At 70.0% G+C, this 55,580-nt stretch carries 62 protein-coding genes; 14 read left to right on the forward strand and 48 right to left on the reverse strand.

Annotated features, from left to right (window positions below; translation table 11 throughout):
* Positions 1-625 precede the first annotated feature (625 nt).
* Genes E1288_RS33290 through E1288_RS33300 form a run of 3 tightly spaced genes read right to left on the reverse strand, consistent with a single transcriptional unit; the run spans position 626 to position 3,490 of the window.
* Positions 626-925 (reverse strand): AtuA-related protein, encoded by a 300-nt coding sequence (locus E1288_RS33290; RefSeq protein ID WP_132492348.1) that lies wholly within the window; start codon positions 923-925, stop codon positions 626-628.
* Positions 912-2,219: an acyclic terpene utilization AtuA family protein gene (locus tag E1288_RS33295; RefSeq protein WP_132492350.1), complete on the reverse strand. Its 1,308-nt coding sequence runs from the start codon at positions 2,217-2,219 to the stop codon at positions 912-914. The genes E1288_RS33290 and E1288_RS33295 overlap by 14 nt, the downstream gene beginning before the upstream one ends.
* Positions 2,219-3,490: a CitMHS family transporter gene (locus E1288_RS33300; RefSeq protein ID WP_132492352.1), complete on the reverse strand. Its 1,272-nt coding sequence runs from the start codon at positions 3,488-3,490 to the stop codon at positions 2,219-2,221. The genes E1288_RS33295 and E1288_RS33300 overlap by 1 nt, the downstream gene beginning before the upstream one ends.
* Before the next feature lie 91 nt (positions 3,491-3,581).
* On the opposite strand from E1288_RS33300, the gene E1288_RS33305 reads away from it, so the two are divergent.
* Positions 3,582-4,505: a LysR family transcriptional regulator gene (locus E1288_RS33305; protein ID WP_408014203.1), complete on the forward strand. Its 924-nt coding sequence runs from the start codon at positions 3,582-3,584 to the stop codon at positions 4,503-4,505.
* A gap of 12 nt (positions 4,506-4,517) precedes the next feature.
* Here E1288_RS33305 and E1288_RS33310 read toward each other — a convergent pair whose 3' ends face one another.
* The 3 genes from E1288_RS33310 to E1288_RS33320 form a co-directional block, all read right to left on the reverse strand.
* Positions 4,518-5,207, reverse strand: a complete 690-nt coding sequence (locus E1288_RS33310; protein ID WP_132492356.1) for a demethylmenaquinone methyltransferase — start codon at positions 5,205-5,207, stop codon at positions 4,518-4,520.
* A 104-nt stretch (positions 5,208-5,311) separates the two neighbouring features.
* Positions 5,312-5,554 (reverse strand): GNAT family N-acetyltransferase, encoded by a 243-nt coding sequence (locus E1288_RS33315; protein WP_132492358.1) that lies wholly within the window; start codon positions 5,552-5,554, stop codon positions 5,312-5,314.
* 303 nt (positions 5,555-5,857) lie between these two features.
* Positions 5,858-6,982: a glycosyltransferase family 4 protein gene (locus E1288_RS33320; protein WP_207954695.1), complete on the reverse strand. Its 1,125-nt coding sequence runs from the start codon at positions 6,980-6,982 to the stop codon at positions 5,858-5,860.
* A 198-nt stretch (positions 6,983-7,180) separates the two neighbouring features.
* Here E1288_RS33320 and E1288_RS33325 point away from each other — a divergent pair, with 198 nt between their 5' ends.
* The gene (locus E1288_RS33325; RefSeq protein ID WP_132492362.1) at positions 7,181-8,041 is read left to right on the forward strand and encodes an inositol monophosphatase family protein; all 861 of its coding nucleotides are present in this window, start codon (positions 7,181-7,183) and stop codon (positions 8,039-8,041) included.
* A gap of 3 nt (positions 8,042-8,044) precedes the next feature.
* Here the strand turns inward: E1288_RS33325 and E1288_RS33330 are convergent, their stop codons facing one another.
* The 3 genes from E1288_RS33330 to E1288_RS33340 form a co-directional block, all read right to left on the reverse strand.
* Positions 8,045-8,641, reverse strand: a complete 597-nt coding sequence (locus tag E1288_RS33330) for a hypothetical protein (protein WP_132492364.1) — start codon at positions 8,639-8,641, stop codon at positions 8,045-8,047.
* Positions 8,642-8,832: 191 nt separating this feature from the next.
* On the reverse strand, positions 8,833-9,708 hold the full coding sequence (paaC, locus tag E1288_RS33335; RefSeq protein ID WP_132492454.1) for a 1,2-phenylacetyl-CoA epoxidase subunit PaaC: 876 nt from the start codon (positions 9,706-9,708) through the stop codon (positions 8,833-8,835).
* Between the two features lie 174 nt (positions 9,709-9,882).
* A complete protein-coding gene (locus E1288_RS33340) occupies positions 9,883-10,380 on the reverse strand; it encodes a DUF3592 domain-containing protein (protein WP_235883976.1) in 498 nt (165 codons plus the stop codon).
* An 88-nt stretch (positions 10,381-10,468) separates the two neighbouring features.
* Between E1288_RS33340 and E1288_RS33345 the strand changes: the two genes are divergently transcribed.
* A complete protein-coding gene (locus tag E1288_RS33345) occupies positions 10,469-11,764 on the forward strand; it encodes an isochorismate synthase (protein WP_235883977.1) in 1,296 nt (431 codons plus the stop codon).
* Between the two features lie 4 nt (positions 11,765-11,768).
* On the opposite strand, the gene E1288_RS33350 is transcribed toward E1288_RS33345, so the two are convergent.
* From E1288_RS33350 to menD, 3 genes are all read right to left on the reverse strand, one after another.
* Positions 11,769-13,268, reverse strand: coding sequence for a M1 family metallopeptidase (locus E1288_RS33350; RefSeq protein ID WP_132492370.1), 1,500 nt, complete (start codon positions 13,266-13,268; stop codon positions 11,769-11,771).
* 335 nt (positions 13,269-13,603) lie between these two features.
* Positions 13,604-14,188, reverse strand: a complete 585-nt coding sequence (locus E1288_RS33355) for a DUF3885 domain-containing protein (protein ID WP_132492372.1) — start codon at positions 14,186-14,188, stop codon at positions 13,604-13,606.
* A gap of 41 nt (positions 14,189-14,229) precedes the next feature.
* Positions 14,230-15,900, reverse strand: a complete 1,671-nt coding sequence (gene menD / locus E1288_RS33360; protein WP_132492374.1) for a 2-succinyl-5-enolpyruvyl-6-hydroxy-3-cyclohexene-1-carboxylic-acid synthase — start codon at positions 15,898-15,900, stop codon at positions 14,230-14,232.
* Between the two features lie 134 nt (positions 15,901-16,034).
* Here menD and E1288_RS33365 point away from each other — a divergent pair, with 134 nt between their 5' ends.
* The 3 genes from E1288_RS33365 to E1288_RS33375 all read left to right on the forward strand — a co-directional run bounded on the left by E1288_RS33365 (position 16,035) and on the right by E1288_RS33375 (position 19,355).
* On the forward strand, positions 16,035-16,958 hold the full coding sequence (locus E1288_RS33365; protein WP_132492376.1) for a 1,4-dihydroxy-2-naphthoyl-CoA synthase: 924 nt from the start codon (positions 16,035-16,037) through the stop codon (positions 16,956-16,958).
* 281 nt (positions 16,959-17,239) lie between these two features.
* Complete coding sequence (gene menE, locus E1288_RS33370) at positions 17,240-18,430, forward strand: o-succinylbenzoate--CoA ligase (RefSeq protein WP_132492378.1); 1,191 nt, start codon at positions 17,240-17,242, stop codon at positions 18,428-18,430.
* A gap of 52 nt (positions 18,431-18,482) precedes the next feature.
* Complete coding sequence (locus E1288_RS33375) at positions 18,483-19,355, forward strand: 1,4-dihydroxy-2-naphthoate polyprenyltransferase (protein WP_132492380.1); 873 nt, start codon at positions 18,483-18,485, stop codon at positions 19,353-19,355.
* Between the two features lie 127 nt (positions 19,356-19,482).
* On the opposite strand, the gene E1288_RS33380 is transcribed toward E1288_RS33375, so the two are convergent.
* From E1288_RS33380 to E1288_RS33390, 3 genes are read right to left on the reverse strand one after another with little or no spacing between them, the layout of a single operon-like run.
* Positions 19,483-20,049: a DUF3558 family protein gene (locus E1288_RS33380; protein WP_235883978.1), complete on the reverse strand. Its 567-nt coding sequence runs from the start codon at positions 20,047-20,049 to the stop codon at positions 19,483-19,485.
* A 34-nt stretch (positions 20,050-20,083) separates the two neighbouring features.
* Positions 20,084-21,187, reverse strand: a complete 1,104-nt coding sequence (cds1, locus tag E1288_RS33385) for an L-cysteine desulfhydrase Cds1 (RefSeq protein ID WP_207954697.1) — start codon at positions 21,185-21,187, stop codon at positions 20,084-20,086.
* Complete coding sequence (locus tag E1288_RS33390) at positions 21,184-21,486, reverse strand: DUF4229 domain-containing protein (RefSeq protein ID WP_235883979.1); 303 nt, start codon at positions 21,484-21,486, stop codon at positions 21,184-21,186. Before E1288_RS33390 ends, cds1 begins: the two co-directional genes overlap by 4 nt.
* A gap of 196 nt (positions 21,487-21,682) precedes the next feature.
* Between E1288_RS33390 and E1288_RS33395 the strand changes: the two genes are divergently transcribed.
* Together E1288_RS33395 and E1288_RS33400 are read left to right on the forward strand one after the other, a co-directional pair.
* On the forward strand, positions 21,683-21,907 hold the full coding sequence (locus E1288_RS33395) for a BldC family transcriptional regulator (protein WP_132492384.1): 225 nt from the start codon (positions 21,683-21,685) through the stop codon (positions 21,905-21,907).
* Positions 21,908-22,127: 220 nt separating this feature from the next.
* Positions 22,128-22,319: a hypothetical protein gene (locus E1288_RS33400; protein ID WP_132492386.1), complete on the forward strand. Its 192-nt coding sequence runs from the start codon at positions 22,128-22,130 to the stop codon at positions 22,317-22,319.
* Between the two features lie 43 nt (positions 22,320-22,362).
* Here E1288_RS33400 and E1288_RS33405 read toward each other — a convergent pair whose 3' ends face one another.
* From E1288_RS33405 to E1288_RS33495, 19 genes are all read right to left on the reverse strand, one after another.
* Entirely contained in the window at positions 22,363-23,991 is a 1,629-nt protein-coding gene (locus E1288_RS33405) for a MinD/ParA family ATP-binding protein (protein ID WP_132492388.1), read from the reverse strand.
* 236 nt (positions 23,992-24,227) lie between these two features.
* Entirely contained in the window at positions 24,228-25,226 is a 999-nt protein-coding gene (ccsB, locus tag E1288_RS33410; RefSeq protein WP_132492390.1) for a c-type cytochrome biogenesis protein CcsB, read from the reverse strand.
* On the reverse strand, positions 25,226-26,848 hold the full coding sequence (gene resB / locus E1288_RS33415) for a cytochrome c biogenesis protein ResB (RefSeq protein WP_132492392.1): 1,623 nt from the start codon (positions 26,846-26,848) through the stop codon (positions 25,226-25,228). Before resB ends, ccsB begins: the two co-directional genes overlap by 1 nt.
* Complete coding sequence (locus tag E1288_RS33420; RefSeq protein WP_132492394.1) at positions 26,848-27,630, reverse strand: cytochrome c biogenesis CcdA family protein; 783 nt, start codon at positions 27,628-27,630, stop codon at positions 26,848-26,850. Before E1288_RS33420 ends, resB begins: the two co-directional genes overlap by 1 nt.
* Before the next feature lie 265 nt (positions 27,631-27,895).
* The gene (locus E1288_RS33425; protein ID WP_207954698.1) at positions 27,896-28,492 is read right to left on the reverse strand and encodes a TlpA family protein disulfide reductase; all 597 of its coding nucleotides are present in this window, start codon (positions 28,490-28,492) and stop codon (positions 27,896-27,898) included.
* Positions 28,489-29,124, reverse strand: a complete 636-nt coding sequence (locus E1288_RS33430; RefSeq protein ID WP_132492396.1) for a histidine phosphatase family protein — start codon at positions 29,122-29,124, stop codon at positions 28,489-28,491. Before E1288_RS33430 ends, E1288_RS33425 begins: the two co-directional genes overlap by 4 nt.
* Complete coding sequence (hemL, locus tag E1288_RS33435; protein WP_132492398.1) at positions 29,121-30,470, reverse strand: glutamate-1-semialdehyde 2,1-aminomutase; 1,350 nt, start codon at positions 30,468-30,470, stop codon at positions 29,121-29,123. The genes E1288_RS33430 and hemL overlap by 4 nt, the downstream gene beginning before the upstream one ends.
* 34 nt (positions 30,471-30,504) lie before the next feature.
* On the reverse strand, positions 30,505-30,867 hold the full coding sequence (locus E1288_RS33440; protein WP_132492400.1) for a hypothetical protein: 363 nt from the start codon (positions 30,865-30,867) through the stop codon (positions 30,505-30,507).
* Positions 30,868-30,942: 75 nt separating this feature from the next.
* On the reverse strand, positions 30,943-31,377 hold the full coding sequence (locus tag E1288_RS33445; protein WP_132492402.1) for a hypothetical protein: 435 nt from the start codon (positions 31,375-31,377) through the stop codon (positions 30,943-30,945).
* Positions 31,370-31,789 (reverse strand): hypothetical protein, encoded by a 420-nt coding sequence (locus E1288_RS33450; RefSeq protein WP_132492404.1) that lies wholly within the window; start codon positions 31,787-31,789, stop codon positions 31,370-31,372. The genes E1288_RS33445 and E1288_RS33450 overlap by 8 nt, the downstream gene beginning before the upstream one ends.
* Positions 31,789-32,460, reverse strand: coding sequence for a proline-rich domain-containing protein (locus E1288_RS33455; protein WP_235883980.1), 672 nt, complete (start codon positions 32,458-32,460; stop codon positions 31,789-31,791). The genes E1288_RS33450 and E1288_RS33455 overlap by 1 nt, the downstream gene beginning before the upstream one ends.
* A 52-nt stretch (positions 32,461-32,512) precedes the next feature.
* Complete coding sequence (locus E1288_RS33460) at positions 32,513-33,118, reverse strand: hypothetical protein (RefSeq protein ID WP_132492406.1); 606 nt, start codon at positions 33,116-33,118, stop codon at positions 32,513-32,515.
* A gap of 111 nt (positions 33,119-33,229) precedes the next feature.
* Positions 33,230-33,793, reverse strand: coding sequence for a hypothetical protein (locus E1288_RS33465; protein ID WP_132492408.1), 564 nt, complete (start codon positions 33,791-33,793; stop codon positions 33,230-33,232).
* Between the two features lie 47 nt (positions 33,794-33,840).
* Positions 33,841-34,356 carry a hypothetical protein gene (locus E1288_RS33470; RefSeq protein WP_235883981.1) on the reverse strand — a complete coding sequence of 172 codons (516 nt, stop codon included), beginning with the start codon at positions 34,354-34,356 and terminating at the stop codon, positions 33,841-33,843.
* Positions 34,357-34,396: 40 nt separating this feature from the next.
* A complete protein-coding gene (locus E1288_RS33475; RefSeq protein WP_132492412.1) occupies positions 34,397-34,987 on the reverse strand; it encodes a hypothetical protein in 591 nt (196 codons plus the stop codon).
* Positions 34,984-35,967 carry a porphobilinogen synthase gene (gene hemB / locus E1288_RS33480; protein WP_132492414.1) on the reverse strand — a complete coding sequence of 328 codons (984 nt, stop codon included), beginning with the start codon at positions 35,965-35,967 and terminating at the stop codon, positions 34,984-34,986. The genes E1288_RS33475 and hemB overlap by 4 nt, the downstream gene beginning before the upstream one ends.
* A 141-nt stretch (positions 35,968-36,108) precedes the next feature.
* Positions 36,109-36,384: a DUF397 domain-containing protein gene (locus E1288_RS33485; RefSeq protein ID WP_132492416.1), complete on the reverse strand. Its 276-nt coding sequence runs from the start codon at positions 36,382-36,384 to the stop codon at positions 36,109-36,111.
* Between the two features lie 19 nt (positions 36,385-36,403).
* Complete coding sequence (locus tag E1288_RS33490; protein ID WP_132492464.1) at positions 36,404-36,616, reverse strand: DUF397 domain-containing protein; 213 nt, start codon at positions 36,614-36,616, stop codon at positions 36,404-36,406.
* A 5-nt stretch (positions 36,617-36,621) separates the two neighbouring features.
* Positions 36,622-37,470 carry a helix-turn-helix domain-containing protein gene (locus E1288_RS33495; RefSeq protein WP_132492418.1) on the reverse strand — a complete coding sequence of 283 codons (849 nt, stop codon included), beginning with the start codon at positions 37,468-37,470 and terminating at the stop codon, positions 36,622-36,624.
* A gap of 221 nt (positions 37,471-37,691) precedes the next feature.
* Here E1288_RS33495 and E1288_RS33500 point away from each other — a divergent pair, with 221 nt between their 5' ends.
* From E1288_RS33500 to E1288_RS33510, 3 genes are all read left to right on the forward strand, one after another.
* Positions 37,692-38,066, forward strand: a complete 375-nt coding sequence (locus E1288_RS33500) for a hypothetical protein (protein WP_235883982.1) — start codon at positions 37,692-37,694, stop codon at positions 38,064-38,066.
* 24 nt (positions 38,067-38,090) lie between these two features.
* The gene (locus tag E1288_RS33505; RefSeq protein ID WP_132492420.1) at positions 38,091-38,378 is read left to right on the forward strand and encodes a hypothetical protein; all 288 of its coding nucleotides are present in this window, start codon (positions 38,091-38,093) and stop codon (positions 38,376-38,378) included.
* Positions 38,379-38,629: 251 nt separating this feature from the next.
* Positions 38,630-38,908, forward strand: a complete 279-nt coding sequence (locus tag E1288_RS33510; RefSeq protein WP_132492422.1) for a hypothetical protein — start codon at positions 38,630-38,632, stop codon at positions 38,906-38,908.
* Here E1288_RS33510 and E1288_RS33515 read toward each other — a convergent pair.
* The gene (locus tag E1288_RS33515; RefSeq protein ID WP_132492424.1) at positions 38,889-39,245 is read right to left on the reverse strand and encodes a hypothetical protein; all 357 of its coding nucleotides are present in this window, start codon (positions 39,243-39,245) and stop codon (positions 38,889-38,891) included. The genes E1288_RS33510 and E1288_RS33515 overlap by 20 nt on opposite strands.
* Positions 39,246-39,685: 440 nt before the next feature.
* Here E1288_RS33515 and E1288_RS33520 point away from each other — a divergent pair, with 440 nt between their 5' ends.
* The gene (locus E1288_RS33520; RefSeq protein WP_235883983.1) at positions 39,686-40,390 is read left to right on the forward strand and encodes a S1 family peptidase; all 705 of its coding nucleotides are present in this window, start codon (positions 39,686-39,688) and stop codon (positions 40,388-40,390) included.
* Positions 40,391-40,765: 375 nt separating this feature from the next.
* On the opposite strand, the gene E1288_RS47355 is transcribed toward E1288_RS33520, so the two are convergent.
* From E1288_RS47355 to E1288_RS33545, 6 genes are all read right to left on the reverse strand, one after another.
* Positions 40,766-40,939, reverse strand: a complete 174-nt coding sequence (locus E1288_RS47355; protein ID WP_165968395.1) for a hypothetical protein — start codon at positions 40,937-40,939, stop codon at positions 40,766-40,768.
* A 195-nt stretch (positions 40,940-41,134) separates the two neighbouring features.
* Positions 41,135-42,667 (reverse strand): bifunctional uroporphyrinogen-III C-methyltransferase/uroporphyrinogen-III synthase, encoded by a 1,533-nt coding sequence (locus E1288_RS33525; RefSeq protein ID WP_132492426.1) that lies wholly within the window; start codon positions 42,665-42,667, stop codon positions 41,135-41,137.
* A gap of 14 nt (positions 42,668-42,681) precedes the next feature.
* The gene (gene hemC, locus E1288_RS33530; protein WP_132492428.1) at positions 42,682-43,620 is read right to left on the reverse strand and encodes a hydroxymethylbilane synthase; all 939 of its coding nucleotides are present in this window, start codon (positions 43,618-43,620) and stop codon (positions 42,682-42,684) included.
* Positions 43,617-45,002, reverse strand: a complete 1,386-nt coding sequence (locus tag E1288_RS33535; protein ID WP_132492430.1) for a glutamyl-tRNA reductase — start codon at positions 45,000-45,002, stop codon at positions 43,617-43,619. Before E1288_RS33535 ends, hemC begins: the two co-directional genes overlap by 4 nt.
* Positions 44,999-45,853, reverse strand: a complete 855-nt coding sequence (locus tag E1288_RS33540; RefSeq protein ID WP_132492432.1) for a redox-sensing transcriptional repressor Rex — start codon at positions 45,851-45,853, stop codon at positions 44,999-45,001. The genes E1288_RS33535 and E1288_RS33540 overlap by 4 nt, the downstream gene beginning before the upstream one ends.
* Positions 45,854-46,246: 393 nt before the next feature.
* A complete protein-coding gene (locus E1288_RS33545; RefSeq protein ID WP_132492434.1) occupies positions 46,247-46,483 on the reverse strand; it encodes a glutaredoxin family protein in 237 nt (78 codons plus the stop codon).
* Between the two features lie 361 nt (positions 46,484-46,844).
* Between E1288_RS33545 and E1288_RS33550 the strand changes: the two genes are divergently transcribed.
* Both E1288_RS33550 and E1288_RS33555 read left to right on the forward strand, forming a co-directional pair.
* Entirely contained in the window at positions 46,845-47,489 is a 645-nt protein-coding gene (locus E1288_RS33550) for a sigma-70 family RNA polymerase sigma factor (RefSeq protein ID WP_132492436.1), read from the forward strand.
* A 261-nt stretch (positions 47,490-47,750) separates the two neighbouring features.
* Positions 47,751-48,614, forward strand: a complete 864-nt coding sequence (locus tag E1288_RS33555) for an HAD family hydrolase (protein WP_235883984.1) — start codon at positions 47,751-47,753, stop codon at positions 48,612-48,614.
* Between the two features lie 49 nt (positions 48,615-48,663).
* On the opposite strand, the gene E1288_RS33560 is transcribed toward E1288_RS33555, so the two are convergent.
* From E1288_RS33560 to E1288_RS33590, 7 genes are all read right to left on the reverse strand, one after another.
* Complete coding sequence (locus E1288_RS33560) at positions 48,664-49,071, reverse strand: VOC family protein (protein WP_132492440.1); 408 nt, start codon at positions 49,069-49,071, stop codon at positions 48,664-48,666.
* A 165-nt stretch (positions 49,072-49,236) separates the two neighbouring features.
* Entirely contained in the window at positions 49,237-49,824 is a 588-nt protein-coding gene (locus E1288_RS33565; RefSeq protein WP_132492442.1) for an HdeD family acid-resistance protein, read from the reverse strand.
* A gap of 217 nt (positions 49,825-50,041) precedes the next feature.
* On the reverse strand, positions 50,042-52,573 hold the full coding sequence (locus E1288_RS33570) for an ATP-dependent Clp protease ATP-binding subunit (RefSeq protein WP_132492444.1): 2,532 nt from the start codon (positions 52,571-52,573) through the stop codon (positions 50,042-50,044).
* A gap of 233 nt (positions 52,574-52,806) precedes the next feature.
* A complete protein-coding gene (locus tag E1288_RS33575; RefSeq protein ID WP_132492446.1) occupies positions 52,807-53,721 on the reverse strand; it encodes a lysophospholipid acyltransferase family protein in 915 nt (304 codons plus the stop codon).
* Positions 53,722-53,769: 48 nt separating this feature from the next.
* Complete coding sequence (locus E1288_RS33580; RefSeq protein WP_132492448.1) at positions 53,770-54,804, reverse strand: NAD-dependent epimerase/dehydratase family protein; 1,035 nt, start codon at positions 54,802-54,804, stop codon at positions 53,770-53,772.
* Positions 54,805-54,966: 162 nt separating this feature from the next.
* A complete protein-coding gene (locus E1288_RS33585) occupies positions 54,967-55,068 on the reverse strand; it encodes a 30S ribosomal protein bS22 (RefSeq protein ID WP_010241351.1) in 102 nt (33 codons plus the stop codon).
* Between the two features lie 237 nt (positions 55,069-55,305).
* Complete coding sequence (locus E1288_RS33590; RefSeq protein WP_029535864.1) at positions 55,306-55,530, reverse strand: helix-turn-helix domain-containing protein; 225 nt, start codon at positions 55,528-55,530, stop codon at positions 55,306-55,308.
* Between the last annotated feature and the right edge of the window lie 50 nt (positions 55,531-55,580).

Below are 55,580 nucleotides of genomic sequence, written 5' to 3' on the forward strand. Positions count from 1 at the left end.
TGTTAAGCACGCCGCCAGCGTTCGTCCTGAGCCAGGATCAAACTCTCCAACAATGCTGTTGAACAATCCCAGCAGACACTCAAACCCCACAGGGCGAGCGTCATACTCAAAGAAACCACCAACCACCGAAATGGTCGGGGGCATAAAAGAACACTAACCAAAACAGTCCGCTGTTGAGTTCTCAAAGAACACACCCACACCATCACCCAACCCCTAAACCAGGGATCGAAGCTCCGGGGAGCATTTCCTCGTTTTCGCTTTCGTGTTTACCACTGTAGAGCATCGTGTTTTCCCGTGTCAAACCGGGGGGTTCGCTTTCTCAACCGACCCAATTCGTTATCTTTCGGGACCACTTGGCTCTTCAGTTATCAACACGCGTAAGCGTTTCGCTTTATCAAGTCTTGCCTTTCGGGCTCGCCCACTCTACCACTCAGTCGTGGGAGCTTGGTTCGCGACCCCGCGTCAGGCTCGGCCCGGTTTTCCCGGCCCGTGTCGCGCTGACTTGGATAAATTTACACACCCCCGAAACACCCCTTGCAACCACCCCCCTTTAAACGCCTTGGAGGCTCATCGACAGGCCGTTCGTCTGCGAAAACAGGCTTGTCGCCACTCCCGATGTGCCTTCTCAGAGGACCAGCGACAGGAGACGGGAACTCAGGGACTTTCCGTGGGTGTCGAGGGCCAGCGATGTAGTCACCCCGCCGTCGAGCGCTTGGCGGCAGGTGAACTGCAGCCCGCACAGGTTCGGGAGTTCGTAGCGCAGCACCTCGCCCCGGATGTGACCGGCGAGGTGCTCTCGGACCCGTTCCGCCGTGACCTCCCGGGCCAAGAAGGGGAAGTCGTCGTCGCGATAGGGGAACAGCGACAGCGTCGAGGTGTCCCCCTTGTCGCCGGCCCGGCAATGGGCGATTTCATGCAGCAGCATCGTCGACCTCCAGCACCGTCACCCTCGTCTCGACGTCCGATCGGGGAATGAGCGCCGACACGATGCCGATCACCTCGCGGACATCGGCGCGAACACCGCCGCCGCCCGCCGGCCCGTTCGTGTAGAGCGCTTCGACCTCGTGGCACACGACGTCGGCCGCCGTCGGGTCTGGCGCCATCGCCGCCACCCGCAGGCGGCACTCATCCGTCGGCTCGCCCGAGTCCCTGACCGCGCCGAGAACTTCCGCTCTGATGCGCAGCCCGGTGCCGCGCAGCCTGGTCGTGACCACATCCGCTGCCAACCGCGCCCGGCCGGCGGCGTTCGGCCCGGCATAGCTGATGCCGCACTCCGCCCGGTACCCGGCGCGGTAGCCGACGCTCACCTTCAACTCAGCAGGGCGGGCCTGACCGGCGGCGCCGCTGATCCGGACCCGGTCGTCACCGGTCTGCTCCGCGCGCACCGGGCGGAAGTCCAGCACCACGTCGGGAGTGCGGTAGCCGGTCGGGTCGGTCACCTCGTAGAGCAGCTGCTCGCGCACCGTCGCCTTGGAGACGACGCCTCCGGTGCCCGCGAGCTTGCCGATGGTCGCAGTGCCGTCCGATGCCACTTCCGCGAACGGGAACCCCAGCTCCGCCAGGTCCGGCACGTCCTTCACCCCGGGGTCGGCGAAGTAACCGCCGGTCACCTGCCCCGCGCACTCCAGGACGTGCCCGACGAGCGTCCCGGCCGCGATCCGCGGCCAGTCGTCGAGCTCCCAGCCCAGCCGGTGCGCCAGCGGCGCGACGAACAGCGACGGATCCGCGACCCGACCGGTCAGCACGACGTTCGCCCCGGTGTCCAGTGCCGGAAGCAGCGCGTCCGCGCCCAGGTAGGCGTTCGCGGAGACGACCGCGCCGTGGTCGGCGAGCGGGACCCTGTCCTCCAGCGCCGGAAGCCTCAGGTCGAGCCGGTCCAGCACGTCGTCCCCGGTGACCACTGCGATCTTGCCGCGCACGCCCAGGTCCACCAACAGGTCACGGGTGACCTCACCTGCCACCAAGGGATTCGCCGCGCCCATGTTCGTCACCACCCGCACGCCGTGCGCTGCGGCGACCGGCAGCAGCCGCTCGAAGCGCGCACGCAACCGCGGGTCGTAGCCGACCGCCGGGTCGCGCAGCTTCCGCTGCTGGCCGAGCGCGATGGTGCGTTCTGCCAGGCATTCCAGGACCAAGTCGTCCAGGCCGGCCCGCGCCGCGAGGTCCACCGCCGGTCCGATCCGGTCGCCGGCGAACCCGGCTCCGCTGCCAATGCGCATCACAGCACCCCCGTGACCAGCGCGACTGCCGTCATCACCAGCGTCGTGCCGAACGCCCACTTGAAGATGAACCGCTGGTGGTCGCCGAGGTCGACCTTGCTCATCCCGAGCAGGATGAACGTCGAGGCGGTCAGCGGGCTGAGCGGGAAACCTGTGGTCATCTGGCCGAGGATCGCGGCCCGCCCGATGGCGGCCGGATCGCCGCCGAGCGCCGCGGTGGTCTCGGCGAGCACCGGGACCACGCCGTAGTAGTACGCGTCCGGGGTGAACACCAGGCTGAACGGCATGCTGGTGATCGCGGTCGCCACCGGCAGCAGCCCGGCGGCGGAGTCCGGGATGACCGACACCAGGCTCTCGGCCATCGCCTTGATCATCCCGGTGCCGGTCATGATCCCGGTGAACACTCCGGCCGCGAAGATCACCGCGACGACCAGCACCACGTTGTACGCGTGCTTGGTCAGCAGTTCTTGCTGGCCCTGCCAGGACGGCCGGTTGATCAGCAGCGCCGCCAGGAAGGCCAGCAGGAAGAGCACTTCCAGGTCCGCGAGCTGGGCGAGCAGGCATACGACGAGCACCAGCGTCAGGGCCGCGTTGGTCCAGTACCGCACCCGGTCGGCCCCGGTCGGACGGGCGCGGTCCGCGACCGCCACCTCGATGACGCCGAGCCGCTTCCGCTCTGCGCGGCCGATCAGGTAGGCCGCCAGCAGCACCCAGAGGACCCCGGCCAGCATCGCGGGGAGCACCGGGAGGAACAGCTGGCTGCTGTCCAGCTTCAGCGCGGCCATCGCCCGGGCCGTGGGACCGCCCCACGGCACCATGTTCATCACGCCCGCGGCCAGGCAGATCACGCCCGCCAGCACGATGCGCCGCATGCCCAACCGCTGGTAGATCGGCAGCAGCGCGGACACCGAGATGAGGAACGTCGACGCGCCGTCGCCGTCGAGCGCGACGAGCAGCGTGAGCAGTGCGGTGCCCAGCGTGATCTTCAGCGGATCGCCCTTGGCCCAGCGCAGGATGCGGGTCACCGCCGGGTCGAACAGCCCGGCGTCGACCATCAGGCTGAAGTAGAGCACCGCGAACGTGATCATGATGGCCACCGGCGCGACGGTGATCAGGCCGTCGGCGATCAGCGAGCCGAGCCGACCGCCGAAGCCGCTCGCCACCGCGGCGGCGATGGGCACCAGGGTCAGTGCGAAGAGCACCGAAACGCGTCGGGACAGCACCAGGGCCAGGAAGACCCCGATGGTCAGGAACCCACTCGCGGCGAGCATGCAGCACCTCCGTTGCCGGACGGACGTACTGTGATCCGCGTCGCTCATGCGCGTCAAGCAAAAGTTACTGATAGATTAATGCACTGTGGGCATGGATCTGACGCTTCAGCAGCTCCGACTGGTGCTCGCCGTGCACGACGCAGGCAGCTTCACGCTCGCCGGCGATCAGCTCCACCTGGCGCAGTCGTCGATGAGCCGCACCGTCCGCGAGGTGGAGCGCAAGCTCGGCATCACGCTGTTCGAGCGCACCACGCGGAACCTGGTCATCACGCCGGAGGGCAGCGAGTTCTGCCGGGTGGCGCGGCGCGTGGTCGATGCCTTCGACGCCGGGATCAACCACTTCGAGGGGTTCCTGGCCGGCAGTCGCGGCCGGGTGCGGATCGCGGCGCTGCCGTCGCTGGCGGCGATCCTGCTGCCGCCCGTGGCCTCCGCCTACCGGGCGGCGCACCCCGAGGTCGAACTGTCCATTGAGGACGGCATGTCGGACGAGGTGCTGCAGCGGGTCCGCAGCGGCGCGGTCGACCTGGCCGTCACGGTGGTGCCCGAACCGCTGCCGGACCTGCAGGTCCGGCCGATCGCGACCGACCGGTTCTGCTGCGTTTTCCCGCCGTCGCACCGGTTTTCCGAGCGCCGGCGGCTCGACTGGGCGGACCTCGCCGACCAGCCGCACATCGCCTTCGACCCGACCAGCAGCATCCGGCAGCACGCCGAACGCGCCTTCGCCGCCGCACGGGTGCGCCCGGACGTCGTGCTGGAATCGCGGAACATCACCACCGTCGCGGGGCTGGTCGCGGCCGGGCTCGGCGTGGCGGTGATGCCCGGGCTGGTGCTGCCGCTGGTCCAGTTCGCCGGGCTCGAACACCGGGCGCTCGGCGGCCCCGAGGTCCGCCGCCGCATCGCCGTGGTCCGCGACCCGCACCGCCCGCTCGCCGCGGCATCGGAAGCGTTCATGACCGTGATCGGCCAGGCCCAGCACTCGGCCGAGGCCTCGCCGCCGGAGACGATCTGGCTCTGAAGCCGCGAGGGATCAGGAAGGCTTGACCGCGCGGTGGACTGCGACGACGCCGCTGGTGAGGTTGCGCCACTGCACGCCGCTCCAGCCGCTCTCGGCGATCAGCTCCGCCAGCGCGCGCTGGTCCGGCCACTCGCGGATGGACTCCGCGAGGTAGACGTAGGCGTCCGGATTGGAGGACACCGCTCGGGCGATCGGAGGCAGGGCCCGCATCAGGTAGTTCATGTAGATCGTCCGGAACGGCTGCCAGGTGGGCGTCGAGAACTCGCACACCACCAGCCGACCGCCGGGACGCACCACCCGCAGCATCTCCCGCAGGCCGGCGGCCGTGTCGACCAGGTTGCGCAGCCCGAACGAGATCGTCGCGGCGTCGAAGGACTCGTCGGCGAACGGCAGCCGGAGCGCGTCGGCCGCGACCATCGGCACGCCTCGATCCCGGCCGACCGACAGCATGCCCAGCGAGAAGTCCGCGGCCACGCACCACGCGCCGGAACGGGCGAACTCCACCGTCGACACGCCGCTGCCCGCCGCCAGGTCGAGCACCCGCTCGCCCGGCTTCGGAGCCAGAGCCCGCCGGGTCACTTCCCGCCAGCGCCGGTCCTGCCCGAAGGACAGCACCGTGTTGGTCAGGTCGTACCTGCGCGCGACGCCGTCGAACATCGCGGCGACCTCGTGAGGCTTCTTGTCCAAACCGGCCCGAGACACACCCGAAGAGTACGTGGCGGGATCCGCGAGATCACCAGCACGCCCATCAAGTCCGCATCGCGGAATTCCTATTCCGTCCTCCTTCCCGCGATGCCCGGCCACGCTCAGGAACCGGACCGCAACTCGATTCGCAGGCACTCCCTGAACCGCTCCGTCTTCTGGGGGTGCGGCTCCCGCCGCCCCACCGGACGGAATCCGACGCGCTCGTAGAAACGCCGGGCAGCCGAGTTCCCGTCGAAGACCCACAACGCCACGGAGGTCGCACCCCTGCTCAGCGACCACGACAGGACCGCATCGACCAGGGCTTCCGCGACGCCCTCGCCCCGCCACGCCCGGTCGACCCACATCGCCTCGAGCCGTTACTCCGCCTGGGTCGACGCCGGCACTGCCGTGACGACACCCACGGCTTCCCGCTCAGCCCAAGCCACGAACCACGGGCGAGCCGCTCCCGCCAGAACGCCATCGGTCGCGTCCGCTCACCGTCCAAAGTGGAGCCAAAGGCGGCGGGGTCCGCCGCGAGCGCACGCAGCCGCACCTCCCGCAAGGCGGCCAGCTCGCCGTCGACCACCCGACGCACGGAGATCACGCCATTCATGTGACGCAACGGATTTGTTGCACCTGGGCGATGGGGTCGCCGGCGATCCGGCCTGTCAGGCGGCCAAGGGCTCCACACGTGTCGCAACCTCGGAGTAGTGCCCGATCAGCTGCTGGCACAGCGCGGGCCAAGTCCGCCCAGCGACGGCGTCACGCGCCGCCTCGCCGAACCTCGCCCGCAGCTCCGAGTCGCGCAACTCCGCGACGGCGGCGCGCAGCGCATCCGCGTGCACAGCAGGATCTTCGGTCGGCAGCAGATAACCCGTCCGGCCGTGGTCGACGAGATCCCGGGGCCCGCCGGCATCCGGGGCGACAACCGGCACGCCCGAAGCCATCGCCTCCTGCACCGCCTGGCAGAACGTCTCGTGCGGCCCGGTGTGCACGAAAACGTCCAGGCTCGCGTAGATCCGTGCCAGCTCGTCGCCGGTCCGCTGCCCGAGGAAAGCCGCACCGGGCAGCGCCGCACCGAGGTTCTGGCGTTCCGGACCGTCACCCACGACGACGAGCCGCACGCCCGGCATCCCGCCCAGCGCCGCCAACCGCTCGATGCGCTTCTCCGGCGCCAACCGCCCGACGTACCCGACGAGCAGCTCGCCGTTCGGCGCCAGCTCGTGGTGCAGATCCGGATCCCGGCGGTGCGGCGAGAACCGGGCGGTGTCCACGCCCCGCCCCCACCGGTGAACGCGCGGAACTCCGTGCTCCCGCAACGTTTCCACGGCCCACGTCGACGGGGCCAACGTCCGGTCGGCGGCACCGTGGAGGCGGCGTATCCAGCGCCACGCGGCGCGGGCGGTCAGGCCCAGGCCGTACGACTCGGCGAACCCCGCGACGTCGGTCTGGTAAACGGCAACGGTCGGGACGCCGATCCGCCTGGCAGCGGCCAGGCCGCGCGCCCCGACGATGAACGGCGACGCCAGATGCACGACATCCGGGCGGAATTCCTGCAACCCGCGCAGCAACCGGCGCGTCGGGAAGCCGATCGGCAACGATGAAACCAGCGGCAGGTCCATCGCGGGCAGCCGGATCACCGGGAAACCCGCGTACTCCTCCGGGCCCGCTCCCGGCGCGATCACCAGCGCCGCATCACCCCGTCGCCGCAAGTGCTCCAGCACTCGCAGCACGGAATTCGTCACCCCGTTGATTTGCGGCAGGAAGCTCTCGGTCACGATCGCTATGCGCACGCGGCACACCGTGACGGCCCGGACCGGCGAACAGTCGACCGCAACGTGACGGCACCGCCAACGCCAACCGAAGAGCACGCCAACTCGCCGACCCGACCACTCGCCGCGTGCGGCAACTCGCAATCGTGACCTGTAGCTCCACAACCGGTCACCTGAGCGTTGCGCTCCGGTCACCCACCGCACGGAGCCTGGGACGGCATGACGGTCCTGCCCTCCCCGCCCGCGCAGATCGACCCCGCCCTGGTTTCGCGGGCGTTCGAAGTCGCCGGCCGACTCGCGAACGATGCCGCTGACGTGATCATCGCGACCGCGGGCCGGGGAGCGCGCCCCGAGCCCACCGAATCGCCGTTCGACTGGGTCACCGACACCGGCCGCACCCTCGAACGGCACACCCGCCGGATCCTCGCCGACGAGTTCCCCGGAATCCCGGTGTTCGGCGAGGAATTCGACGCCGCGCCCACCACCGTCGCAGAGCACTGGGCCGCTCGCGCCGGTTCCGCGCGGTTCCGCTGGTCGGTCGACCCGGTCGACGGCACCGCCAACTACGTGGCGGGCCTGCCCTGGTGCGCCTACAGCCTGGCCATGCTCGACGAGCACGGGCCGGTCGTCGGGGTGGTCGCCGATCCGTACCGCACGCAGATCTACGCCGCGGCGCGCGGCCGCGGCATGCGCGCCAACGGGACCCCGGTTCGGCTGCCCGTGCAAGGCGAAGCGCGCGGCGGCATCGTGTGCACGGAGCTGACCAAGAACGGGCCGTGGCGCGGCATGGACCGGTTCATCACGAACGCCGCGAGCGCCCAGGTCGGGGTCCGGCTGCTGGGCTCCCCGGCGCTGGCCATCACCCAGGTCGCGCTCGGCCACGCGATCGCCGCGGTCCTCGACTCGTACGAGGAGTGGGACGTCGCTGGTGCGCTCGCGCTGGCCACCGAATCCGGCGCCACCGTGCTGGACCGCCGCGGCGGCACGGCCGCGCTCCCGCTGGACGGGCTGCTGGTGGCCGCGCCCGGCGTCGCCGCCGATGTGCACGACTGGTGGCGGCAGGCCACCGAACGGAGCTGATCGTCAGGCGGCCGTCATCAGCGCGCGGGCGGGAGCCGAACCCGGGGGCGGACCGAACACCGCCGACATCGGCCGCAGCAGCGGGAACTGATCGCGCAGCACCAACACCTGCTCGTGGACCCGGCTGAGATCGGGTGCGGCGACCAGTTCCACGACCGCCTCCAGCACGTGGTCCGTGACCATCCCGAACCTGGCAGCGGCGTCGTCGAGCTGGCTCTGCACCCGGCCCACCACGGCGTCGTCCCGCGACTCGCTGCCCTCCAGGCCACGCCCCAGCTCGGAAAGCGCCCGAACGTTCGGCAATTCCGCATCCATCCGCCGGACCACCGTCTGCAACTGGTGCCGGGCCTGCGTCGAGGACACCGCGTCGACGGCCCGAGCGGCTCGGTACACCGCCTGCTCGCACCGCTGGACCTCGTTCAGCCACTTGTCCGGCAGAGGCGACGGGGACGCGACCGACTGCGTGGCGGGCGGCACAACAGCGGATCCGGCAGTCGCCTTGGCTCTCCGCCTCCGGGCGCAGAAGACGGCCGACATCACCCCAGCCCCGCACGCTCCCGCGATCAAGGCGACGAGCACCTGCACCCAGATTCCGTCCATGTCGAGTTGTGTCCTTCCGCTTCGCCGAAGAGGCATCCGAACCGGTGTCCCGCCCGCGGTCACCGGTCCGACGTTGTCGACCGGACCGAAGTTCCCGAGCGCCCCCCAGATCACTTTGCGCCTGCCGGGCCCCGGAGTTCTTGGGGGAAAGTACTCAATCTGATCGCCTGTGCCGCAGCTCTCGGACCTGATCAGAGCTGCGCCGCGGATCTGGCCAGGTACTGCATGTCGGCGAGCAGGAATTCCATGCCGCCGGTGTGCTCCCCGTCGCGGCCGCCGGGGCGGACGAACCCGCCGAACTCCGTCGGGTCCGGCCGCTCCAGGCGGGCCACCGAGAACACCTCGTCCAGCACCTCGCTCACCTCGCCGCGCACCACCGCCGGATCGACCCCGCAGCCGGCATCCGCCAGCCGGGCCTCGACCGGGTGCGGCGTGAACAGCTCGCCGGTCATCGGCCACACCCGCTGGAACCCGCCCGTCATGCGCCGGGCCGACGCGGCGTTCGCATCGCCGAGGCGGATGACCCACTGCGCGGCGTGGTCGCGGTGCCTCGTCAGGCCCGCGAGGGACCGTGCGGCGAAGGTGGCCAGTACGGCGTCCCGGCTCCGCATCAGCCGTTCGAACACCGCCACCCGCCACGCGGTGTACAGCAGCAGCCGCGCGACGGTGGCCGAGAAGCCGCCGTCCTGCCCCGGCCCGCAGTCGATCTCGACCAACCGCACGTTGCGGAACTCCGCGGCGGTCCGGAAGTACGCGAGGCTGTCCTCGCCCCGCCCCACGCCCTCGACCTCGCCCGCGCGGTGCAGCAGGATCCTGGCTTCTCCCAAGAGATCGAGCGCAATCGCGCCGAGCGCCGCGGCCTCTTCCAGCTCCGGGGCGCGGACTCCCCACTCGGACAACCGGTGCGACAGGACCAGTGCATCGTCGCCGAGCATCAGGCAGTACTGCGCGAGATCCGGAGCGGACACACCATCCGGAACTGAACGATCCACAGTGGACATGGCAGGTGCGCCGAGCACCCACTGCTGCACATCCGACGCACTGGACTGCACTTCAGACGTGTTCATGGCGACCTCGCAGACGCGGGCCGGCGGCCGGGCGGCACGTGCGAACCGCTTCCCCATGAGCAGTCCACATCGGTCGTGCGAATCCGCCGCTAGCCCCCTTACGGCGGGGAAACCAGTGTCACACCACCCGACCGGATTAGGGAAGCCTGATCAGCGGCACAAGGGACCAAGGACTCACCGCGCGGTCGGCCGCCGGAGCAGCCAGTACACCGGCAGCAGCACCGCCCACAGCACGGCGAGCGAGCTGGACACCGGCAGCAGCGAAAGGGTCATGTTGCGGCCGGCCACGCGCACCAGATCCGGGTTCCGCGAGTCGTACTCGACCCGCACCAGCTGCCCGGCCTGCAAGTCGGCCGGGTAGAGCACGCCGTTCGGCGGGATGTAGACGCGGCCCTCATCGGTGTTGAAGCGCACCACGGTCCGGGTCAGCGAGGCGTCCACCACCTCGGCCACCGCTTCGCCCTTGGACTCCTCGATGGTCCGGTCGTTGATGAAGCACGCACCGACGATGGACAGCCCCATCACGGTCATGAGCAGGCCGAACACCAGCACGCCTCGCGCCGCACGCGCTCGGCCCCGACGACGGGGCGGCACCGCAACCGACTGGTCACCGTCCGTGCTGGTCTCGGTCACCGAGTCGGCCGCGTTCTGCGCCACCGCATCGCTCGCCACGGTGACCGATTGTAGGCACCCCGTCGACGGCCACGCGCATGCCTTCGGTGCCGCCCACCTGTTGGAGAGCGACGCATACCCTCCAGGAGTGGCGACTACACCCAGGCTGCTGACGGCGCGAACCCGAAGGCTCGAAGCGGGCGACCCCCGATACGACAGTCCCCTGCTGGAACTGCTGCCGACCGACGCCGTGCTCAGCTGGGTCCGCGACGGCTCCGGGCTCGTCGGCTGGGGCTGCGCGGCGCGCCTGGACGTTGCCGGTCCCGACCGCTTCAACCGGGCCGACGACTGGTGGCGAGAGCTCTGTCACCAGTTCGAGGTCGACGACTCGGTCGGGCTGCCCGGCTGCGGCCCGGTGGCGTTCGCCAGCCTGGCGTTCGCCGACGACCCCGGGCACTCGGTGCTGATCGTTCCCGAGGTCGTCATCGGGCAACGGGACGGTGTGCGCTGGATCACCACGATCGGCGACGGCTCCACCGAACAGCAGCCGGTCGAGCCCGTGCACCCGCCCGGCACGGTGTCCTACAGCGACGGGCAGCTGTCCGCGACCGGCTACCGCCAGGCCGTGGCCGAGGCCGTGCACCGCATGCGGCAAACCGGCGACCTGGACAAGATCGTGCTCGCCCACGACCTGCTGGCCAGCACCTCCGAGCCGCTCGACGCCCGGTTCCTGCTGAACAACCTCGCCGCCCGGTACCCGACCTGCTGGACGTTCGCCGTGGACGGCCTCGTCGGCGCCACTCCCGAACTGCTGCTCGAACGCGAGGGATACGAGGTGCGGTCCCAGGTGCTGGCCGGCACGGTTTGGCCGCGCGAGGGGCACACCACCGAGCAACTCGCCGCCGAGTTGATGGCCTCCGCGAAGAACCGCAGCGAACACGCCTACGCGGCGGAGTCGCTGGCGGTTCGCCTCCGCCCCTTCTGCAGCGACCTCACGGTGCAGAACGAGCCGGAGGTCCTCCGCCTGCGCAATGTCCTGCACCTCGCGACGAACGTCGAAGGCAAGCTCAGCGAAAGCGGCACCCGCAATGGCGCAACGCTGCTGCGCATGGTCGCCGCGGTGCATCCCACGGCTGCGGTCGGCGGAACCCCGACCGATGACGCCGTGCAGGCGATCAGCGAGCTGGAAGGGATGGACCGGGGGCGCTACGCGGGGCCGGTCGGCTGGCTGGACGGCAGCGGCAACGGCGAGTTCGCCGTGGCGCTTCGCTGCGCCCAAGTGGAAACCGCCGCCGCACCCGGCACCGAGGCCGAGCGCGGCGGCGGCAGGATCCGCCTGTTCGCCGGGTGCGGAATCGTCCCCGAATCCGACCCCGACCAAGAGGTCGCGGAGGCGGAAGCGAAGCTGCTCCCGGTCCGCGAAGCCCTCGAAGGCGTCCGCTAGCGAATCAGTGGTCGTGCAGCAGGGCGTGGGTGCGGTCGATCTCCGCCACGGCCTTCGGCGGAGCCACCGAAACGCGGGTCGCGCTCGCCGGCACGCCCGTCGCCTCGCCGACCGGCGGCCTGCCCTTGGTGAACAACCAGGTGTTGAACAGCTCGTCGAGCTGCTTGCCGGAGCGCTGCTCGGCGAGCGCGATGAACTCCTCGATCGTGCCGGTGGAGTAGCGCTTCTCCGCCACCCAGGTCCGGATGATGTCGAGCAGGGCCTCGTCACCGACCACGTTCCGCAGAGCGTGCACGGTCATCGCGCCCCGGTCGTAGACAGCGTCGCTGAACACGTCCCCCGCGCCGGGATCGCCCGGCAGGACCTGCCAGAACGGGTCGTCGGCCGGGTGCGACGCGTAGTAGTGGTCGAACAGCTCCTGCGCGGTACCGGTGCCCTGCGCCTCCGACCAGAACCACTCCGCGTAGGACGCGAAGCCCTCGTTCAGCCAGATGTTGCGCCAGGTGTCCACCGACACCGAGTCGCCGAACCACTGGTGCGCGTTCTCGTGCACGACCACCGAGGTGTTCGCCCCGTTCCGGAAGAACAGGTGGCTGTAGGTCGGCCGGGTCTGGTTCTCCAGCGCGAAATTCAGCCCCTCCGAAGAGACCAGTCCACCCTGCGCCTCGAACGGGTAGTCACCGAGCAGGCCGGTGAGGAACTCCACGACCTCCGGGGTGCGCTCGACGCTGGCCTTCGCCGGGCCCGCGAACTCGCCGAGGTTGTCGGAGTACGCGGTGACGAGCGGCTGCCCGAACGCGCCGGTCTTGGTGCTGATCTCGTACTGCCCGACGCCGATGAACGCCAGATAGGTGGCGGTCGGCTTGGTCGTGCGCCACTGCCAGGTGGTCCAGCCCGCAAGGCTGGCGGTCTTGGTGTTCACACCGTTGGACACCACCTCGGTGCCGTCCGGCACCGCGACGGAGACGTCGAAGGTCGCCTTGTCCCTGGGGTGGTCGTTGCTCGGGAACCACCAGGCGGCGATCTCCGGCTCCCCGACCGCGAGCGCACCGTCGGAGGTGCGGATCCACGGCTTCAGGCCACCCACCTCGACCGTCGACGGCACGCCCTCGTACTCGACGACGAAGGTCGCGAGGCTCCCCTCGGGCAGCGCGTCCGACGGCGTCACCGTCAGCTCCGAGCCGTCCTGCGAGAACTGCGCGGGCGCGCCGTTGACCCGCACCGACTTGGTGGGCAGCGCGAAGTCCAGGTTGAACGCCGTCAGGTTCTGCGTCGGCTTCGCAACGATCGTCGTGGTGCCCTGCAGATGGTCGTCCGCGGGCTGGTAGCGCAGCTGGATGTCGTAGTGCGAGACGTCGTATCCACCGTTGCCGTAACCGGGGAAGTAGTCGTCTCCCGCACCGGGAGCCCCCGGTCCGTCACTGCCGGCCAACGCCGGTGTGGCGAGCAGAGCCGTTGCGCAGCACGCCGCCGCCGTGGCTCGCAGGCCGTGTCGTCGAAACACCTGCCACCTCCTCGAACATCATGGTCGCTAGGAGAGTAAGGAGGCTCCCATCGACCAGGCATGTTTTCGGATCACAGGTTTTTCCCACAGTGCAGCGAAAATCCGCGAACGAACGCGGCGGGAGCACCGGCGACGGCCGACCGACCGCTCCGATCTGCGGATAAATACCCACCTTTCGAGCGACACCGGTCGCCCCTGCCTCGCCCGACGAACGTGTGACGCCGATCGCCCCGACTGCAGGGCAAATCGAATCCCGAGCGGTGAGAACACCGGTGCGCAGCCGGAACGGCCGTGCCAGGTGCCCGGGAATCTTCCGTCTTGGGGCGGCGACGAGCTCAGAAACCCTCCGGATGGCTGGAAAGCCAGCGCGCATAGCGATGCCGGAGCGCGTCGCGTTCGGCGACGGTGGGAAGCAGGACGTCCGAGCCGCCGTCGTAGGGGTGGTGAATCCGCTCCAGGGACGAATCGGCGATCATGACCCCTCCGCTGACGTCGTCGGCAACGGAACGAAGCAGGTCATCGCCCGCGCCGCGCCGCCACACGGTCCGGCTGACGAACAGGTGGGTGTAGGAGACGAAGTCGGGATCGGTCTCGTCCGGGTTGTTGCACACCGAGGTCCAACGGCGGGCATCGGGCTGCAACCGCGCCTGCTCGTCGGGCCGTGCACCCGGCTCAGGACTATCCGACCAGTCACAGGTGATGAGGTAGACCTCTTGGCCGATGAACAACTCGTCCAGGATCGTGTTGTACCGGTCGAGCAAGGTCCGGTACTCGTCGGCGGTGTCGGGATACCGCTTCGACCCCGGCAAGCTGTGGAACCGGACCCACCGATCCCGATAGGCGTGCTTCAACTCGTGGGCCAGCGGAGGGCACTGCGGCCAGCGTCGTTGCCAAAGCTCCAGGAGATCGCCACCAGCCACCCGAGCACGATATCGAGCAGGCTGGCCGGCCAGCCCAGCCGTCAGCCGAGCAGTGCCGTGCGAACTGCGGCCAGCAAGCGCTGGTGCACCGAACGCAGCGCGGTGCGATCCGCCCGCACCTCAACGACGCGCAGGCCCGGCCGCCACTGCAGGGCAGCGGTGAGCTCGGATCGCTCGCGCACCAGCACGTGGTCGACACCGTGCGCCGCGCAGAGGTTGCCGATGTCGGTTCCGTGCGGCGTGGCGAAGACCCGCTCGAAGGCCTCCCGGTGCTCGGGGCTTCCCTGTTCCAGCAAGGCGAAGATGCCGCCGCCGTCGTCGTTGAGCACGACGATCGTCAAGTCCGGCCGCTGTTCGTACGGCCCCAGCATCAATCCGTTGCTGTCGTGCAGGAAAGTCAGGTCCCCCAGGAGTGCGTAGGCGGGTTGACCGTGCGCGACCGCGGCGCCGATCGCGGTCGACACCGTGCCGTCGATGCCGGCCACGCCCCGGTTCCGGTGCACGACCACATCGGACCGCTGCCGCGCGGCCAACGCGACATCGCGGCTCGGGTTCGACGACCCCAGGACCAACAGGGCCTGTTCCGGCAACGCATCGACGACCTCGCGCGCCACCGCGGCTCCGCTCGGCCAGCGCTCCAGATCGAGTGCGGCGTGCAGTGCCTCGGACGCCTTCTGGTCGGCGTGCTGCCACGCGGTAAGCCAGTCGGGATCAGTATCTCCCGGCGCGGCACCGAAAGTCTCCGCGACCTCCCGCAAGTTGTGCGCCGGAGCAGCCCAGTCCACCCCACCGTGCGCGAGCAGCACCTCCACGCCGGTATCCGCCAGCAATTGCTGGACCTGCCGGAAAACAGTCGGGCGACCGACGCACAGCACCTGCTCGGGACGGTGCTCCTGCATGAACTCGGGCAGGTTCAGCAGCCACATTCCGGTGCTGATCGCCGCCGAGCCGCCGACACCCACGCCACCGGATTCCGCCAACACCGGCCAGCCGTACCGATCGCCCCACTCGCCGGCTTTCTCCGCACCCCAGTCGGCGACGAGCACGAGTCCGCGCCGAGCATGCACCCGGGACAGTTCGCTCGGCGCCTGACCTCGCTCGGAGACCTCCGTCCACCGTGCATCGTCCGGGCGGCCGGCCAGCGACTCGCACCACTGCTCGTCCCCGTCCGGCACCAGTGGTTCCCGGAACGGGATGTTCAGGTGCACCGGGCCGCCTCGCCCGCTGCCGGCCGCGGCGTGCCAGGCCCGGCACATCTGGCTTCGCCAGTACGCGTTCTGCCCCGGTCGGCTCTCGGCGACCGCGAGCTCGTCGAACATCCGGACCTCGGCGCCGAACAGCCGGTGCTGATCGATGGTCTGGTTGGCACCGGCCGCGCGCAGCTCCGGCGGGCGGTCCGCGGTCAGCACGATCAGCGGGACGCCCGAGTGGTATGCCTCACTGACCGCGGGATGCAGATTCGTCGCCGCGGTACCGGAAGTGCAGACCACCACGACCGGCGACTGCGTCCGCGACGCCAGTCCTAACGCGAGAAAACCCGCGCTGCGCTCGTCGATGCGAACGTGCAGTCGTAACCGCTCTGCGTGCGCGGCTCGGTACAGTGCGTAAGACAGAGGTGCGTTGCGGGACCCCGGGGAGAGCACCACCTGCCGCACCCCGTTGCGGACGAGCTCGTCGACGATGACCTCAGCCTGGGCCGTGGACGGATTCAACCGATCACCTCTGAACATCGCTTGCGAACTCCGGCCGAGGGGGCCATGGTCCCCCTCGCCCTCGTTCGCGCAAGCGCCGGGCAGCTGCGGGGAGGCCCCCGCGCTGAACGCCTGCTGCGCCTATTGTCCCAGGTGTGCAGAATCCCCGTGTCTCTGAGCTGTTCGATCCGGCTTTGTGGGAGCCCGTCGCGGGCTTCGACTTCACCGACATCACGTATCACCGCTGCGTCGAGGACGGCCCCGGGAAAGGCACCGTGCGCATCGCGTTCGACCGCCCGGACGTCCGGAACGCCTTCCGCCCGCACACCGTCGACGAGCTGTACCGCGCCCTGGACCACGCGCGCATGACCAGCGACGTCGGCTGCGTGCTGATCACCGGCAACGGCCCGTCCACCAAGGACGGCGGCTGGGCCTTCTGCTCCGGCGGTGATCAGCGGATCCGCGGCCGTTCCGGGTACCAGTACGCCGACGGCGAGACCTCCGACACAGTCGACCCGGCCCGCGCCGGGCGGCTGCACATCCTCGAGGTGCAGCGGCTGATCCGGTTCATGCCGAAGATCGTCATCGCGGTCGTGCCGGGCTGGGCCGCCGGCGGCGGGCACAGCCTGCACGTCGTGTGCGATCTCACGCTCGCCAGCGCCGAGCACGCCCGCTTCAAGCAGACCGACGCCGACGTCGGCAGCTTCGACGGCGGCTTCGGCTCCGCCTACCTCGCCCGCCAGGTCGGCCAGAAGTTCGCCCGCGAGATCTTCTTCCTGGGGCGGCCCTACACAGCCGAGCAGGCGCACCAGATGGGCATGGTCAACGCGGTCGTCCCGCACGACGAGCTGGAGGCCACCGCGCTGCAGTGGTCCCGCGAGATCAACGGCAAGTCCCCGACCGCGCAGCGCATGCTCAAGTACGCGTTCAACGCCATCGACGACGGACTGGTCGGCCAGCAGCTGTTCGCCGGCGAGACCACCCGCCTCGCCTACATGACCGACGAGGCCGTCGAGGGGCGCGACTCGTTCCTGCAGAAGCGGACCCCTGACTGGTCCGCCTTCCCCTGGTACTTCTGAGCCGTCGGGACCGGTTCCGGGCGGACCCGCACCGCTTGCTCCGGCGCGGAACCGGTCTCGTCCACCATCTCCCGCAGGCCACCGGCCGAAGAGGTCCGCCAGCAGGTCGGCCGGGCACACCAGCACGATCAGAACCATCATTTCTTCGACTCCTCCCAAGCGCGTACCAATTTCATCGGCGGAGAATTCGAACACTTGATCGCTAGAACAGGTGATCGAGTGTCGAAGTTCTCGCCGCAGCCGCAAGGTCCCCGAGGCCGGTGCTCCCCGACAATGGGCAGATGCCGAACGCCCGCGACCTGCAGCCGCTTCCCGTGCCACCCGGATCCGGGGCGTTGGCCGTGCTACCTGCGCTGACGCGGGCACTGCACGGTGCCGGACCGGCGCTGCTCCCGGTCGCCGCGGGAGACGCGGCGGAGTCCCGCCGACTCGTCGCCGCCCTCGCCGACGGCACGCCGCTGACCGCCGCCGAGGACCACCCCGACGATCCGACGGCGCTGGTCATAGCCACCTCCGGCTCCACCGGCACCCCGAAGGGCGTGCTGCTCCCGGCGTCGGCGCTGCGCGCTTCCGCCGAAGCCACCCACCGCCGCCTCGGCGGCCCCGGCAACTGGCTGCTGGCGATGCCCGCTCACCACGTCGCCGGCATCCAGGTCCTGGTGCGGGCGCTGCTGGCGGGCACCAGCCCGCACGCCGTCGACACCTCTGCCGGGTTCCGCCCTGACGGGTTCGCGGCGGCTGCCCGGCACGTGCTCGCCGCAGATGGCCCGCACTACACGGCCCTGGTGCCAACGCAGTTGTCCCGGCTGCTCGACGCGGGTGGGGATGGCCTTGCCACGCTGCGCAAATTCGACGCGGTGCTGCTCGGCGGCGCCGCTACACCGCCGGCCTTGCTGCGCCGGGCCCAGGACTCCGGTGTGCAGGTCACCACGACGTACGGGATGAGCGAGACCTCTGGCGGCTGCGTCTACGACGGACGACCGCTGGACGTCGCGAACGTCCACGTCGACGAGGCGACCGGCCCGATCCGGCTGGCCGGACCGATGCTGGCCAGGGGATATCGGCATCAGCCCGATGCGCCGGCGTTCGCCGACGGCTGGTTCCGCACCGGCGACCTGGGCCGGTGGCAGGACGACCGGCTGGAAATCCTGGGCCGCGCCGACGACATGATCATCAGCGGCGGGGTCAACGTGGCTCCGCTGCCGGTCGAACGGATCCTCACGGAACAGCCAGGAGTCCGCGAGGCGTGCGTGCTCGGCGTGCCCGACCAGGAATGGGGGCAGGCGGTGGTCGCCGCAGTCGTGCCCGCGGATCCGGCCGCCCCGCCGGCCGAGGACGCGCTCCGGGCCACGGTGCGCGAGCGGCTCGGCGCGGCAGCCTCGCCGAAGCGCATCGCCTTCCTCCCGGAGCTGCCGCTGCGCGGGCCTGGGAAGCCGGATCGGCGCGCGTTGGCGGCACTGCTCGTTTCCTGAATCCGGGGAGGCTCTCGCCGACGGTCCTCGCGGGTGCGCGAAGATGACTCACATGGCGACTGTCGCTCAATGGATCGAAGGCGCTCGCATCCGCACCTTCCCGAATGCGATCGCACCAGTGCTCGCCGGCACCGGCGCGGCGGCGGGGATCGACGGGTTCGACCCCGTGACCGCGGTCCTGGCGCTGCTCGTCTCCATGCTGCTGATCATCGGGGTCAACTTCGCCAACGACTACTCCGACGGCATCCGCGGCACCGACGACGACCGGGTCGGCCCGTTCCGCCTGGTCGGTTCGGGTTCGGCGAGGCCGAGCGCGGTGCGCGCGGCGGCCTGGACCTGCTTCGGGCTCGCGGCCGTCGCCGGGCTCGGCGTTGTGATCCTAAGTGGACATTGGTGGCTGCTGGCCGTCGGCGCGCTCTGCATCGCCGGGGCCTGGTACTACACCGGCGGCAAACGCCCTTACGGCTACGCGGGTCTCGGCGAGCTCGCCGTGTTCGTCTTCTTCGGCCTGGTCGCGGTGCTGGGCACCATGTACGTGCAGGCCGACACGATCTCGGGCTCCGGCATCGGCGCCGCGGTGGGCATCGGATCGCTGTCCAGCGCGGTCCTGGTGGCCAACAACCTCCGCGACATCCCGTCCGACCGCGTCACCGGCAAGCGCACCCTCGCGGTGCTGCTCGGCGATCGCGACACCCGCACGCTCTACGTCGCGCTGACGCTCGTCCCGTTCCTGATCACGGTCCTGATCGGGCTGCGGAACTCCTGGGCGTTGCTCGGTTTCCTCGCCTTGCCGCTGCTCATCGTGCCGTTGCGCGCCGTGGCAGGCGGGTCCCAGGGCCGCGCCCTGATCCCAGCGCTGCGCGACACGGGCTTCGCCATGCTGGCGTGGGCGATCCTCACAGGCGTCGCCGTCGCGATCGGTTGACGCGGATGGTCGCTCGGGAACTCGTTCCCGCACCGGCTGATGTGGCACGAACGGCCTGTTCGCCTCGATAGACGAGGTGGACAGGCCGTTTGCTTCAACCGCACCGGCTAGAGGCTCAGGGAGCCGGTCACACCACGACGGCCGTGAGCACGTACTCCGCGACGAGTTCGGCCTTCTCGCACTGAGCGGTGCTCGCTTCGCCGGCCGTCACCGAGACCTGCAGCGTCGCGCCCGCCACACCGGCGAACACGGTGCAGTCGCTCGCGCGCATCGTCCGGGTACCGCGAACGGAACCCAGCTGGACCTCTTCGCGGCCGAGCGTCGCGAAGCCCTCCGGTTGGGCTCCGATCAGCACGGAACGGCCGCCCGAACTGGCCTGGAAGGTGCAGCCGCGCACGGGCGGATCGAATCCGATCTCCCGGAACTCCCCGCGTTCCACCGGAAACGCCAGGGCGCTCAACTCCTCCCGCTCGACCAGGCCGCAGAGTTGGTCGGCAGGCAGATCGGCGAGCCGTTTCTGCTGTTCCGGCGGCACTTTCCGGGTGATCGACGGGCTCGCGGATTCCGTCGCGGACTCCTCGGCCGAAGTGGTCGGCGTCGGCGGTGCGGAGGCCAGCGATGCCTGCTCTCCCGACGTGCAACCGGCCACCACGCCGAGCAACGCGACCGCGGACAGCCAACCCCAACGCCTCACCGACACACCAACCTTCCTGCGCGGGCTCCCGCGTTCAGTCTGCCCGGAACTCGCCGGTGGCGTGGAAGCGGTCCAGCGCCGCGGTCGGCGCGGCCAGGTCCAGGCCGCGCTCGGCGACCCAGGCGTCGTCGTAGTAGGTGTGCGTGTAGCGCTCGCCGCCGTCGCAGAGCAGCGTCACGATGCTGCCGCTGCGACCCTGCTGGAGCAGCTCCGAAACCAGGACGAAGACGCCCCACAGGTTGGTTCCGGTGGAGCCGCCCACGCGCCGCCCCAGCGCCTTCTCGACCCAGCGGATCGTGGCGATCGACGCCGCGTCCGGCACCTTGATCATCCGGTCGATCGCCTGGCCGACGAACGAGGGCTCCACCCGCGGCCGCCCGATGCCTTCGATCAGCGAACCGGAGTCGCTGGTGCGGTTCGGGTCGCCGTCCCGCCAGGCGTCGAAGAACACGGAGTTCCCCGGATCCACGACGGCCAGCCTCGTGTTGTGCCGGCGGAAGCGCAGGTAGCGCCCGATCGTCGCGCTGGTGCCGCCGGTGCCCGCACCGACCACCACCCACGCCGGCTCGGCGTGCGGTTCGAGCGCGAGCTGCTCGAAGATCGATTCGGCGATGTTGTTGTTGCCGCGCCAGTCGGTGGCCCGCTCGGCGTGCGTGAACTGGTCCATGAAGTGGCCGTCGAGCTCGGCGGCCAGCCGGCGGGACTCGTCGTAGATCGCGCCTGGCTCGTCCACGAAGTGGCAGCGGCCGCCGTGCCACTCGATGAGCGACACCTTCTCGCGGCTGGTGGACCTGGGCATCACCGCGATGAACGGCAGCCCGAGCAGGCGCGCGAAGTAGGCCTCGGACACCGCCGTGGATCCCGACGAAGCCTCGATCACCGGTGTGTTCTCGGTCACCCAGCCGTTGCAGATCGCGTACAGGAACAGCGATCGGGCCAGCCGGTGCTTGAGCGAACCAGTCGGATGTGTTGACTCGTCCTTGAGGTAAAGATCGATGCCCCACTCCGCGGGCAGCGGATAGCGCAGCAGGTGGGTGTCCGCGCTGCGGTTCGCGTCGGCCTCGATGATCCGCACGGCTTCGCTGGTCCAGCCGCGGGTTCGGGCGCAGGAGCGGTCGATGTCGTAGTTGTCGATCACTGCACGTCCGCGGTTCGCTCGCCGCGCAGCTGGGCACGCAGTTCGGCGCGGCGCGCCCCGCGTTCGGCCATCCCGGCGGCGACCTTGCGACGCAGGCCACCGAAGACGAGCAGCGACAACGGCATCGCCACCACGACGGCCACCGCGAGCGCGACCAGCATCGGAACGTGCACCAGGACCAGCAGCGCAGTGACTGCGGCCACCAGTCCCAGCCTGGCAAGGGTGTAGAGCGTGATGTCGCGCGTGAGGTTCGGCTGCGCGCCCTGGTCCGAGGTTGGGGCTTTCTGCTGTTCCTGCACGTCATCCAGGGTAGAGCAAGACGAGCCGTGCCCGGCCGGGCACCTTCCGGCCGAGCCGCCACGGACGCCCGAAGCGCCGTTTTCGTCCCTTACCTTCCCTTTACCTAAACCCAAATGTTCGAGTACCTGGCCATCGAGGTGCCAGGATGCGACCGGAATGCCCGAAAACCCACTACTCGCAACGTGGAGGTCACCTGTGACCGCGTCGACCCAGCAGCCTCGCCAGAACGGTCAGGAGCAGCTCCTCACCCCCGGTGAGGTCGCTGCGCTCTTCCGGGTCGATCCCAAGACCGTGACCCGGTGGGCGACCGCCGGCCGGATCGGTTCCATCCGCACCCCCGGCGGCCACCGCCGCTTCCGGGAGTCCGAGGTCCGCACCCTGCTGGCCGAGCTGACCAACGACGTCAACCGGTCGGTCTGAGCGGCGATCGGTGCGCCGAGCCGACGCCTCGGCCGTCGGCCAGCGCCCCGCCACCGAGGACCTGAAGATCGCCGGCGGTCCCAGCGACCGCCGATCCAGGTGGCGCCTCGCCCCTCAGCGAGGCGCCACCTGGATCCGTCTGCGATGACACCACCTGCGACGACGACAACCACGCCCGGGATTGGCTAATCTCGAGGCGGAACAGTTGGAGGTGGCCACGATGATCTACGTTCTGGCAGCGATCGGTGCGCTCACCATCGCCGTGCTGATGTGGAAGGCCTTCGGCCCCCAGGCGACCGGGGAGGCCCGACGGCGCCCCCGGCAGGCGCCGATCGCACCGGACGACGATCCCGACTTCCTGCGCCGGATCAGCGAGCAGCAGCGCAAGCAGCGCCGCAGCGAAGAGGACTGAGCACGGCGTCGGGGCGGGCGGCGGCGCCCACCCCGACCGGCCGTCAGCCCCGGTTGCGGCCGGAAGCCTGCGGGAAGTCGTCGGCCACGATCGCGGCCAGCTCCAGCAGCGCCATCCGGGTGGGCATCTCGAGCTGGTCCAGCTCCACCTCCGCACCCTCTTCCAGGTGCGGATCGAACGGGATCTTCGAAACCGCGCGGCAGCGCGACCCGAAGTGTGCGGCCAGCTTGTCCACGTCGACCTTGCCGGACCCCGGGCGAACCGAGTTGATCACGGCGACGGACCGGGCAACCAGATCGCCGTACCCGTGCGCGTCCAGCCAATCCAATGTGGCCGAGGCGCTGCGCGCCCCGTCGATCGAGCTGGACGACACGATGACCAGCGAGTCGGCCATGTCCAGCACGCCCTTCATCGCGGAGTGCATCAGGCCGGTGCCGCAGTCGGTCAGCACCACGTTGTAGAAGTGCTCCAGCAGCGTGACGGTGCGCCGGTAGTCGTCCTCGCTGAACGCCTCGGAAACGGCTGGATCCTGTTCGCTGGCGAGGATTTCCAGCCGGCTCGGCCCCTGCGAGGTGTACGAGCGGACGTCGCTGTACTTGCGGATCCGGTGCGCGTCCCGGAGCAGGTGCCGCACGGTCGCGGTGGTCTCCAGCGGGATCTTCTGGCTCAGCGTGCCGCGGTCCGGGTTCGCGTCGACGGCGATCACCCGGTCGCCACGCAGCGAGGAGAAGGTGGAGCCGAGCGTGGCGGTGGTGGTGGTCTTGCCCACGCCGCCCTTGAGGCTCAGCATCGCGATCTTGTAGCAGCCCTGCAGCGGCTGGTTGATCCGGGCGATCAGCTCGCGCCGCCGCCGGTCGGCCGGGCCCTCGCCGAAGTTCACGGTCTTGCCGCTGGCCAGGTAGACGGCCTTGCGCCAACCCGACTGGGGTGACCGTTTGGTCGGCCGGAGCAGCTGAGCGGACGAGAGGTCCTGGCCGAACGGCTGATCCCCGCCGCCCGCGGGCTGGGCAGCCTGGGGGTATGACGAATACGACTGCTGCGGGCCCGGTTGCGGCCCGCCTTGCTGGTTCTGCTGCGGGTAAGGTCCGGACGGTCCACCGGACACCTGCTGGTACGGCCCGGACGGTCCACCGGACACTGGCGGATACGGGCCGGATGCTCCACCGGACACTGGCGGATACGGGCCGGACGCTCCACCCGAAACCGGCGGGAAGGGTCCGGAAGGTCCGCCGGAAACCGGGTAGGGACCCGACTGCCCTCCTGGCACCTGGTGCGGGCCCGAGGCGTTCGGCTGGTGGTGCGGACCGGAAACCGTCGGGTCGCCGTACTGCGGGCCCGCCGGGAACTGCTGCGGGCCGGACTGGCTCGGGTCGGCGTACTGCGGCTGCGCTGCGGCGCCGCCCGGCGCACCGCCCGGGTAGTACGGCTGCGGGGCGTCCCCGACCGAGTACTGGCGGGGTTGCTCGGCCTGCGACGGATCGACGTACGACGGCGTCGGGTGTTCGGCGGGATGCGGTTGTCCCGGCGAGGTCTCCGGGTCGGCGTACTGCCCCTCCGGCGCCGCTCCGTTCCCGCTGCCCGTGGATTGCGGCTCGGCGATCGCACCGTCGGCCTGCGTCGCGGCGGTGCCCGTCTCGCGCCGCGCTTCGGGCTCTTCGTACTGTCCGGTCACCGTTGCCGTCCCTCCAACAATCGAGTCGCGCCCTGCCGGACCGAATCGAGATCTCCCCGTCTCCGCAAGGCACGGTAGTCCCAGATATACCCACAAGTCACCGGGGGTGGCCGGTCGGCTCCGCAAACGATCACCGCCCGCCGAACCTGGCTTGTGCAGGTGGCGGGCGGTGTTCCGGGAATTGCGGTCGCAGCGGCCGGTTTTCGTCCTCGCCCCGGTCGGGGCGGATCACCGGCTCACAGTCCAGCGTACGAGTGAAGCCCCGCGACGACGATGTTGATGAAGAACAGGTTGAAGATCATGACGGCCAGACCCAGGATGTTGATCCACGCCGACCGGACGCCCCGCCAACCGGCCGTGGCCCGGGCGTGCAGGTACGCGGCGTAGACGACCCACGCGATGAACGAGCAGGTCTCCTTCGGGTCCCAGCCCCAGAACCGACCCCAGGCGGCCTCGGCCCAGATCGCGCCCGCGACGATCGCGAACGTCCAGACCGGGAAGATGATCACCGTGGCGCGGTAGGCCATCCGGTCCAGCGCCTGGCTGGTCGGCAGCCGGGGGCCGAACTTGGCCAGCTTCAGCGGGTTGTTCTCGTACCGGGACCGCAGCAGGTAGAGGACGCTGGCCACGCCGGCGAAGAGCAGCACGCCGCTGGAGACGATCGCCGCCGCGACGTGGATCACGATCCAGTACGACTGCAGCGACGGCTGCAGCGGCGCGGCCTGGGCGTAGAGCACGGTGCCGGACAGGAACAGCAGCAGGATGACCGGCAGCATCAGGAAACCGCCGAGCCCGCGCAGCTGCGTCGGGGTCGCTTCGCGCCGCTCCGCGCGCATCTGCCGGAACAGCACGATGACCCAGGCGACCACCGCCGCCAGGCAGATCGCCGAGCCGAACTCGTACATGTTGCCCCACGGCACCCGGCCGGTGGCGAAACCGCGAAGCAGGAGGGAGGCCGCGTGGACCAACGCGCCGAGCACGGTCATGGCGACGGCCATGCCGCCGAGCCGCTCGCTCAACGGGCGCTTCGCCGGGGTCTCCACGTGCCCGATCGTCGGCGTCGCGGCGGCCCCGCCACCGGCGTTGACCAGGGCCGGCTCCTTCTTGCGGGCGCCCGCCCCGGTCCTGCCGTAGGCGAACTCCGCGAAGTACAGCAGCATCGCGGCGATGTAGACGACCACGGATGTGGCGTACGCCATGTCGCTGTAGGTCGACAGCGTCTGATTGACCGGCATCAGCTCTTCCTTTCGCGCGCGGGCCCAGCGACCGCGCGTGACTCCGGCGAGTGGTCGACGCCCGTGCCGAGGAGATCGGCGGCCAGCCTGGTGAACTCCTCGCCATAACCGGCCTGGTCGGTGCGGGCGAGTCCGCCGACTTCGACAACGGTACGCGCGGAACCGGGTTCGTCCGGTTCCGGGTTCGGCACGACGCGGACCCACACGCGGCGGCGCTTGATGGTCAGCGAGGTGCCGATGCCGAAGATGATCGCGATGGCGAAGCCGAGCACCCACGGCTGGAACGGGTCGTGCGAGACCTGCAGGTTGGCCCAGCGCTTGACCGCGTCGAAGCGGACCTTGGTGCCGTCGTCGAGGGTGATGTCCTCGCCGAGGCGCAGGTTCTCGCGGGCGACCCGCTCGAGCCTGCCCTGATCCACCATGGACTGGTCGACGCCGAAGATCGACTGGCCGCGACCGGAGTCGAGGCCGAGGTCGCCGCGCAGCACGTCCACGGCGACGGTCGGGTCCAGCAGGTCCGGGAAGCCGGAGCTCAGCACCTTGCCGTCGAAGGCGGCGGTGGGCGCGAACAGCCCGGTGATCGCGAGCTGCTTCTGGCGTCGCTGCACGTCGTCCTGCACGCCCGGCGGGTCGAACTTGGTGGCGCCCTGCGACAGCATCGTCTGCACGGAAACCGGCTGCCACTGGATGATCCCGGTGCGCTGCTGGCCGTCGGGGAACGTCACCGTGAACTGCGGGGCGTATCCGTTGCCGGTCAGGTAGACGCGGTCGCCCGCGATGCGCAGCGGGTGGTTGACCTGCAGCAGGTACGGCTGCCAGGTGTTGGTGTCGAGGTCGTCATCGACCTGGTACTGCATGTCCACGCGGAAGCTCTCGACCTGCCCGGTCGGGAGGTACTGCACGTCGAAGTCGTTGACGCGCACGCAGAACGGGTTGAGCTGGGTGCCGTCGACGGTGAGCCCGGCGCGGAAGGAGTCGTAGTTGTAGGTGCCGGCGTTGCAGAACTCGGAGCCGTTGGCCACCACGATGACCTGGCCTTCGTAGCCGTACAGCTTGCCGCCCGCGACGCTGATGAGCATGCCCACCAGGGCGAAGTGGAAGACGAGGTTGCCGATCTCGCGCAGGAAGCCGCGCTCGGCGCTGATGGACCGCCCGCCGTCGGCCTCCTCGCGCTCGACCATGCGCCAGCGGCGCAGCCGCTTGCGGGCGGAGGTCATGACCTCGTCGACCGAGGCGTCGAGGGTGGCCTTCTCGTAGTGCGGCATCCGGGCGAGGTTGCGTGGCGTCCGGACCGGCTTGCTGCGCCACTGCTTGTAGTACTCCCAGCAGCGCGGCAGCAGGCAGCCGATCAGCGAGATGAACAGCAGCACGTAAATGGAGGCGAACCAGACGGAGCTGAACACCTCGAACGCGCCGAGCTTGTCCAGGATCGGCGCCAGCGTCGGGTAATCGCCGAAGTAGCGGTCCACTTCGGACTGGTTGAGCGAGCGCTGCGGGATCAGCGCGCCGGGCAGCGAGGCGAGCGCGAGCAGGAACAGCAGCACCAGCGCGGTGCGCATCGAGGTCAGCCCGCGCCACGTGTTGCGCAGGAACGCCAGGGTGCTCTTGAGGAATCCGGGCATCAGATCAGCGTTTCGAAACCGGCGATCGGCTCACGCAGCACTGCGATCAGCTCTCCCCACAAACCGGTGACGAGCAGGAGGCCCACCACGATCAGCAACACGCCGCCCGCGATCTGGATGGCCCGGGCCCGGCGGCGCAACCACCCGGTGCTCCGGATGGCCCACCGGGCACCCAGCGCGAGCAGCACGAACGGCATCCCCAGCCCCAAGCAGTACGCGGCGACCAGCAGGATCCCGCGGACCGCGGTGCCGGTGGTCGCGTCGGTGGCGATGGCGATGGACGTCACGCCCGCCAGCGTCGGCCCGAGGCACGGGGTCCAGCCCAGGCCGAACACGGCGCCCAGCAGCGGCGCACCCCAGATCCCGGCCCTGGGCACCCGGTGGATGCGCAGGTCGCGCTGGAGCACGGGCACCAACCCGACGAACACCAGGCCCATCGCGATCGTGACCACGCCACCGATCCGCTGCAGCAGCAATTCGTTCGCCAGCAGCGCGTCGGACAGCCCGAGCAGCAACAACGTCCCGGACGCGAACACCACGGTAAACCCGGCCACGAAGAGCAGGGCCGCTCCGGCGACCCGCCAACGCCCGCGGCGGCTCTGCCCGGCTTCCGCGACGTTCACCGGCGGGGCGTCGGCACCGACGACACCGGCCAGGTAGGCCAGGTATCCGGGCACCAGCGGCACCACGCAGGGCGAGGCGAAGCTGATCGCCCCGGCGAGCGCTGCGATCGCCGCCGCGAACAGCAGCGGTCCGGTCGCGGCGAGCTCGGTGGGGTTCACACCTCGAGGGTAGGAAAGTCAAGAGGGCGATCTACCACCGGGCTCGGTGAACCGGCCCACATCTTTCCTGGTGAACGCGTTGCGCAGGCACGACACGGGCTCGCCAGGGCCTAAAGTCCCGCATTTTCAGGACCACCACCAGCCCCTTCCGAACCGCCGTGAGGCGAGCATCACCATCAGGCCCCGGCACGTGCTTCAGGCTCGGCCCGCCGTTTTCGCGCGAAAACGGCGCCCACACCACCGGCACCGCTGCGCGGGACGCGGCTCAGCGCGGTTCGGCGGCGACCTTCTGCACCTCGGGGAGCAGTTCGCTCTCCAGCATCTCGGTCAGGAAGACCGCCGCGACCCGGTGCTGCCGGTCGAGCACGATCGTGGCCGGCACGGTGCTGCGCGGGAACTGCCGCAGCGCCAGCAGCGTGCGTCCCGCCGGATCGAAGATCGACGGGTAGGTCAGGCCCCGGTCGCGGTGGAAGTCCGCGGCGGCCGACTGGCTGTCCCGCACGTTGATGCCGAGCACCTGGACGCCCTGGGCGGCGGTCTTGTCCTGCACCGCCTGCAGGTCGTCGGCCTCCGACCGGCACGGCCCGCACCACGAGCCCCAGATGTTCAGGACCACGACCTGGTCCTTGAAGTCGTCCAGCCCGAGCTGCTTGCCCGGTTCCAGGAGGCTGTCACCGGACATCCCGCTGACCCGGCCGCGCTGCTCCGGCGGGTAGAAGATGCGGGTCTGCCCGCCGGGCGAGACGAAGGTGAACTCCCCGCCGCCGCCCTGCGACACCGCGTCGTCGCCCTGCGTCGCGCAGCCTGCGACCAGCGCTAACGCCGCCGCGACCAGCCCGAACCGCACCACCAGTCGTTTCATGCCCCTGTCACCTTCGGATCGGTCTCCCCGGCCGGTTCGACGTAGGCGATCCGCACCAGTTCCTCGCCGCGGAACACCAGGCTGGTCAGCGACGCCAGCGAGCACTGCCGCCGCCGCGGGTCGTGCCACATCGGCTTGCCCTCGAGGAACCGGCGCAGCGTCCAGATCGGCAGCTGGTGCGAAACGCACACCGCCTCGTGGCCGACCGCCGCCGACCTGGCCCGGTGCGCTGCGCCCAGCATGCGGTGCGCGATCTCGAGGTACGGCTCCCCCCACGACGGCCGCAGCGGGTTCCAGAGCTTCGGCCAGTGCTTCGGCGACCGCAGCGCACCGTCGCCGACCGAGACCTTCAGGCCTTCGAAGCGGTTGTCGGCTTCGATGAGCCGGGCGTCGGTCGCCACGTCGAGCTGGAACGTCGCGCCGATCGGCACGGCCGTCTGCTGCGCGCGCTGCAACGGCGAAGCGACGACGTGGGCAACGTCGCGCCCGGCCAGGAACTCCGCGACGACCTTCGCCTGCTGCTCTCCCCGGTCCGACAGCCGGTACCCCGGCAGCCGCCCGTAGAGGACGCCCTCGGGGTTGTGCACCTCGCCGTGGCGCAGGAAGTGCACCACCGTCTTCTCGCCGGTCATGCCTCCGCCCCCGGGGCGGTGGCCGCGGCTGCGGCGCGGGCCGCGTGCGGCAGCGCTTCGGCGATCGCTTCGAATGCCGCTTCGTCCATCGCCGCGTTGACGAACCAGGATTCGAACGCGCTCGGCGGCGCGTAGACGCCGCGCCTGAGCAGTTCGTGGAAGAACGGCGGGAACCGCCAGACCTGCTGGGCCTGCGCCTGTTCGTAGTTGTGCACCGGCGTCTCGCTGAAGAAAACGCTGACCATGTTCGCCGCGAAGGCGACCTGGTGCGGCACACCCTCGGCGGTCAGCGCCGCGCCGAACAGGTCGCCGAGCCGCTTGCTGTTGCGGTCCAGCGCCGCGTAGACCTCGGCGTTGGCGGCGCGCAGGTTGGCCAGCCCCGCGGCGACGGCGACGGGGTTCCCGGACAGCGTGCCCGCCTGGTAGACCGGCCCGGACGGGGCGAGGCGGGCCATGATCTCGGCGCGACCGCCGAAGGCGGCCGCGGGCAGCCCGCCGGACATCACCTTGCCGAACGTGTAGAGATCACCGGCGACACCGTCGACGCCGAACCAGCCGGCCGCGGAGACCCGGAAACCGGTCATGACCTCGTCCATGATCAGCAGCGCCCCGGCGGCGTTGGTGATCTCCCGCAGCCCGGCGTTGAAACCGGGCAGCGGCGCGACCGCGCCCATGTTGCCCGCCGCGGCCTCGGTGATCACGCAAGCGATCTCGTCGCCCTGCTCGGCGAAGACCTGCCGCACGGCGTCGAGGTCGTTGTAGGGCAGCACGATGGTGTCCGCCGCCTGCGCACCGGTGACGCCCGGCGAGGTCGGCAGCCCCAGCGTGGCGACCCCGGAGCCGGCGCTGGCCAGCAGCGCGTCGACGTGGCCGTGGTAGCAGCCGGCGAACTTGACGATCTTCTGGCGGCCGGTGAACCCGCGGGCCAGCCGCACGGCGCTCATCGTCGCCTCGGTGCCCGAGTTGACCAGCCGGACCTGCTCGACCGGCTCGACGCGGTCGATGATCTCCTGCGCGAGGTCGATCTCACCGGCGCCCGGGGTGCCGAAGGAAAGGCCGTGCGAAGCGGCTTCCTGCACCGCCCGGACCACGTCGGGATGCGCATGGCCGTTGATCATCGGGCCCCAGGAGGACACCAGGTCCACGTACCGGTTGCCGTCGGCGTCCCACAGGTAGGCGCCTTCGCCGCGGACCATGAAGCGGGGCGTGCCGCCGACCGAGTGGAACGCCCGGACCGGCGAGTTGACGCCTCCCGGGGTCACCGCGAGGGCGCGCTCGAACAGCTGCCGCGACCGCGGAGCCGGATCGTCGTTCGAGTTCGATGCGGGGTTCGCAGAAGCTGTCACGTCACCAGTCTGACAGGCGCGGCGAAGTGACCGGTCACACCCCGTTCGACTCCCGGCGGCGGGCCCGCAACGCCAGCGCCAGCTGGCGGATCGCGTCGAGCAGCAGCAGCCCGGCCAGGGTCGCGGCGCCGACCGCGGCGGCCAGCCAGCTCCCGATCGACCTGGTGACGACGTCGACGGCGCCCTCCGGCCCCGGCAGGTAGATCGTCACCGTCCCCTGCCGCCACGACCACCAGGCTGCGAGCGCCAGCCCCACCGCCACGACCAGCTCGATCCCGGCCACGGCGGCCCGCCATGGCTGGTTCAGCCCGGCCGAGCCGGTCGGCGCATCGGCGTGCTCGACGTCGTCGTCGCTGAGTCGCGGCCCAGTGGCGGGCCACGGTTCCGGAGTCGTCACGCGAAGAAGCGTCTCATGACCGATCGTGCACACCGCAAACCAGCGGCCAACCGGCCGGACCGGCGACGCGCGTGGTCACTCCTCCACGAGCCGGGCGAGCGCCGACGACAGCGCTTCGGGGTTCTTCGCCCAGGCCAGGACCACCTCGTCGGGTTGGAGCCGGAGCGGGACCTCGCCGGTTCCCTTCGGGACCGTCCAGCTCCCGCCGAGCACCCGCGCCCCCACCGGCGCGCCCACGTCGGTGACCGCCGCGATGCGGCCGACCTCGAGTTCTTCCCGTCCCAGCACCAGCTGCGCGGGCGTCAGCCGCACCGAGACGAGCCGGCGACGGCCGTACACCCAGATCGCGGCGGCCACCGCGAGCCCGCCGCCGGCCAGCCCCCAGAGCGGCGCGTTCACCGGGCCCGGCGTCAACGCTTCGACACCGAGTCCGAGCAGCGCGAATGCCGGCCCCCACAGCACCGGCCACCAGCTGCTGCCGCGCTCCGAGTACAGCACCGGTTCAGTCATGCTCACCCGTCAGCCAGTCCGTGCTCGGGCGCCGCCACATGAGCACCGCGGCGGCCGCGCCGAGGATTAGCACGATCACGTTCACGCTGAACACCGCCCCGGTGCCCAACAGCATCAGCAGGTGCACGACCGCGAATCCCGACAGCACGCCGCGAGCCCACGCGCGCCGCCGGAACATCAACGCCCCCAGCACCAGGTAGGCCGCCACCAGCACCGCCGCGATTCCGGTGTTCACCAAGAGCAGCTGCTGCGCGCGGTCTGCCGCGTCCGCAGGCGTGGCCTGGTCCTGCGTGATCAACCGCCCCGCCAGGTCGCCGCGTCCGATCCACATCAGCGCCGACTGCAACGCCAGGACGAGCGCCACCACCCACCACAGGACGATGGCGAGGCGCAGTGGTCGCGGCGAATCCATCAGAACCGGCCCGCCGCCTTGAAGTACCAGTTCGACGGCTTCAGGTAGACCAGCGCGGTGAACACGAGCATCCCCACCAGGCCGAGCCCGGTCTGGCTGTAGGACAACGCGAAGAACGAGCCGGGCAGCTGACGCTGGTCCAGGTCGCCGGTCATCGTCATGCTGCCGCCCTGGATCAGGCTGATGACGCCGACCAGCATCCAGATGCCGGCGAGGACCGTGAGCGTGATCCGCGCCCAGTTCTTCCCAGCCCGCATCTTGAAGCCGAAGAGGATCCACAGCCCGGTCAGGATCAGGTAGATGATCGTGAGGACCACGAAGAAGAACAGCAGGAAGCCGTTGGCGATGGACGCGAGCTGCCGGTCGATGTCCGAGTCACCGGTGGTGCCGGCGATGGAGTCGTTCACGAAGCCCTGCAGCATCAGGTAGCTCAGCACGGAGAGGACCGTGGCGACCAGCGGCACGACGACCGCGATCCAGAACGCGATCTCGACGGTGATCGGCCGCTGGAACGCCGCCAGCTCCTGGGCCGGCACCGGCGGCGCCGCGAACGGATTCGACTGCGGGTACTGCGAAAACCCGCCCTGCGGGTATTGCTGCGGAAAACCGCCGGAGGGAGTACCGCCCTGCGGGTACCCACCTTGTTGCCAAGGATTTTGCGGTGGAGTCACGCGGCAAACAGTATGAACAGGGCAGACCCGCTGTCCACTTGGTTGGTCAAACTCACCTGCCCGCCACCAGCTTGATGTAGTCGGTCGACGGCTTCAGGAACACCAGGAGCGTGAACAGCACCGGCGTGACGAACGCCAGGAACATCTGGAACATGCCGATGATCGCGACGGCCGAGATCATCGGCAACCCGTAATCGGTGAGGCTGTACGTGAAAGTGATGATCGAGTAGAGGTCGTAGAGCAGCCAGAGCGCGGCGAGCACCACCAGCGCGATTCGCGCCCAGCCGCGCCCGCGGCGCAGCTGCAGCGAGAACACGATCCAGAGAGCGGCGCACATCACTGCGGCGAGGGTGAAGCCGCCCTCGAAGAGCATGAAGGACCAGGAGCTCCACACGTACTTGCCGAACTCGACGAGCAAGACCACCAAGGTCAAGACGCTCAGCATCGCGGACAGCGGCGGCACCACGAGGCCGAGGATGCTCGCGAGCTTCAAGGTGCCGGGCGCGGGCGGCTTCGCTCCGCGCGGCGGCTGCTGCGGGTGCCCGAACTGGGCCTGCTGGGGGTACCCGAATTGAGCCTGCTGCGGATAGCCCGGCTGCGGCTGGAACTGCTGCGGATTGGGCCCCTGCGGCGGCCAAGGGTTCTGCGGCGACGTCACTCGCCGACCGTAATACAGGCGATCAGCCGGGCGGGCCGACTTCGGGGACATCCGGGAGCCGGACGACCACGCCCACGAGCAGGGCGGGGCCGTCCACGTCGCCCACCGGACTCACCTGCCCTGCACGGCCTTGAAGTAGTCGTTCGACGGCTTCAGGAAGACCAGCACGAGGAACAGCACCGTCGTCACGATCACGAGGAACATCTGGACCATGCCGATGATCACGGTTGGCTGGCTGATGGCCTCCCCGAAGTCGCCGCCGACCGCCAGGAAGAACGAGACGATCGAGTAGAGGTCGTAGAGCAGCCAGAGCACGGCCAGGACCACCAGCGCGATCCGCGCCCAACCACGCCCGCGGCGCATCACCAGCGAGAAGACGATCCAGAGGATGGCGCACACCACCGCGGCGACGGTGAAGAAGGCGTTGACCGCCAGGACCGACCAGGCGCTCTCCAGGTAGTCGCTGAGCATGACGAGCAGGACCACGAAGCTGATGACGCTCAGCACCGCGGACAGCGGCGGCACCACCAGGCCGAGGATGCTCGCGAAGTTCACAGTCCCGGGCAGGCGCGGCTTGCCGCCGGGCACCTGCTGCGGATGACCCATCGGTGCCTGCGGATAGCCCGCGGGCTGCGGGTTCGGGTTCTGCTGCCAGGGGTTCTGGGGCGACGTCACCCGAAAACACTAATACAGCGGACCATCCCGACGTATCGAAAACGCGCTCAGCGGTGCCGGCCGTGCTGGAAGTACTGGTTCGACGGCGCGAGGTACGCGAAGACGATGGTCGCCGCCACGGCCAGCAGCTGCAGCAGGGACAGCAGCGAGGCCGCGATGCCGCCGCCGGCCACCGACGGGATCGTGAGCAGGATCCACACCGCGCCGATCACCGTGATGACGATCCGGGCCCAGTTCCGCCCACGGCGCATGAAGAACAGGAACATGATCCACAACGCCGCGATGGCGACCACGATCACGACCACCATCACCAGCACCGCGTTGTAGATGCTGCGCGCCTGGTCCATCGTGATCGGCTGGCCTTGCGCGGCGGTCTCCTCCAGCACCGCCTGCAGTTCGGAGTCGGACACCAGCAGGAACGACGCCGCCAGCATCGCGAAGCCCACCACCACGCTGGCGATCCCCGACCAGAAGGCATAGTCGATCGTGGTCGGCCGCCACGGCCCGGACAGCTCGTGGCCGGGCACCTGCGGGTCGCGCTCTGGTTCCTGCGGCGGTGTCACCTGCTCCAGGTTAGGAACCGCGGAGCCCGGCGTCCAGGCATTATGACCAACCGTTACCCGGCCGCCCCGTTGCGTTACCGAGGCGGCGGCTGCGCACCGCGTAGAAGAACCGGTTCGCTTCCGGGCGGTACATGAACACGATCGCGGCGATCTGGACGAGCATCACGACCAGCGAGAACGCGACGTCCGCACCGGTGATCCCCACGCCGGTGAGCTCGCGGATCAGCTCCCCGCCGACCAGCGAGACGGTGAGCACCGTCATCAGCGCGTTGAAGACCCCGAAGCCACCGAAGACGGTGAGCACGACGCGCGCCCAGTTTCGGCCTTCCAGCATCCGCCGGGACAACATCAGGTACACCAGCAGGATCAGCGCCTTGAGCAGGAACGTGAACATGATCCCGCTGTTGGCCGCGGCCTCCAGGTCCTGCGTGGTCATGGTCGGCTGGATGTGCCGCAGCTCGGCGATCAGCTTGGGCCGGTCGAGGAGCTGGACGAACGCCTGCACGACGCCGAGCAGCACCGATCCGATCCACAGCCACTTCGCCGTCTGCAGCGCCTGCGGCGCCGACGGCGGCTCCGGCTCGGGCACCGGTCGGCCGAACGCGTCCACACGCTGCCCCAGGTCCGTCATGCCCGCGCGTCCTGCAGCCAGCGCGCGGCTTCGACCGCCCAGTAGGTCAGGACGATGTCGGCGCCGGCCCGCCGGATCGAGGTCAGGGTTTCCAGCACGGTGCGCTGCCGGTCCAGCCAGCCGTTGGCGACCGCGGCCTCGATCATCGAGTACTCGCCGGACACCTGGTAGGCGGCCACCGGCACGTCGGCCACGCCGGCGATGTCGCGCAGCACGTCCAGGTAGGACATCGCGGGCTTGACCATCACCATGTCGGCGCCCTCGGCGAGGTCCAGGTCGGCCTCGCGCAGCGCCTCGCGGCCGTTGGCCGGGTCCTGCTGGTAGGTCTTGCGGTCGCCCTGGAGCTGCGAGTCCACCGCTTCGCGGAACGGGCCGAAGAAGGCGGAGGCGTACTTCGCCGAGTAGGCCAGGATCGAGGTGTCGCCGAAGCCGGTCGCGTCGAGCGAGTCGCGGATCACGCCGACCTGGCCGTCCATCATTCCGCTCGGGCCCACCACGTGCGCCCCGGACTGGGCCTGCACCACGGCCATCTCGCCGTAGATCTGCAGCGTGCGGTCGTTGTCGACGTTGCCGTCCTCGTCCAGGACGCCGCAGTGCCCGTGGTCGGTGAACTCGTCCAGGCACAGGTCGGCCATCAGCACGGTGTCGTCGCCGAGCTCGGAGTGCAGGTCGCGCAGCGCGACGTTGAGGATGCCGTCCGGGTCGACCGCACCGGAGCCCTCGGCGTCGTGCGTGGTCGGCACGCCGAAGAGCATCAGCCCGCCGACGCCGGCGTTGACGGCGTCGACCGCGGCCTTGCGCAGCGAGTCACGGCTGTGCTGCACGACGCCGGGCATCGACGCGATCGGCACCGGTTCGGTCGCGCCCTCGCGAACGAACATCGGAAGCACCAGGTGGCGGGGCTCCACGGAGGTCTCGGAAACCAGTCGGCGCAGCGCGGGGTTGCGACGCAGTCGGCGCGGACGGTGCGAGGGGTACATGACAGCGGCTCCCCAAACAGGCTCGGCGGGGTGACACCTTAAGCGTAGCGATCCGACAGAACGGACGAGCCGAGGGCTCGGCCTGGCCCGCAAACCTCGTGAGCGTTCAGCCGGTAAGGACCGGAACCAACGCTCACGAGGTCAGCCTCGGAGCCGCCCGGCCTTGAGGGCGTCGAGGAAACCACCGAAAGCCGCGGCGCCGAAAACCAACGCCGGGCCGTCAGGGTCCTTCGAGTCCCGGGCAGCGGTGGCGCTGGATAAGCACGCGACCTCGACGCAGTTGTTCGCCCCGTTCTGGCTACGGCTGCTCCTGCGCCAGATGGGAGTCAAGTGTGCGATTTCGACACAGTTGTCGGCGCCGTTCTGGCTACGAGTACTCCTCTGCCACGTGACGGTGAGTTCAGACGCACGGATCATCGTCCCTCCTCATCGAACTTCAGAGATCGAAGTAACCAGCCTTGAGCGCGTTGACGAACACCGACCACTGCGGCCGGTTGACCGCCAGAGCGGGGCCGGCGGGATCCTTGGAGTCGCGCACTCCAGTTCCCGAGCTCAGTAATGGTGCGATCTCGACGCAGTTGGCGGCACCGTTGTTACTGCGGGACGACTTGCGCCACGGCCCGGCGACCTGGAGTTCCGGCGCGAGCATCACTGTCACTCTCCTCCTCCTTCTTCGATGAGCCGGTCGAGGAAAGTCAGCGTTTCTCGCTCGGCAATCGATGTTCTATGAGCTTGATCGAACGCGATCGCGTACTTCTCGGTGTGCTGCTGGCGGTCGTACCACTGCCCATCGATGAACGTCTCGGCGTAGGCGAAGGTCACAACGGGATCGCCCACGTACAGCAGCGAGAACGAGTTCCCGAGAGCCGTGTGCGCTCCTGAGCTGAACGGCAAGACGCGCAGCGAGACATGCGGCAACTCGGCGAAGGTTTTCAAGAACCTGAGCTGTTCCAACAGCACTCTCCGGCCGCCAACCTCACGGCGAACGGCAGCTTCGCCAAGGATGAGCGTGACGCGCGGCGCATCCAGTCCGATGAGGTGTTCTTGCCGCGTCATTCGACGCTCCACCGCATCCTCAACACCGCGTTCCGGCTGCAAGATCCCCTGGGACAACAGGGCTCGCGCGTACTCCCTGGTCTGCACGAAGCCTGGAAGCAACTCTTCGTGGAAGACCTTCAGCTCCTGCGCGGCGACTTCCACAGCGACATACGTTTGCGCCCACTCGGCGATCGGTGGGGTTGCCGTGTCCCGCTTCCGGGCCTCTCGAGCGAGACCTTGAACGTACTGCTGTTCCGCCTCCGAAAGCTCGTAGAGCTCAAGCAGGCGGTCCACCTCGGTAGCGACGAGCTTCCGTTGGCCCGTCTCCACGAGGTTGACCTTCCTCGAATACCAACCGAGCTTGTCGGCAACGGTGTTGGCGTCCAGCCCGACGCGCTCGCGATACGTGCGCAAGGACTGCCCCAGCACCAACCGATACGCAAGCGGCGGCGGCGAACTTCCCATGGCCCAATCCTCTCGGCTCCCAGACATCGGCGGAAGACCTCTTGCGCCAACAAAGCACGCAGCTAGATCACTCCATCGATCGACTTCAAACTGTGCCGTCGCAGTTGTACCGTTTCATCTTGTCGATCAGTGACGATCTGTAATCACTTCGGCACTCACCGATACAGGTTGTCACTGCCGACTTCTCGCGGAACGCACGGGAGCGGAAACGGGGAGGACACGTGGGCTCTATCGAGCAGGCGGAGGCGTGGTTGCGGCCGCATTTGGGGGCCGTCGAAGCGAGCGTTCGGGCCGGGTTCCGGTTCTCGTACCTGCCGACGCTCGACGGAGTCCTTGCCGTGCAGGGGTTTCGGGTGCTGGACGGCGCGATGGACATGTACCTGGCGCGGTCGGCCTTCGACGCCTTAGCGGCTCGGATCAGGGTCGACGACCTGGAGTTCCACGCCTCGCCGCCGCCGCTGTGGCACGCCCGGGGCGCGGTTGCCGACGTCGTGATGGAACTGCTCGGCCTACCTCCCCACGGCTCGCCGGGAGCACCGGCGCTCGCCCTCTGCCGCCCGAGCGAGCTGTGGATTCCCGGCGACTCCGTGAACTGATCCCATCACCGAAAGGGAATGCTGATGACCTCGCTGTTCGTCCTCACCGCCGGCCTCTGCACCGCGCTGACCATCTCCGGATGGGCATGGCGAGCCTTCGCCGTCTACGGCCAGCACGCCGGAGGCGGCGATGGGGCTTTGACGGTGTGGCAGTTGATCGCGCATGTCGAGGCGGAGCGACAACAGCGCGAGCACAGCGGCAGGCACCGGCTCCGGGAACTCGAGCTCGAGCCTCAGCCACCTGTCGACGCACCAGAGATGCCGCCGCTCGACCTGCAACAGCGGGTCCTGGACTCCCTCTACCGCATCTGATCGAGCCTCGGGCCGGACGGTTGACGACCCCGACGTCCCCCGGCTCTCGCGGGCCGGTCGGTGCGTTCCCCTCCCCACGCACCGACCGGCCATTCCCCTTCAAAAGCCGGTTCCTCGCGCCTGGTGATTGCTAGCTTCCACACATCTGTTCGACCAGCTGCACAGGAGCAGGACTTGACCGCTCGGCCGTCTCGCCTGGTCGCGATACTCGCCTTCGGGACGAGGCCGCCGGCGATCTGCTCGCCGGCCTGGTGGCCGACCCCGCTTGCTGGGATGACACTGCGGTCGCCCTCCGGATCGGCGCGGACGAGTCCAGGGCGGCGGCGCTCGCCGAGCACGAAGATCTGCTCACCCCGTGGCTGCTGGAAATGCTGGGTTCCGACGACGAGGCGCTGCACCGAAGCGCCGCAGCCACGCTCGGCATCCTCCGCATCGCGGCGGCTGGACCACGGCTGCTGCGGTCACCCACCGCGGTTCGTCGCACTCTTGGGCGACCGACGACAACGGCGACTACCTCGACATCGAGGTGACCGCCGGGATGGCCCAGGCCCTGCGCCCGGCCGACCCGAGCGACCCGCGCCGGTTCGTCGAGGTCGGGAACCATCGACCACCTACCTCTTCGCCGACCCCGGGAAGCTGACCGAGTTCTGCAAGCGCAACGGCATCGACGAGGTCTTCAGGGGCGAGTGAGTTCCTGCAGGCCGTCCGCGAGGCACCCGCGCCAGCAGATGAACTCGTGCCCGCCCACGCGGTCAGCGCCACGCGGTGCCCGTGCAGTTCGCGGGTGTCGTCGACCATGCTCCGCTCGTAGCGACCGACCGAGAGGTGCAGCCGGAGATCGCGCGGCTCGTCGGCGCACGCGAGCATTCGGCAGGTCCCGGAAAGGAGACCCGGCCCCGGCGGGGAAACCCCGCACCAACCGGGGCGCGGGTAACAACGCGCTCACGAGTTCGTGAGGGACCTCCCGGAAATTCACCAATCGGCTAGCCGTCCCGGCCGCAGTTGATGTCGACTCCGCAACGGGACCAATGCGAACAAGAGCCCGCGCGGATCGGAAGCGGCGGGGCGCTGCGGTGGAGTCGACGACGGGAAAGCGGCGAGGCCGCTTCCGCGCACCCCGCGATCGGAGCCGCCGCGGGTTCGCGGCGCCCACCCCTCCCGGGGTCGAGGCGGCCGCTGAGATCCCGCTACGCAAGCCGATCTGCGCGCTCTCCAGGATTCGGAGGATTGCCGTGTTACGAGTACTGCGGCCCAAGGTGATCGCCGGGGTCGTCGCCGCTGCCGCCGCCGTCGGGGTGGGCGTGGCGATGTCCGTGCCCGCTGGTGCGGTGGCCAACGCCCGGGACGCCGCGGACGGCGCCTTCCCGTTCGCCGTGAAGTTCCTGATGACCGACATCCCCAAGCCCGACGGCAGCAAGTACGACAGCGCCTGCTCGGGCGCGCTGATCGATCCGCAGTGGGTGATCACCGCCGGGCACTGCTTCCACGACGTCGACCGCAAGCCGGTCAGCGGCCCCACCCCGTACCCGACGACCGCGATCGTGGGGCGCACCGAGGACGCCGACGAGGACGAGGGCCACGAGGTGGAGGTGGTGGAGGTCCGGCAGTCGCCGGTGAACGACGTCGCGGTCGTCCGGCTCGCCGAGCCGATCGACGACGTGCGGCCCCTGGCCCTGCGCTCGACGCCGCCCCGGCCCGGGGAAACCCTGGTGCTGGCCGGCTGGGGCCAGGAGTCGGCCGACGCGACCGAGCCCGCCACCCACCTGCAGGTCGGCAAGGTCCAGGTGCACGACGTGCAGGACGCCATCACGACCGTCACCGGCAGCTGGCCGAGCCCCGACACCAGCGCCTGCCCCACCGACTCCGGGGCGCCCTACTTCGAGAACCGCGGCCCCGGTGCGGACGCGCTGGTGTCGGTCGAGAGCGGCGGGCCGGACTGCCCGCACGCCCAGCCGGAGATCACGTCCAGAGTGGACGTCATCGCCGACTGGATCCAGGAGCAGATCGACTAGCGCCGCGCCCAGCGAAGCCCCGCTACAGCGTGAGCGCAGGGCGACGATTTCGCGGGAAATGTGCGTTCACCCGGGTGCTGGTCAATTTCCCCACCGCGCGGTGCTGCTGTCGGTCTCGGACCTGGGGCCCCGACGGTGGGCGTGTCACCGCGTCCGTCGGCGGCGCCTACCTGGCGCGGCTGCTGCTCCGGGGCCAGCCGCCGGGGGCCGCTCGTAACCCCCACCGATCCGCAATTTCAATGGAAATCAGAGGTCTGATTTCCATTGAAATTGCGGAAGTTGTCCACAGGTGTCGGTGTGTCGTGGGCGACGCGCCGGTGGTCCGCAACTTCCATTGAAATTGCGGAGGTCGTCCACCGGCGACCGGCCCTGAGCTCAGCCGCGCAGGGCGCGCACGACCTCGTCCAGCACGACTTGGACGCGACCTTCGCGTCCGCGCTCTTCTCGACCGGGTGGGGTGCGACGCCCTGCTGGCGGCACGGAGGCGACGCCGACCGGCTTGAGGCCGAGGGTGAGCGCGCTTTCCAGGGTGGGCTCGCTCAACGTCACCCCGCCGGATGATCTCGGCCCCGAACCGCTGCCACGGACGTCTGCGGTCGGCGTTTCCGCCGGCGACGAGTCGTGAGTGCTTGGAGCGCTGTAGCAGCCCAAAACACTCACGCCCCCGGACACCGCTCCAGGTGCCCGGGCAAAGCAAAGGGCGCCTCCGACCGGATCGGTCGGAGGCGCCCTCCACTCGGAAAATCAGCTGCGGCGAGCCCGCTTGGCCTTGCGCGGCGGCGGCAGCGCGCCCTCCGCGCGGAGCCGGGCCGCGTGCTCTGCCAGCGCGTCCACCAAGTCCTCCACCCGCGGGATCTCCGGCTGGACGTCGACCCGCAGGCCGAACTCCTTCGCGGTCTCCGCGGTGTTCGGGCCGATGCACGCCACCAGCGTCCGGGCGTGCGGCTTGCCCGCGATGCCGACCAGGTTCCGGACGGTGGACGACGAGGTGAAGCACACCGCGTCGAACCCGCCGGTCTTGATCATCTCGCGAGTCTCGGCCGGCGGCGGCGCGGCGCGGACGGTGCGGTAGGCCGTCACGTCGTCGACCTCCCAGCCACGCTCGCGCAGCCCGGCCGACAGCGTCTCGGTGGCGATGTCCGCCCGCGGCAGCAGCACCCGGTCGACCGGGTCGAGGATGTCGTCGTGCGGCGGGAACTCCTGCAGCAGGCCCTCACTGGACTGGTCGCCGGAAGGCAGCAGCTCCGGGATGATCCCGAAGGAGCGGACCTTCTCCGCGGTGGCCTCGCCGACGCAGGCGATCTTCACGCCGGAGAAAGCCCGGGCGTCCAGCCCGAACTCGCCGAACTTCTCCCACACCGCGCGGACAGCGTTCGCCGAGGTGAACACCACCCACTGGTAGCGGCCGTCGACCAGGCCCTTGACCGCGCGCTCCATCTGCGCGGGGCTGCGCGGCGGCTCGACGGAGATCGTCGGCACCTCGTGCGAGACGGCGCCGTGCGACCACAGCCGGTCGCTCATCACGCCGGCCTGCTCCTTGGTGCGCGGGACCAGGACCTTCCAGCCGTACAGGGCGCGCGACTCCCACCAGGACAGCTTGCCGCGCTCGGACACGATGTCGCCGATGGTCACCACCAGGTGGCCCTGCAGCTCACCCGCGTCGGCCGCCAGCGAGGCCAGCGTCGTGTCGATCGTGCGCTGCTGCACGGTGGTGCCGGAGGCGGTCACCGCCACGGCAGTCGTCGCCGGCCTGCCGTGCTCGACCAGGCGCGAGGCGGCCTCGGCCAAGTGGCTGCCGGTGGTGTGCAGCACCAACGCTCCGGGCACCGCGGCCAGCGATGCCCAGTCCACGTCGCCGCGGACATCGACCTCGGTGTGCACCGCGCCGAGCGCGACGCCGGCGTAGGCCGGAACCGCGCTGCCGCCGGCGACGCCGGGGATGATGTCGAAGGCGGCGCCGGTCTTGGCGACCTCCTGGACCTCGCGGACCACCGCGTCGGCGGTCAGCGGGTCGCCCGCGACCAACCGCACCACGGTGCGACCGATCGCGGCCTCGTTCGCCAGGTCCTTGGCCACGTCCGCCGGGTCGCCCACGGCGGGGCGGACCTCGGCGCCGTCGGCTGCTTGGCCGACGATGTCGGCGGGTACGTCCGGGTCGGTCACCAGCAGCGAAGCGCGGGTGATCACGTCCCGGCCCCGAACGGTGAGCAGTCCCGCGTCACCGGGACCGGAGCCCACGAAAGCAATCCGTCCGGGGGTCTTACGTGCTCGGGTCATCAGGGCACTCCCCATCAACTACTGCCAGGTCCGCTGAGCAAAGCGGCCCTGGCTTCCAGCAACTGGGCGGCCAACTCCCGGCCCAGTTGCTCGGCGGCGGTCGTCTCACCAGTGGCGGAGGCGCGCACCAACTGATCGTCGTCGGTCGCCACCACCCCTCGCACGGACAGCCGCAGCGCCACGCGCCCGTCCTCGTCGAGGTCATCCACCACTTCGGCCAGCGCGCCGACCGGCGCGCTACAGCCCGCTTCGAGCGCGGACAACATGGCGCGCTCGGCGGCCACCGCGGCGCGGCTGGCCTGATCGTCCAAAACGGACTGCAGCAGGTGCTCGGTGTCCACGTCATCGACGCGGCATTCCACTGCGAGCGCACCCTGGGCGGGCGCGGGCAGCATCTGCAGTGGATCGAGCGTTTCCGTGATCACCGCAAGCCGGCCCACACGGGCCAGCCCGGCTCGGGCGAGCACGACGGCGTCCAGCTCACCGTCGGTCACCTTCCGCAGGCGGGTGTCCACATTGCCGCGGATGCCGCGCACCTCCAGCCCCAGGCCGAGGGCCCGGAGCTGGCTGGCGCGGCGCGGCGAACCGGTGCCCACAACGGACCCCGGGGGCAATTCGCCGAGCGTCAGACCGTCCCGTGCCACCAGCGCGTCCCGCGGGTCCTCCCGGACCGGGACAGCCGCCAGCGACAACCGGGGGTCCGGTTCGGTCGGCAGGTCTTTGAAGGAGTGCACCGCGACGTCCACCTCGCCGGCGGCCAGCGCTTCGCGCAGCGCCGAGGTGAACACGCCGACACCGATCTCGGCGATCGGCGCCATCGAGAGGTCGCCGGGGGTCTTCACGGTGACCAGCTGGGTCGGATAGCCCGCCTTCTCCAGCTCCTCGGCGACATTCGACGACTGCGCCATCGCCAGGGCGCTGCCGCGGGTGCCGATGCGGAGGGTCTTGTTCAACGGTCCTCACCGTCCTGTTCTGCTCGACCGCGCAGCCGCGCCTGGGCGACGGTGACCCCGCCGGGCAGGCTCTCGTCGGCCTGCGGGGTGCCGAGCACGGCAGTCGTCTGCGGATCGAGTTCGAAGAGCTCTCGGAGCGCGTCGGCGTACCCGGCACCGCCGGGCACCGACGCGAGTTGCTTGACCCGGACCGTCGGCGTGTGCAGGAGCTTGTCCACCACGCGACGGACGGTGCGCGCCAGTTCGTCGCGCACGTCGCCGTCCAGTTCAGGCAGCCGCGAGTCGAGTCGCAGCAATTCGCCGTCCACGACCTCGGCGGCGCGCTTGCGCAGCGCGGTCACGGTCGGAGTCACCTCGGCCGAGCGTTGCGCGGCGAGGTAGTTGCGCAGTTCCTCGGCGACGATCTGCGCGGCCCGCTCGGATTCGTTGCCGCCCTGCTTGTCCGACAGCCGCTGCTGCAGGCTCTCCAGGTCGACGACGGTCACGCCGGGCAGCCCGGCCACCTCGGGCGCGATGTCCCGGGGCAGGCCGAGGTCGCAGCACAGCAGCGGGCGGTCGTCGCGGACGGTCAGCGCCGCCGCGACCACGTCTTCGGTCACCACCGCGCCGATCGCGCCGGTGCAGGCCACTACCAGGTCGGCCGCGGCGATCGCGCTGCTGAGGTCCGTGAGGTCGGCGGTGCGGGCGGCGACGCCGTCGGCGCGCAGCGACGAGGCCAGCCGTTCGCCGTTGGCCGCGGTGCGGTTGGCGATCACGACCTCGCCGATGCCGGCGCGCTTGAGCTGCGCGGAGGCCAGGCCGCCCATCGAGCCCGCGCCGACCACCAGCGCGCTGCGCCCGGCCAGGCCGTCGAGCGCGACCTCGGCGTCGGCGAGCGCCTCGGAGACCACCGACGCGCCTTCGGCGTCGATGCCGGTCTCGGCGTGCACCCGCTTGCCGACGCGCAGCGCCTGCTGCGCGAGCTCGTGCAGCGTCTTGCCGACGGTGCCGTTCTCGTCGGCGGTGCCGTAGGCCTGCCGCAGCTGGCCGAGGATTTGCGCCTCGCCGACGACCATCGAGTCCAGGCCCGCGGACACCGAGAACAGGTGCTCCACCGCGGCGCCCGCGTAGTAGACGTAGAGGTGGTCGGCGAGCTCGCCGACCTCCGCCCCCGCGTGCCGGGCGAGCACGGACGTCACGTCGTCCAGGCCGCCGTGGAAGGTCTCCGCGACCGCGTAGACCTCGACCCGGTTGCAGGTCGAGATGATGAACGCCTCGCAGATGTGCTCGCGCTGCAGCAGTTCGCCGAGGAGCTTGGGGACGTCATCGCCGCCGATCGCGACGCGCTCCAGCACCCGCACCGGGGCGCTGTGGTGGGAAATCCCGACGGTGAGCAGGTTCACAGCCGTTCCACCATCCTGTCCGCCGATTCGACCTCACCCGACACCCGATCGCCGCCGCCCGGCGGACCGATGTCCGCACCGTCCACATCGGATCGGCCGGCTTCCGCCGCCGCTTCCTGCTGACGTCGGGCCACGTGAAACGACAGGATCTGCATCTCCACCGCCAGGTCGACCTTGCGCACCTCGACGTCTTCGGGGACCTGCAGCACGACGGGCGCGAAGTTCAGGATGCACGTAACGCCGCCGGCGACCAAACGATCGCAGACCTCCTGCGCGCCCTGCACGGGCGTGGCGATGACGCCGATGGTGACCTCGCGGTCGGCGCACACCTCGACGATCTCGTCGATGTGGCTGACCGGGATGCCGCCGACCGGCACGCCGACCAGGTCCGGGTCGAGGTCGAACAGCGCGGAGACCGGGAAGCCGCGGCCGGGGAAGCCGCCGTAGTTGGCCAGCGCGTGGCCGAGGTTACCGATCCCGACCACCGCGACGCTGTGCTTGCGGGTCAGGCCCAGGGTGCGCTCGATCTGGCCGATGAGCACCGCGACCTCGTAGCCGACGCCGCGGGTGCCGTAGGAACCGATGTAGGAGAGGTCCTTGCGCAGCTTCGCGGAGTTGACCCCGGCGGCGACGGCCAGCTCGTCGCTGGAGACCGTGCCCACGTTCTGCTCGGCGAGAGCGGAAAGGGCCCGCAGGTAGACCGCGAGCCGGGCGACGGCGGCTTCCGGGATCGCCCTGGCGCGCTCCCGAGCCGCGGGGACCTCGATCGCCGGCGACTGCTTGGAGTCGGTCCGGGAATCGGCCTCGGCCTGCCCGTCACCGTCCTGCACGTCCGCTCCGTGGGCCGTCACGCTGGATCTCCCTCGCCCTACCTGCTGCTTTGGCCTGCCCGCCCGTCCGCACCCGGGGGCGCGGCGGTCGTCGCCCACTTCCCGGCATCGCTGCTCAGGTTGGGGGCTCCGACACCGGCCGGGCTGCCGACCGGCTACCCCGGCGTCATCCGCGAACGCCGCCGGCATCCGACGGCTCGACACCTGATCCGCTGATCCACACCGAGAATCCGGCGACCCGACCCGTACACCGTAACTAATTTGTGAACGCATGCACAAAGTCGCAGGGCCGGACTCCGCCGGAGGCGCAGGCCTTCCCCGCCATCATTGCCGATAGCCCCCCGACGTGCCAAAACGCGTGGTCTGGAGCACGTGATGGCGGCAACCCGCGCCGACGCCGGGCAAGATCACGGGTCAGCGGGCCAGGGCCCGGCGGAAGCGGTCCTCCTCGACCTTCCAGTAGCCGTGCTCGACTCCATCGATCAAGATCACCGGGACCCGGTCTCCGTACTCCGCGCGCAGTTCCGGGTCGGCGTCCACGTCCTGCGCAGACCACTGCACGTCGAGCTCTGCGCAGATCCGCCGCACGTCGGAGATCGCGTCCGCGCAGGAGTGGCAACCCTCGCGGGTCATCACCGTCACCTCGTGCATGCCTTCGCTCCAGGGAGAAATTCGGGCCGACTTCGCGGCCTCCAAGGTACCGAGCGGACCGGCGGGCGACACGACACCGACCGCGCTGGTCAAGTGTCCAAAATCACCTGTCGGAGTTAAGCGTCGCGCCGCAGTTGAACACGTTACGTAACCACACCGTCACCGAGTAGCACTACCTACTTCCGAGTAACAACACGTATGCTGCTCCTCCAACGCCCACGCCCCCGGCGTCACCAGGCCGTCGGAGCCCCGTCGGCCGACCGGAGGCGGGTGTCCGCCGGACACCGCGACATGACACCGGCACCGGTGCGTCCCACCTGCACCACGCCGGTCCGCCAACGACGGCAGGAGGTCGCAAGAGATGAGCAGCCCGAAGACGCTCGCACCCCCCGCCCCGGCCGCACCCTTCCGCAGCGTCGACGCCCCGGTCACCCGACCGGTGCCCCGGCCGGGCACCGAGAGCTGGGCGTACGTCAGCGCCGCGCAGGAGGGCGACAACGACGCCTTCGGCCACCTCTACGACGAGTACGCCCAGATCGTCTACCGGTACGTGCTGTTCCGGGTCAGCGACCACTGCCTGGCCGAGGACATCACCAGCGAGACGTTCCTGCGCGCGCTGCGCCGGATCGCCTCCATCAGCTACCAGGGCCGCGACGTGGCGGCCTGGTTCATCACCATCGCCAAGAACCTCATCCTCGACCACATCAAGTCCAGCCGGAACCGGCTGGAGATCCCCACCTCCGACGTCACCGACAACCTGCCGGTCGGCCGGACGCACTTCGGCCCGGAACAGCACGTGCTCACCGAGGCGACCCACCGAGAGCTGCTCAGCTGCGTTCGGCAGCTCAATCCCGACCAGCGCGAATGCATCCGGCTGCGGTTCCTGCAGGGCCTGTCGGTGACCGAGACGGCGGTCGCGATGCAGCGCAACGAGGGGGCGGTCAAAGCCCTCCAGCACCGCGCGATCCGCCGGCTGGCGCAACTGCTGCCCGACGACCTCCGCTGACCTCCCGCCGCGATTCCGGCGGAAACCTGAGGCCCGGTTTCCGCCGGAATCGCGGACCACCACGCCACGGCGGAGGTGCGCAAGTTCGGTTGCGGCCAGGTCTTAAGCTAGAGGCCTGCTGAGCCGGTTCGGCCCGGGTCGGCAAGACCTGGAACTTCGCACGACAACACCGGAGGACCCCCGGGAGGCGCGGCGGTGCCGACACGTCAAGGCTCAGCCGATGGCGCGGACCAGAGCTCGCGCGCGCCCGATTCCGATCCGATCGATAGCGCGAAGGTGGCCGGTCGCGCGTCTGCCGAGGCCGCCGTCGCCGCCGCGCCGGTCCCGGACGGCTCGCTGGCCACCCCGCCCGACCTCACCGCCGCGGCGTTCTTCGACGTCGACAACACGATGATGATGGGCGCCTCGCTGTTCCACTTCGCCCGCGGACTCGCCGCCCGCAAGTTCCTCACCGCCACCGACCTGGCCGGGTTCGCCTGGCAGCAGCTGAAGTTCCGGGTCGGCGGCCGGGAGAACCCGCAGGACATGCAGGCCAGCCGGGAGCAGGCGCTGTCGTTCGTGGCCGGCCGCAAGGTCTCCGAACTGGTGGAGCTCAGCGAGGAGATCTACGACGAGCTGATGGCGGACCGGATCTGGGCGGGCACCCGGGCGCTGGCCCAGATGCACCTCGACGCGGGCCAGCGGGTGTGGCTGGTGACGGCGACCCCGGTGGAGCTGGCGCAGATCATCGCGCGGCGGCTCGGGCTGACCGGCGCGCTGGGCACGGTCGCGGAGAGCTCCGACGGCGTGTACACGGGCCGACTGGTCGGCGAGATGCTGCACGGGCGCGCGAAGGCGCACGCGGTGCGGGCGATGGCCGCCAGCGAAGGCCTGGACCTGCGGCGCTGCACGGCTTACTCGGACTCGGCCAACGACATCCCGATGCTGTCGGCGGTGGGCACGGCGGTGGCCGTCAACCCGGACCAGCGCCTGCGCGACATCGCCCGGGCCCGCGGCTGGGAGGTCCGGGACTTCCGGACGGGCCGCAAGGCGGCGCGGATCGGCCTGAACTCGATCATGGGGGCCAGCGCCATCGCGGGAGCGGTAGCGGCCGGCCTCGCCTACCGCCGCCGCGACCGGTCGTGAGCGATCCTTCCGGTTCTTACCGGAACGACCGCTCACGAGGCCTGCGCCGTCACGAGCCGGCGATGTTCACCATCCAGCCGATGCCGAACCGGTCCACGCACATGCCGAACGTGTCGCCCCACATCTGCTTCTCCAGCGGCACCGCCACCGTGCCCGCCTCCGCCAGCTTCGCCCAGTAGCCGCGCAGCTCGTCCTCCGAGTCGCCGCTGATGCTCACCGAGATGTTGGTGCCCGGCTTGTGCTCCATGCCCGGCGGCGTGTCGGAGGCCATGAGCGTGAAGCCGCTGTCGGTCTCGAGCATCGCGTGCATGACCTTGTCCGCGCTGCTCGGGTCCGGGGCGCCGAACTCACCGAAGGTGCTCAACGTGAGGTTGCCGCCGAACACGCTCTTGTAGAACTCCATCGCCTGCCGGGCGTCGCCGTCGAAGCTGATGTACGGGTTGAGCCGGGAACTCATCGGATTCTCCCCACCGGTAGCGGATTGGACTCGGCGAAAGCATGACCGCACGCACCGACGGCGGCCACGCGAAAACCGGACCGGTGCGATGGCATCCCCGCCCACCGCACCGGCCCATCCGAAGGCCGGGCGCGCCCCTCCCGCTCGCGCGTCCGGTCATCGGCGTCATCCGGACGCGGCGAGCCGCTTCGCGGCGGAGCGGATCCGGAACGCGGTGATGATCTCCACGATGCCGAGGACGACCAGCCAGAACCCGCCGAACAGGACCAGCAGCGCCACCGACGCCAGCGGCGACACCATCAGCACGATCCCCGCCAGGGCCGTGACGATGCCCATGAAGATCTGCCAGCCGCGCGCGGGCATCGCCCGGTCGGCGATCGACGCGGTCGTCTGGGTGACGCCGCGGAACAGCCAGCCGATGCCGATCCACAGGCCCAGGAACAGGATCGACTGCATCTCGCCCCGGAAGCACAGCAAGCCCAGCAGGATCGACAGCGCGCCGCTGATGAACGCCAGCACCCTGATCGCCGCCGTCACGTGCGTGCCGAACGCCGCGACGATCTGCAGCACGCCGCTGACCAGCAGGTAGACGCCGAACAGCACGCCGATGACGATCAGCGTCGCCCGCGGCCAGACCAGCGCCAGCACGCCGACGACCAATGAGCAGAGGCCGACGACGAGCACGGACTCCCAGGCCAGCTTCGCCAGCCGGTCGGCCACCGCCGGGGTGGGATCATCCGAAAGGCTACTCATGATCCATCCTTCCCACGGGATTCGAACCGGCGCACTTCCGAACCGCCCAGACCACCGCTCCGGGTGGCTTCGCCGCGCTCGGCCGTGGTGGGGGCGATTCCCGGTGTTGTGGGCGAAGCGGCGTTTTCGCGCGAAACCGTCGCCCGCAGGCGTGGAGAACGCCGCTTTCGCGCGAAAGCGCCGCGTTGGACAAGCTCCGCAAGAGCCTCTGCAAGGCTCAGACCTTGCTCGATTCGGGCGCCTTGTCCCCGGCCTGCTGCGGGACGTCCGCTTCGTGCGGCCGGGCCAGGGTGCAGGTCAGCTCGTCGTCCTCGATCGAGGCGAGGATCGTGTCGCCCGGCTGGACCTCGCCGCGCAGCAGCAGCTTGGAGATCCGGTTGTCCAGTTGCGTCTGGATGGTGCGCAGCAGCGGCCGCGCCCCGAACTCCGGCTTGAACCCGCGCCGGGTCAGCCACTTCTTGGCCGCCTCGGTGACCTCCAGGTCGATCTCCTGGGCGCGCAGCAGGCGGCGGCTGCGGTCCAGCATCAGGTCGACGATCTGCGACAGGTCGTCCTCGGTCAGCCGGTGGAAGACGATCGTCTCGTCGATGCGGTTGAGGAACTCCGGCGCGAACTTCGCGTGCAGGTCGTCCATCAGCTCGTCGCGGATGCCGTCCACGTCGCCCTCGTGGGCCAGGATCCGCTGGGCGCCCACGTTGCTCGTCATGATCACCACGGTGTTGCGGAAGTCCACGGTGCGGCCCTGGGCGTCGGTCAGCCGGCCGTCGTCGAGCACCTGCAGCAGCGTGTTGAACACGTCCCGGTGCGCCTTCTCGATCTCGTCGAACAGCAGCACGCTGTAGGGCTGCCTGCGGACCTTCTCGGTCAGTTGCCCGGCTTCCTCGTAGCCGACGTAGCCGGGCGGGGCCCCGACCAGCCGGGACACGGTGTGCTTCTCCTGGAACTCGCTCATGTCGAAGCGGATCAGCTTGTGCTCGTCGCCGAACATCAGCTCCGCGAGCGCCTTCGCCAGCTCGGTCTTGCCGACGCCGGTCGGCCCCAGGAACAGGAACGACCCGATGGGACGGTCCGGGTGCGCCATCCCGGCCCGGTTGCGGCGGACCGCCTCCGCCACTGCCAGAACCGCCTCGTCCTGGCCGACGACCCGCTCGTGCAGGGCCTCCTCCAGCCGCAGCAGGCGGTGCTTCTCGTCCTCGGTCAGCTGCGCGACGGGGATGCCGGTGCGCTTCGACAGCACCTCCGCGATGTCCTGGGTCGTCACGTCCGCGACGCCTTCGCGCCGCTCCCTGATCCCGGCGATCTCCCCTTCCAGGTCCTCGATCTGCTCCTTGAGCTCGCGGGCCCGGTCGTAGTCCTCGGCGTCGACGGCCTGATCCTTCTCGCGGCGCAGCCTGGCCATCCGGTCCTCGCGCTCCCGGACGTCGCCGCTGCGGCTGACCGACCGCAGCCGCACCCGCGCGCCCGCCTGGTCCATCAGGTCGATCGCCTTGTCCGGCAGGTAGCGGTCGCTGATGTAGCGGTCGGAGAGGGTGGCGGCCGAGGAGAGCGCCTCGTCGGAGAAGCGGACGCCGTGGTGCGCCTCGTAGGAGTCGCGCAAGCCCTGCAGGATCTGGATGGTCTCCTCGACGGTGGGCTCCGCGATCAGGACCGGCTGGAACCGGCGTTCCAGCGCGGCGTCCTTCTCCACGTGCTTGCGGTACTCGTCGATCGTGGTGGCCCCGATGACGTGCAGTTCTCCCCGGGACAGCGCGGGTTTGAGGATGTTGCCCGCGTCCATGCTGCTCTCGCCGCCGGCCCCGGCGCCGACGATGGTGTGCATCTCGTCGATGAACAGGATCACCGAGCCCTCGGCGGCGCGGACCTCGTCGATCACCTTCTTCAGCCGCTGCTCGAACTCGCCGCGGTACTGCGCGCCGGCCACCAGGCCGGTCATGTCGAGCGCGAGAACCCGCTTGTCCTGCAGGGTTTCCGGGACGTCGCCGGCGATGACGCGCTGCGCCAGCCCCTCGACGATCGCGGTCTTGCCGACGCCGGGTTCGCCGATGAGCACGGGATTGTTCTTGCTGCGCCGGGAAAGGATCTCCACGGTCTGCTCGATCTCGTCGGCGCGCCCGACGACCAGGTCCAGCTTGCCCGCGCGGGCCTCTTCGGTGAGGTCCCGGCTGTACTCGTCCAGCGTCGGGGTGTCGCTGCCCGCGGTCGTCGGGATGTTGTCGGTGGTCGCGGCGCGGTCGACCCGGTCGCGGAGCTTGCGGGTGTTGATCTCGTAGGAGTCCAGCAGCTTGACCGCCGCCGAGTCCGGATCGTCGAGCAGGGCGGCCAGGATGTGCTCGGGCCCGATGTAGGACTTCTCCGCCGCCTGGGATCGCGCGTGCGCGCCGATCAGCGCGCGCTTCGCGGCGGGCGTCAGCCCCGGGCTCGCCGAGGGCTCGGCGCTGGCGCCGGGCAGCACCTCGGCGATCCGCGAAGCGAGGTGGTCCGGTTCGGCCCCGGCCTGGACCAGCAGGCTGCGGGACGGCTCCACCTGCGTCGCCGCCCACAGCAGGTGTTCGGTGTCCAGGTCGTCGCTGCCGTCCTGCTTCGCGCGCCCGGACGCCTTGCCGATCAGCTCGGTGGCGGATTCGCTGAGCAGCCGGCCGATCGGCACTCGCTGCACGGCGGGCGGCGACGTCATCGGCGACATGCCGAAGAACCTGTTGAGCAGATCCGCGAAGGGATCCTGGGATCCGAAGGCCGAGGGGTAGCTCATCACGCACCGTCCGCTTCGTCTGGTAGCTGTCCGGATTTCCGCGTTCGAGCTCACGGAAAAAGCACGTTCACCAGCACAAATAGAACAACGGACGACCCGGTCCGCAACGCGGCACCGACCCGACGACCGCCTTACAATCCCTGGCCCCGGCGCCCTGCAACGCCAGTTTCAATTGAAACTGGCAACCACCGACGCACTCACCAGGTTGAGCCCAGTTTCAATTGAAACCGCGGTCAGCCGAGGAAGACGTTGGTGCGTTGGGAGAGCAGGCGGTAGAGGGTCTGCTGGATGATCTCGCGGACCTGGTCGCTGAGGCTGAACACCAGCATCGGGTCGTCCGCCGCGCCCTCCGGGAACGACGAGGTCTCGATCGGCTCGCCGAACTCGATGTACCACTTCGACGGCAGCGGCACCGCCCCCAGCAGCCCGAAGTGCGGGAAGAACGGCGTGACCGGGAAGTACGGCACGCCGAGCAACCGCGCCAGCGGCTTGATGTCCGCCAGCTTCGGGTAGATCTCCTCGGCGCCCACGATCGAGCAGGGCACGATCGGCGCGCCGGTGCGCAGCGCGGCCGAGACGAACCCGCCGCGTCCGAAGCGCTGCAGCTTGTACCGGTCCTTGAACGACTTCCCGATGCCCTTGAAGCCCTCCGGCCACACCCCGACCAGCTCGCCGTTGGTCAGCAACCGCTCCGCGTCCGGGTTGCAGGCAAGCGTGTGCCCGGCCTTGCGGGCCAGCGGGCCGAGCACCGGCATCGAGAACACCAGGTCGGCGCCGAGCATCCGCAGGTGGCGGGGCGCCTGGACGTGGTCGTGCAGCGCGACCGTGGTCATCAGCGCGTCCCACGGCAGCGTGCCGGAGTGGTTGGCCACCACCAGCGCGCCGCGGTCGACGGGCACGTGGTGGCCGCCGATCACCTCGACCCGGAACCACTTCTCGTAGACCGGCCGCAGGAGCCGGAGTAACACCTCGTCGGTCAGCTCCTGGTCGAAGCCGAACTCGTCGACCTGGTAGTCGCCGAGCAACCGCCGACGAGCGAACGCCAGCGCGTCGATGACGGCGTCCTCCCAGCCGGGTTCCGCTGGTTTCGCGGCCTCCAGCTGCTCCCGGTCCGCCGCGCGCAGCGGGATCACCTGCGCATCCGCCATCACGCCCCCGCACCCGGTCGGACGCGACCGTCGCTCATGCCGCCTCCGTCACCGCAGCTTCGCCAGCAGGTCCCCGGCGCCGCGCTCCAGCGCCAGGATGTTCTCCTTGTCGACCACCGGCCGCAGGCCCCGGCCGCGCACGAAGTCGTCGAACGCCTGCTGGGTGGTCCAGCGCGGGGTGAACCCGAACTCCTCACGGAGCCTCGTGGTGTCCAGCACCCGGCCGAAGTTGAGGTATCGCAGCTGCTCCGGCGAGAAGTCGACCAGCCGGGCGCTGCGGAAGAACTGGGCCAGCGGCAGCACCGCCGTGCTCGGCAGCGGCATCGCGACGCGCCCGGCGCGCCGGATCGCTTGCGAGAGCATCAGCACGCCGTCACCGGCCACGTTGAACACGCCCGGCCGGTCCATCATCGTCGCCCGCTCCAGCACCGCCAGCGCGTCCTCGGAGTGCAGCATCTGCAGCCGCGCATCGAACCCGAGCACGGTCGGCACCACCGGCAGCGCGAAGTAGCGGGCCAGCACGGCGTCGATGCGCGGGCCGATCAGGTTGCTGAAGCGCAGCGTGGTGATGTCGACGTCGGGCCGCCGCCGGCCGAAGCCGCGCACGTAGCCCTCGATCTCCACCGCGTCCTTGGCGTAGCCGGACGACGGCAGGTCCTTGGGCTCCATCTCCTCGGTGAACACCGCCGGGTCCCGCGAGCTCGACCCGTAGACCGCGCAGGTCGACCGGACCACCACCTTGCGCACCAGCGGCGACTGCTGGCAGGCGGCCAGCAGCTGCATGGTGCCGATGACGTTCATCTCCTTCGTCGTGGCCCGTCCGCCGGGCCCGGAGTGGGAGTTGACCGCCGCGTGCACCACGGTGTCGACCTGGGCGTTCGCGATGACCTTGCTGATCAGCGGGTTCCGGATGTCGGCGCGGACGAACTCGGTGCGCCCCATCCGCCGCAGCAGATCGCGGCCGGGCTGCACGGTGTCGACGCCGAGGACCCGCTGCACCGAGGGATCGGCCGCCAGTCGCGCGGCGAGATGCCCGCCCAGGAACCGGCTGACCCCCGTCACCAGCACGACATTCGGGCCCACTGCATCTCCCTGCGCTCTCCGGCACGCTCGCCGACTGCGATGCTACCGCCGAACGCGCCGCTTACCGCGGCGTTCGGGTTACCGGAGCGAGTCGGCCGCGCGCACCGGGCCGACCGGCAAAAAACAACCGCCGCCGACCATCGGCCGGCGGCGGTGCGCAGGTCACTTGCCCAACTTGCGACGCTGAACGCGCGTCTTGCGGAGCAGCTTGCGGTGCTTCTTCTTGGACATGCGCTTACGGCGCTTCTTGATGACCGAGCCCATGCGGACTCCTTCACTCTTGACGGCAGTTCGAACGTCTCCCGCACCGGTGCAGCCGCATGAGCACGCACACCTGGCACGACCAACCCAAAACTTTACCCGCAGGTCTCCGGGCCTTCCGCCGTGGTCCTCGAAACGCCGCCGGACACCGCCGACCGGGCGCGCGAGCCGTCCGGGCCGCCATCGGCCGCCCGTTGGGCTCGCGGCCGGTCACCTGCGCAAACGGTCGGCCGGGCGATCTCAGCCCGCGTTGTAGTAGGCGCTTTCCAGGTACGCGTGGACGTCCTTCTCGGCGACCCGAAACGAACGCCCCACACGTGCTGCGGGCAACTCGCCCGCGTGCACGAGCCGGTAGACGGTCATCTTCGACACCCGCATCAGCTTTGCGACCTCTGCGACGGTGAGGAACCGCACCTGACCCATGCTCGGTGGCGCCTGTTGGCTGGGTTCGGAGTTAGCAGACATGCTTCACCGTGCCCTTCGGCACGTGTCGCGCCGTCGGCTTCCCCTCCGAC

Origin of the sequence: Saccharopolyspora elongata (genome assembly GCF_004348985.1) — a bacterium.
GTDB classification, from domain to species: domain Bacteria; phylum Actinomycetota; class Actinomycetes; order Mycobacteriales; family Pseudonocardiaceae; genus Saccharopolyspora; species Saccharopolyspora elongata.

What these genes read in the sequence shown, in the direction of transcription:
- E1288_RS33290 (WP_132492348.1), bottom strand. Translation starts at nt 925, where the DNA reads ATGCTGCTGCATGAAATCGCCCATTGCCGGGCCGGCGACAAGGGGGAC.
- E1288_RS33295 (WP_132492350.1), bottom strand. Translation starts at nt 2,219, where the DNA reads ATGCGCATTGGCAGCGGAGCCGGGTTCGCCGGCGACCGGATCGGACCG.
- E1288_RS33300 (WP_132492352.1), bottom strand. Translation starts at nt 3,490, where the DNA reads ATGCTCGCCGCGAGTGGGTTCCTGACCATCGGGGTCTTCCTGGCCCTG.
- E1288_RS33305 (WP_408014203.1), top strand. Translation starts at nt 3,582, where the DNA reads ATGGATCTGACGCTTCAGCAGCTCCGACTGGTGCTCGCCGTGCACGAC.
- E1288_RS33315 (WP_132492358.1), bottom strand. Translation starts at nt 5,554, where the DNA reads ATGTGGGTCGACCGGGCGTGGCGGGGCGAGGGCGTCGCGGAAGCCCTG.
- E1288_RS33325 (WP_132492362.1), top strand. Translation starts at nt 7,181, where the DNA reads ATGACGGTCCTGCCCTCCCCGCCCGCGCAGATCGACCCCGCCCTGGTT.
- E1288_RS33330 (WP_132492364.1), bottom strand. Translation starts at nt 8,641, where the DNA reads ATGGACGGAATCTGGGTGCAGGTGCTCGTCGCCTTGATCGCGGGAGCG.
- paaC (WP_132492454.1), bottom strand. Translation starts at nt 9,708, where the DNA reads ATGAACACGTCTGAAGTGCAGTCCAGTGCGTCGGATGTGCAGCAGTGG.
- menE (WP_132492378.1), top strand. Translation starts at nt 17,240, where the DNA reads ATGCCGAACGCCCGCGACCTGCAGCCGCTTCCCGTGCCACCCGGATCC.
- E1288_RS33375 (WP_132492380.1), top strand. Translation starts at nt 18,483, where the DNA reads ATGGCGACTGTCGCTCAATGGATCGAAGGCGCTCGCATCCGCACCTTC.
- E1288_RS33400 (WP_132492386.1), top strand. Translation starts at nt 22,128, where the DNA reads ATGATCTACGTTCTGGCAGCGATCGGTGCGCTCACCATCGCCGTGCTG.
- ccsB (WP_132492390.1), bottom strand. Translation starts at nt 25,226, where the DNA reads ATGCCGGTCAATCAGACGCTGTCGACCTACAGCGACATGGCGTACGCC.
- resB (WP_132492392.1), bottom strand. Translation starts at nt 26,848, where the DNA reads ATGCCCGGATTCCTCAAGAGCACCCTGGCGTTCCTGCGCAACACGTGG.
- E1288_RS33425 (WP_207954698.1), bottom strand. Translation starts at nt 28,492, where the DNA reads ATGAAACGACTGGTGGTGCGGTTCGGGCTGGTCGCGGCGGCGTTAGCG.
- E1288_RS33430 (WP_132492396.1), bottom strand. Translation starts at nt 29,124, where the DNA reads ATGACCGGCGAGAAGACGGTGGTGCACTTCCTGCGCCACGGCGAGGTG.
- E1288_RS33445 (WP_132492402.1), bottom strand. Translation starts at nt 31,377, where the DNA reads ATGACTGAACCGGTGCTGTACTCGGAGCGCGGCAGCAGCTGGTGGCCG.
- E1288_RS33450 (WP_132492404.1), bottom strand. Translation starts at nt 31,789, where the DNA reads ATGGATTCGCCGCGACCACTGCGCCTCGCCATCGTCCTGTGGTGGGTG.
- E1288_RS33475 (WP_132492412.1), bottom strand. Translation starts at nt 34,987, where the DNA reads ATGACGGACCTGGGGCAGCGTGTGGACGCGTTCGGCCGACCGGTGCCC.
- hemB (WP_132492414.1), bottom strand. Translation starts at nt 35,967, where the DNA reads ATGTACCCCTCGCACCGTCCGCGCCGACTGCGTCGCAACCCCGCGCTG.
- E1288_RS33485 (WP_132492416.1), bottom strand. Translation starts at nt 36,384, where the DNA reads ATGATCCGTGCGTCTGAACTCACCGTCACGTGGCAGAGGAGTACTCGT.
- E1288_RS33490 (WP_132492464.1), bottom strand. Translation starts at nt 36,616, where the DNA reads ATGCTCGCGCCGGAACTCCAGGTCGCCGGGCCGTGGCGCAAGTCGTCC.
- E1288_RS33495 (WP_132492418.1), bottom strand. Translation starts at nt 37,470, where the DNA reads ATGGGAAGTTCGCCGCCGCCGCTTGCGTATCGGTTGGTGCTGGGGCAG.
- E1288_RS33505 (WP_132492420.1), top strand. Translation starts at nt 38,091, where the DNA reads ATGACCTCGCTGTTCGTCCTCACCGCCGGCCTCTGCACCGCGCTGACC.
- E1288_RS33515 (WP_132492424.1), bottom strand. Translation starts at nt 39,245, where the DNA reads ATGCTCGCGTGCGCCGACGAGCCGCGCGATCTCCGGCTGCACCTCTCG.
- E1288_RS33520 (WP_235883983.1), top strand. Translation starts at nt 39,686, where the DNA reads ATGTCCGTGCCCGCTGGTGCGGTGGCCAACGCCCGGGACGCCGCGGAC.
- E1288_RS33525 (WP_132492426.1), bottom strand. Translation starts at nt 42,667, where the DNA reads ATGACCCGAGCACGTAAGACCCCCGGACGGATTGCTTTCGTGGGCTCC.
- E1288_RS33545 (WP_132492434.1), bottom strand. Translation starts at nt 46,483, where the DNA reads ATGCACGAGGTGACGGTGATGACCCGCGAGGGTTGCCACTCCTGCGCG.
- E1288_RS33550 (WP_132492436.1), top strand. Translation starts at nt 46,845, where the DNA reads ATGAGCAGCCCGAAGACGCTCGCACCCCCCGCCCCGGCCGCACCCTTC.
- E1288_RS33560 (WP_132492440.1), bottom strand. Translation starts at nt 49,071, where the DNA reads ATGAGTTCCCGGCTCAACCCGTACATCAGCTTCGACGGCGACGCCCGG.
- E1288_RS33565 (WP_132492442.1), bottom strand. Translation starts at nt 49,824, where the DNA reads ATGAGTAGCCTTTCGGATGATCCCACCCCGGCGGTGGCCGACCGGCTG.
- E1288_RS33570 (WP_132492444.1), bottom strand. Translation starts at nt 52,573, where the DNA reads ATGAGCTACCCCTCGGCCTTCGGATCCCAGGATCCCTTCGCGGATCTG.
- E1288_RS33575 (WP_132492446.1), bottom strand. Translation starts at nt 53,721, where the DNA reads ATGGCGGATGCGCAGGTGATCCCGCTGCGCGCGGCGGACCGGGAGCAG.
- E1288_RS33585 (WP_010241351.1), bottom strand. Translation starts at nt 55,068, where the DNA reads ATGGGCTCGGTCATCAAGAAGCGCCGTAAGCGCATGTCCAAGAAGAAG.
- E1288_RS33590 (WP_029535864.1), bottom strand. Translation starts at nt 55,530, where the DNA reads ATGTCTGCTAACTCCGAACCCAGCCAACAGGCGCCACCGAGCATGGGT.